Annotated in this window: 53 protein-coding genes and 1 tRNA gene; 23 read left to right on the top strand and 31 right to left on the bottom strand. The window is 55.1% G+C overall.

Features of this window, described 5'->3' with window-relative positions:
- Positions 1-19 precede the first annotated feature (19 nt).
- Entirely contained in the window at positions 20-241 is a 222-nt protein-coding gene (locus OCV80_RS09060; RefSeq protein WP_136890781.1) for a hypothetical protein, read from the top strand.
- Between the two features lie 3 nt (positions 242-244).
- Here the strand turns inward: OCV80_RS09060 and OCV80_RS09055 are convergent, their stop codons facing one another.
- Positions 245-1,021, bottom strand: a complete 777-nt coding sequence (locus OCV80_RS09055; RefSeq protein ID WP_021751549.1) for a ZIP family metal transporter — start codon at positions 1,019-1,021, stop codon at positions 245-247.
- Between the two features lie 275 nt (positions 1,022-1,296).
- On the opposite strand from OCV80_RS09055, the gene OCV80_RS09050 reads away from it, so the two are divergent.
- Positions 1,297-3,036 carry a S8 family serine peptidase gene (locus tag OCV80_RS09050; RefSeq protein ID WP_249390784.1) on the top strand — a complete coding sequence of 580 codons (1,740 nt, stop codon included), beginning with the start codon at positions 1,297-1,299 and terminating at the stop codon, positions 3,034-3,036.
- 95 nt (positions 3,037-3,131) lie between these two features.
- Here OCV80_RS09050 and OCV80_RS09045 read toward each other — a convergent pair whose 3' ends face one another.
- Complete coding sequence (locus OCV80_RS09045) at positions 3,132-3,959, bottom strand: polysaccharide deacetylase family protein (protein WP_025544520.1); 828 nt, start codon at positions 3,957-3,959, stop codon at positions 3,132-3,134.
- Between the two features lie 139 nt (positions 3,960-4,098).
- Here OCV80_RS09045 and OCV80_RS09040 point away from each other — a divergent pair, with 139 nt between their 5' ends.
- Positions 4,099-4,425 carry a helix-turn-helix domain-containing protein gene (locus OCV80_RS09040; protein ID WP_119311351.1) on the top strand — a complete coding sequence of 109 codons (327 nt, stop codon included), beginning with the start codon at positions 4,099-4,101 and terminating at the stop codon, positions 4,423-4,425.
- A 179-nt stretch (positions 4,426-4,604) separates the two neighbouring features.
- Here the strand turns inward: OCV80_RS09040 and OCV80_RS09035 are convergent, their stop codons facing one another.
- From OCV80_RS09035 to OCV80_RS09020, 4 genes are all read right to left on the bottom strand, one after another.
- A complete protein-coding gene (locus tag OCV80_RS09035) occupies positions 4,605-4,928 on the bottom strand; it encodes a hypothetical protein (protein ID WP_021751485.1) in 324 nt (107 codons plus the stop codon).
- 13 nt (positions 4,929-4,941) lie between these two features.
- Positions 4,942-5,829, bottom strand: a complete 888-nt coding sequence (lsrF, locus tag OCV80_RS09030) for a 3-hydroxy-5-phosphonooxypentane-2,4-dione thiolase (RefSeq protein ID WP_119311352.1) — start codon at positions 5,827-5,829, stop codon at positions 4,942-4,944.
- 5 nt (positions 5,830-5,834) lie between these two features.
- The gene (locus OCV80_RS09025; RefSeq protein WP_021751487.1) at positions 5,835-6,833 is read right to left on the bottom strand and encodes a dihydroxyacetone kinase subunit DhaK; all 999 of its coding nucleotides are present in this window, start codon (positions 6,831-6,833) and stop codon (positions 5,835-5,837) included.
- Positions 6,834-6,900: 67 nt separating this feature from the next.
- The gene (locus tag OCV80_RS09020; RefSeq protein WP_021751488.1) at positions 6,901-7,509 is read right to left on the bottom strand and encodes a DAK2 domain-containing protein; all 609 of its coding nucleotides are present in this window, start codon (positions 7,507-7,509) and stop codon (positions 6,901-6,903) included.
- Positions 7,510-7,760: 251 nt separating this feature from the next.
- Here OCV80_RS09020 and OCV80_RS09015 point away from each other — a divergent pair, with 251 nt between their 5' ends.
- The 5 genes from OCV80_RS09015 (at position 7,761) to OCV80_RS08995 (ending at position 14,297) form a co-directional block, all read left to right on the top strand.
- On the top strand, positions 7,761-8,195 hold the full coding sequence (locus tag OCV80_RS09015) for a MarR family winged helix-turn-helix transcriptional regulator (RefSeq protein WP_021751489.1): 435 nt from the start codon (positions 7,761-7,763) through the stop codon (positions 8,193-8,195).
- On the top strand, positions 8,188-9,552 hold the full coding sequence (locus tag OCV80_RS09010; protein WP_025544515.1) for an MATE family efflux transporter: 1,365 nt from the start codon (positions 8,188-8,190) through the stop codon (positions 9,550-9,552). The genes OCV80_RS09015 and OCV80_RS09010 overlap by 8 nt, the downstream gene beginning before the upstream one ends.
- Before the next feature lie 43 nt (positions 9,553-9,595).
- Positions 9,596-10,975 (top strand): MATE family efflux transporter, encoded by a 1,380-nt coding sequence (locus OCV80_RS09005; protein ID WP_119311930.1) that lies wholly within the window; start codon positions 9,596-9,598, stop codon positions 10,973-10,975.
- A 44-nt stretch (positions 10,976-11,019) separates the two neighbouring features.
- The gene (locus OCV80_RS09000; RefSeq protein WP_021751492.1) at positions 11,020-12,387 is read left to right on the top strand and encodes an MATE family efflux transporter; all 1,368 of its coding nucleotides are present in this window, start codon (positions 11,020-11,022) and stop codon (positions 12,385-12,387) included.
- A 224-nt stretch (positions 12,388-12,611) separates the two neighbouring features.
- Positions 12,612-14,297: a cyclic-di-AMP receptor gene (locus tag OCV80_RS08995; RefSeq protein WP_083491022.1), complete on the top strand. Its 1,686-nt coding sequence runs from the start codon at positions 12,612-12,614 to the stop codon at positions 14,295-14,297.
- 95 nt (positions 14,298-14,392) lie between these two features.
- On the opposite strand, the gene OCV80_RS08990 is transcribed toward OCV80_RS08995, so the two are convergent.
- The 9 genes from OCV80_RS08990 to OCV80_RS08950 all read right to left on the bottom strand — a co-directional run bounded on the left by OCV80_RS08990 (position 14,393) and on the right by OCV80_RS08950 (position 23,780).
- The gene (locus OCV80_RS08990; protein WP_119311353.1) at positions 14,393-15,343 is read right to left on the bottom strand and encodes an FAD:protein FMN transferase; all 951 of its coding nucleotides are present in this window, start codon (positions 15,341-15,343) and stop codon (positions 14,393-14,395) included.
- A gap of 27 nt (positions 15,344-15,370) precedes the next feature.
- Positions 15,371-16,312, bottom strand: coding sequence for an FMN-binding protein (locus OCV80_RS08985; RefSeq protein ID WP_119311354.1), 942 nt, complete (start codon positions 16,310-16,312; stop codon positions 15,371-15,373).
- A gap of 12 nt (positions 16,313-16,324) precedes the next feature.
- Complete coding sequence (locus tag OCV80_RS08980) at positions 16,325-17,320, bottom strand: hypothetical protein (RefSeq protein WP_021751497.1); 996 nt, start codon at positions 17,318-17,320, stop codon at positions 16,325-16,327.
- Positions 17,321-17,348: 28 nt separating this feature from the next.
- The gene (locus OCV80_RS08975) at positions 17,349-18,332 is read right to left on the bottom strand and encodes an ABC transporter ATP-binding protein (protein WP_025544187.1); all 984 of its coding nucleotides are present in this window, start codon (positions 18,330-18,332) and stop codon (positions 17,349-17,351) included.
- Entirely contained in the window at positions 18,322-19,395 is a 1,074-nt protein-coding gene (locus OCV80_RS08970; RefSeq protein WP_021751499.1) for an ABC transporter ATP-binding protein, read from the bottom strand. The genes OCV80_RS08975 and OCV80_RS08970 overlap by 11 nt, the downstream gene beginning before the upstream one ends.
- Before the next feature lie 16 nt (positions 19,396-19,411).
- Entirely contained in the window at positions 19,412-20,290 is an 879-nt protein-coding gene (locus tag OCV80_RS08965) for an ABC transporter permease (protein WP_036631401.1), read from the bottom strand.
- A gap of 5 nt (positions 20,291-20,295) precedes the next feature.
- On the bottom strand, positions 20,296-21,234 hold the full coding sequence (nikB, locus tag OCV80_RS08960; RefSeq protein WP_021751501.1) for a nickel ABC transporter permease: 939 nt from the start codon (positions 21,232-21,234) through the stop codon (positions 20,296-20,298).
- A gap of 87 nt (positions 21,235-21,321) precedes the next feature.
- Positions 21,322-22,860 (bottom strand): ABC transporter substrate-binding protein, encoded by a 1,539-nt coding sequence (locus OCV80_RS08955; RefSeq protein WP_025544188.1) that lies wholly within the window; start codon positions 22,858-22,860, stop codon positions 21,322-21,324.
- A 71-nt stretch (positions 22,861-22,931) separates the two neighbouring features.
- Positions 22,932-23,780, bottom strand: a complete 849-nt coding sequence (locus tag OCV80_RS08950) for an FMN-binding protein (RefSeq protein ID WP_136890785.1) — start codon at positions 23,778-23,780, stop codon at positions 22,932-22,934.
- Positions 23,781-24,018: 238 nt separating this feature from the next.
- Between OCV80_RS08950 and OCV80_RS08945 the strand changes: the two genes are divergently transcribed.
- From OCV80_RS08945 to OCV80_RS08930, 4 genes are all read left to right on the top strand, one after another.
- The gene (locus tag OCV80_RS08945; protein ID WP_025544191.1) at positions 24,019-24,927 is read left to right on the top strand and encodes a LysR family transcriptional regulator; all 909 of its coding nucleotides are present in this window, start codon (positions 24,019-24,021) and stop codon (positions 24,925-24,927) included.
- A gap of 777 nt (positions 24,928-25,704) precedes the next feature.
- Complete coding sequence (locus OCV80_RS08940) at positions 25,705-26,334, top strand: TetR/AcrR family transcriptional regulator (protein WP_158629686.1); 630 nt, start codon at positions 25,705-25,707, stop codon at positions 26,332-26,334.
- A 332-nt stretch (positions 26,335-26,666) separates the two neighbouring features.
- Positions 26,667-28,427, top strand: coding sequence for an ABC transporter ATP-binding protein (locus tag OCV80_RS08935; protein ID WP_256264210.1), 1,761 nt, complete (start codon positions 26,667-26,669; stop codon positions 28,425-28,427).
- 13 nt (positions 28,428-28,440) lie between these two features.
- Complete coding sequence (locus OCV80_RS08930; RefSeq protein ID WP_256264209.1) at positions 28,441-30,240, top strand: ABC transporter ATP-binding protein; 1,800 nt, start codon at positions 28,441-28,443, stop codon at positions 30,238-30,240.
- A gap of 227 nt (positions 30,241-30,467) precedes the next feature.
- On the opposite strand, the gene OCV80_RS08925 is transcribed toward OCV80_RS08930, so the two are convergent.
- The 5 genes from OCV80_RS08925 to OCV80_RS08905 form a co-directional block, all read right to left on the bottom strand.
- A complete protein-coding gene (locus tag OCV80_RS08925; RefSeq protein ID WP_439720398.1) occupies positions 30,468-32,645 on the bottom strand; it encodes a UvrD-helicase domain-containing protein in 2,178 nt (725 codons plus the stop codon).
- Between the two features lie 409 nt (positions 32,646-33,054).
- Positions 33,055-33,136: transfer RNA gene (locus OCV80_RS08920), tRNA-OTHER, on the bottom strand.
- 125 nt (positions 33,137-33,261) lie between these two features.
- Positions 33,262-34,866, bottom strand: coding sequence for an AAA family ATPase (locus OCV80_RS08915; protein WP_119311356.1), 1,605 nt, complete (start codon positions 34,864-34,866; stop codon positions 33,262-33,264).
- A gap of 71 nt (positions 34,867-34,937) precedes the next feature.
- Positions 34,938-35,144: a helix-turn-helix domain-containing protein gene (locus OCV80_RS08910; protein WP_119311357.1), complete on the bottom strand. Its 207-nt coding sequence runs from the start codon at positions 35,142-35,144 to the stop codon at positions 34,938-34,940.
- Positions 35,145-35,486 (bottom strand): hypothetical protein, encoded by a 342-nt coding sequence (locus OCV80_RS08905; protein ID WP_119311358.1) that lies wholly within the window; start codon positions 35,484-35,486, stop codon positions 35,145-35,147.
- A gap of 260 nt (positions 35,487-35,746) precedes the next feature.
- Between OCV80_RS08905 and OCV80_RS08900 the strand changes: the two genes are divergently transcribed.
- Positions 35,747-37,081, top strand: coding sequence for a hypothetical protein (locus tag OCV80_RS08900; protein WP_119311359.1), 1,335 nt, complete (start codon positions 35,747-35,749; stop codon positions 37,079-37,081).
- 56 nt (positions 37,082-37,137) lie between these two features.
- On the opposite strand, the gene OCV80_RS08895 is transcribed toward OCV80_RS08900, so the two are convergent.
- Entirely contained in the window at positions 37,138-39,594 is a 2,457-nt protein-coding gene (locus tag OCV80_RS08895) for a zinc-ribbon domain and TM2 domain-containing protein (protein ID WP_119311360.1), read from the bottom strand.
- Between the two features lie 149 nt (positions 39,595-39,743).
- Here OCV80_RS08895 and OCV80_RS08890 point away from each other — a divergent pair, with 149 nt between their 5' ends.
- From OCV80_RS08890 to OCV80_RS08870, 5 genes are all read left to right on the top strand, one after another.
- Positions 39,744-40,082 carry a helix-turn-helix domain-containing protein gene (locus OCV80_RS08890; RefSeq protein WP_158629688.1) on the top strand — a complete coding sequence of 113 codons (339 nt, stop codon included), beginning with the start codon at positions 39,744-39,746 and terminating at the stop codon, positions 40,080-40,082.
- A gap of 84 nt (positions 40,083-40,166) precedes the next feature.
- Complete coding sequence (locus OCV80_RS08885) at positions 40,167-41,264, top strand: amidoligase family protein (protein WP_119311362.1); 1,098 nt, start codon at positions 40,167-40,169, stop codon at positions 41,262-41,264.
- Between the two features lies 1 nt (position 41,265).
- Positions 41,266-42,189, top strand: coding sequence for a class II glutamine amidotransferase (locus tag OCV80_RS08880; RefSeq protein WP_119311363.1), 924 nt, complete (start codon positions 41,266-41,268; stop codon positions 42,187-42,189).
- A 1-nt stretch (position 42,190) separates the two neighbouring features.
- Complete coding sequence (locus OCV80_RS08875) at positions 42,191-42,550, top strand: DUF3846 domain-containing protein (protein ID WP_119311364.1); 360 nt, start codon at positions 42,191-42,193, stop codon at positions 42,548-42,550.
- 128 nt (positions 42,551-42,678) lie between these two features.
- Entirely contained in the window at positions 42,679-43,245 is a 567-nt protein-coding gene (locus tag OCV80_RS08870; protein ID WP_119311365.1) for a tyrosine-type recombinase/integrase, read from the top strand.
- A 471-nt stretch (positions 43,246-43,716) separates the two neighbouring features.
- Here the strand turns inward: OCV80_RS08870 and OCV80_RS08865 are convergent, their stop codons facing one another.
- Positions 43,717-44,658 (bottom strand): helix-turn-helix domain-containing protein, encoded by a 942-nt coding sequence (locus OCV80_RS08865; RefSeq protein WP_119311366.1) that lies wholly within the window; start codon positions 44,656-44,658, stop codon positions 43,717-43,719.
- 127 nt (positions 44,659-44,785) lie between these two features.
- Between OCV80_RS08865 and OCV80_RS08860 the strand changes: the two genes are divergently transcribed.
- The 4 genes from OCV80_RS08860 to OCV80_RS08845 all read left to right on the top strand — a co-directional run bounded on the left by OCV80_RS08860 (position 44,786) and on the right by OCV80_RS08845 (position 48,322).
- Positions 44,786-46,507 (top strand): DNA primase family protein, encoded by a 1,722-nt coding sequence (locus OCV80_RS08860; protein WP_119311367.1) that lies wholly within the window; start codon positions 44,786-44,788, stop codon positions 46,505-46,507.
- Positions 46,504-46,758, top strand: coding sequence for a hypothetical protein (locus OCV80_RS08855; RefSeq protein WP_119311368.1), 255 nt, complete (start codon positions 46,504-46,506; stop codon positions 46,756-46,758). Before OCV80_RS08860 ends, OCV80_RS08855 begins: the two co-directional genes overlap by 4 nt.
- A 2-nt stretch (positions 46,759-46,760) precedes the next feature.
- Positions 46,761-47,027 (top strand): DNA-binding protein, encoded by a 267-nt coding sequence (locus tag OCV80_RS08850; protein ID WP_181446420.1) that lies wholly within the window; start codon positions 46,761-46,763, stop codon positions 47,025-47,027.
- Between the two features lie 62 nt (positions 47,028-47,089).
- Entirely contained in the window at positions 47,090-48,322 is a 1,233-nt protein-coding gene (locus OCV80_RS08845) for a site-specific integrase (protein WP_119311369.1), read from the top strand.
- Positions 48,323-48,388: 66 nt separating this feature from the next.
- Here the strand turns inward: OCV80_RS08845 and OCV80_RS08840 are convergent, their stop codons facing one another.
- From OCV80_RS08840 to OCV80_RS08815, 6 genes are all read right to left on the bottom strand, one after another.
- Positions 48,389-49,405, bottom strand: a complete 1,017-nt coding sequence (locus OCV80_RS08840; RefSeq protein WP_203005779.1) for a DNA/RNA helicase domain-containing protein — start codon at positions 49,403-49,405, stop codon at positions 48,389-48,391.
- Positions 49,318-50,022 carry a GIY-YIG nuclease family protein gene (locus tag OCV80_RS08835; RefSeq protein ID WP_197714229.1) on the bottom strand — a complete coding sequence of 235 codons (705 nt, stop codon included), beginning with the start codon at positions 50,020-50,022 and terminating at the stop codon, positions 49,318-49,320. Before OCV80_RS08835 ends, OCV80_RS08840 begins: the two co-directional genes overlap by 88 nt.
- A 759-nt stretch (positions 50,023-50,781) precedes the next feature.
- A complete protein-coding gene (locus OCV80_RS08830) occupies positions 50,782-51,822 on the bottom strand; it encodes a hypothetical protein (protein ID WP_119311370.1) in 1,041 nt (346 codons plus the stop codon).
- Between the two features lie 12 nt (positions 51,823-51,834).
- The gene (locus OCV80_RS08825) at positions 51,835-52,086 is read right to left on the bottom strand and encodes a YkgJ family cysteine cluster protein (RefSeq protein WP_119311371.1); all 252 of its coding nucleotides are present in this window, start codon (positions 52,084-52,086) and stop codon (positions 51,835-51,837) included.
- A gap of 9 nt (positions 52,087-52,095) precedes the next feature.
- Positions 52,096-53,307: a hypothetical protein gene (locus tag OCV80_RS08820; protein ID WP_267288364.1), complete on the bottom strand. Its 1,212-nt coding sequence runs from the start codon at positions 53,305-53,307 to the stop codon at positions 52,096-52,098.
- A gap of 76 nt (positions 53,308-53,383) precedes the next feature.
- The gene (locus OCV80_RS08815; RefSeq protein ID WP_249390788.1) at positions 53,384-54,352 is read right to left on the bottom strand and encodes a helix-turn-helix transcriptional regulator; all 969 of its coding nucleotides are present in this window, start codon (positions 54,350-54,352) and stop codon (positions 53,384-53,386) included.
- Positions 54,353-54,526: 174 nt separating this feature from the next.
- On the opposite strand from OCV80_RS08815, the gene OCV80_RS08810 reads away from it, so the two are divergent.
- Complete coding sequence (locus OCV80_RS08810) at positions 54,527-54,859, top strand: helix-turn-helix domain-containing protein (RefSeq protein WP_119311373.1); 333 nt, start codon at positions 54,527-54,529, stop codon at positions 54,857-54,859.
- A 42-nt stretch (positions 54,860-54,901) separates the two neighbouring features.
- Here the strand turns inward: OCV80_RS08810 and OCV80_RS08805 are convergent, their stop codons facing one another.
- From OCV80_RS08805 to OCV80_RS08795, 3 genes are all read right to left on the bottom strand, one after another.
- Entirely contained in the window at positions 54,902-55,831 is a 930-nt protein-coding gene (locus OCV80_RS08805; protein ID WP_119311374.1) for a class II glutamine amidotransferase, read from the bottom strand.
- A gap of 2 nt (positions 55,832-55,833) precedes the next feature.
- A complete protein-coding gene (locus tag OCV80_RS08800) occupies positions 55,834-56,949 on the bottom strand; it encodes an amidoligase family protein (RefSeq protein ID WP_119311375.1) in 1,116 nt (371 codons plus the stop codon).
- A gap of 3 nt (positions 56,950-56,952) precedes the next feature.
- Positions 56,953-57,206 (bottom strand): hypothetical protein (locus tag OCV80_RS08795; protein WP_267288363.1); only part of this gene is annotated, 254 nt, incomplete at its 5' end.

The raw sequence follows: 57,206 nt of genomic DNA, 5'->3' as shown, positions 1-57,206 counted from the left end.
GAAACAGGGAGGGGTCCCCATGCCTGCCGCTCTGATTAAACGTCTGAGCAATCTTCTCTGCGTCAAAAGTATTGTGACGCTGATCCTCACCGTTGTATTTGCCGACCTAGCCGTCACCGGCCGTATCTCCAGCCACGATTTTCTGACTGTCTTCTCCGTTGTTATCGCCTTCTATTTCGGCACGCAGAGCGAACGCCTCAGCGGACAGCTGGAGAAAGACACCGGACAGAAATTGTCCTGACCGTCATCCCAGGGCCACGTCCAGCACCATCATCACGCTGAAGCCCGCAGCAAAGGCCAGCACACCGATGTGGGAGTGGCGTCCCTGGGACATCTCCGGAATCATCTCCTCCACCACCACATAAAGCATGGCCCCTGCGGCAAAGCCCAGCAGATACGGCAGGGCGGGCACCAGCAGCTCCGCCGCCAGGATCGTCACCAGGGCGCCGATGGGCTCCACAACGCCGGATAGCACGCCTCCGGCGAAGGCCCGGAGCTTCCCCTCGCCCTCCGCCCGCAGGGGCATGGAGACGATGGCTCCCTCCGGGAAATTCTGGACAGCGATGCCCAGGGAAAGCGCCAGCACGCCCATAGCAGTGATCTCCGTGTCCCCTGCCAGATATCCGGCGCAGACCACGCCCACCGCCATCCCCTCCGGAATGTTGTGGAGCGTTACCGCCAGCACCATCATGGTGGTCCGGCGCAGCCGGCTGGAGGGGCCCTCCGGCTGCGCGCTGCCCCAATGCAGATGGGGAATGATATGGTCCAGCGCCAGCAGGAACAGAAAGCCGAGCCAGAGGCCTGCGGCGGCCGGTGCAAAGGACCACTTTCCCAGCTCCTCCGACCGCTCAATAGCCGGGATCAGCAGGCTCCAAACCGACGCCGCCGTCATCACCCCTGCCGCGAAGCCCGTCAGCCCCTTCTGCAGGCCGTCCGACATCGCCTTTTTCATAAAGAACACGCTCGCCGCGCCCAGGGAGGTGCCCAGGAACGGGAGCAGGAGTCCGTATAATGCTTCCATAATCCATCCTTTCTCATCTTGTGTCCGGAATCAGTATCCATGCGTTCAGAATACCGGATTCCCGCACCGGTGTCAAATTCATTTTCCCACCGGATGGCCTTTCACAAATCCGGAAAATCGCTGCCGCTCTGGACAGCAGGGAGCAAGTCTGCTATGCTTGACACAGGGGACAGGCTGCCGGATGGCTCCGTTTCCCCTCATTTCAGGCTCATTTTAGCTTTTGGGTGTACCATGGTCCCATCATCAGAGAACCATCCCGGAATAGGAGGAACGCCATGAGGGTCTCTCACCATGTAAAACGGTCGGTGTGCCTGCTGCTCTCCCTGCTTCTGCTGGCGCAGGGCATGACCCTGGGCGCAGCCGCTGTGGGCACCGATTCCGTCCCGGCGGGGACATCCGTTCTGGAGCCCGCCGCATACCCCGACAGTGAGGTTCTGGTCCTGTATGAGGACGGCAGGACCGAGGTGGTCGTCTACGAGGACGCCGCCTCCCTGGAGGAGGGGCTGCCGCAGCTGGCCCGGCAGGAGGGTGTGGCGCTGGTCCAGCCCAACTACACATACACAAGCACCGCTCTCTCCACCACAGACCCGCTGCTGGCGGAGCAGTGGGCCCTGTATAACGACGGCAGCTTCCAACTGGAGGAGCAGGAGAACCCCTATCCGGTCTTCAATGATCCCTTTGCACTCCCCTCCGCCCCGTGGCAGTGGATTGCCCCCTGGTGGATGCAGTCCGATGCATCCGCCGGGAGCACCGGAACCGTGCAGGCCGCGGCCGGCGTGGACATCGGCGCGGAGGATGCCTGGGCCCTGTACGACGGCGGAAGCCGGGATGTGGTGGTGGCCCTGGTGGACACCGGCATCGACTACACCCACGCTGATCTGGAGGGCCGCATCTGGGTGAACGAAGACGAGATCCCCGGCAACGGGGTAGACGACGACGGAAACGGCTATATCGACGATGTCTACGGCTGGAATTTCTACTCCGGCAGCAATCAGGTCTATACGGGCAGTGAGGACAGCCACGGCACCCACGGCGCGGGCACCATCGCCGCCCATGCGGACAACGGCATCGGGATCGCCGGCATCGTCCGGAGCGACCACGTCAAAGTCATGGCAGTCAAGGCTCTGGGCGGGTGGGACGGCAGCGGCTCCACGGCGTCCATCATCCGGGCCATTCAGTACGCGGAGGCCAACGGAGCCCGGATCTGCAACCTGAGCCTGGGCTCTTCCAGAAACGACCCCGCGCTGTACCGCACCATCGCGGCGTCGGATATGCTGTTCGTAGTGGCAGCCGGCAACGACGGCGCCGACCTGGAGCTTGCCCCCAGCTACCCGGCCAGCTACCACTTGGATAACCTCATTACCGTGGCGAACCTCCGATACGACGGTAACCTGGATCCTACCTCCAGCTACGGCGCCTCCTCTGTGGACCTAGCCGCCCCCGGCACCCATATTTTAAGCACCACCCCCGGGAATTCATACAGTTACATGACAGGAACCTCCATGGCGGCGCCTATGGTCAGTGCTGCGGCGGCCATGCTCTACTCCCAGTTTCCGGATGCCACGCTGGCCGACGTGAAGGACATCCTGCTATCCTCCGTCCAAAAGCTGGACAGCCTCACCGGCCTGACGGCTACCGGCGGGATGCTGGACCTGGGTGCCGCCATGGCATCCGGGGCCGCGGCCCAGAAGGGGCGGACCTGGACGGAGCCGGACCTGGCGGCCTATACCGACAGTCCGCCCATTCTCTCCCTGTCTCTCTTCCAGTGGAGGGGGCAGCAGTATCTGACCGTTCAAGTCCAGGATCCGGACGGCGACTTCCGCTCCGCCGCTTATGCCGCCGGGACATACACGGCAGCGAATTTCCAGGGCGGCGCCGCGGGGACGCCCCTCCCCTTGAATGCGTGGGGGGCCGCCACCTTGCTGGTGCGCAATGGCGGACCTTATACCTTTTACGCGGTGGACCTGGCCGGCAATGAGACGGTCCGCACAGTGGATCTGCCCCGGAGCCCCTGAGGGCGGCCCGCCGCCAACTCCATCCCCGGTCAAAAGGACTCCGCAGGCTGTGCCTGCGGAGTCCTTTTTCCTGCTCCGGAAAAGCGGCCCCTCCATCAGTCCTTCAGAATGTCCTCCAGTTCCCTGTCCATCGTCACGGTCATGCGTGGCAGCTCATGCAGTCCCTTCCCCAAGTCGGCTGTGCCGTGTCTGGTGACCGCAGTGACCGGGAACAGCTCATGCACAAATGCCTCCGCGTCCGGCTCGGTAATGCCGAAGGGATAGGCGAAGAAGGTGACGGGCTGGCCCACCTCCTGGGCAATGCGGTCATGGCTCTTCTGAATATCCCCCAGCACCCTGGCCTCAAAGGCACTGTCCGACTCCTCCGGATCCCTTTGGATGCCGTTGATGCCGCCCGGGTCAAAGTTTCCGCCCAGATCTCCCAGATTGTGGAGCGAATAGGCATGGGACCCGATCTCTACCAGGCCGGAGTCTGCCATCTCCCGGCACATATCCCAGCTGAGGAAGTTGTCAGCGGACACGTCCTGCATATACACCATAATAGAGACCACGGCTTTCATCTGGTATGCCTGAAGCAGCGGGAAGAGCAGCTCGTAGTTGCTCCGGTATCCGTCGTCAAAGGTGATGAGAAGGGGTTTTTCCGGCAGCGGCTCTCCCCCTGCCAACTCCCGCGGCAGCACAGTGTGGTAGCCATGTTCCGTCAGCCAGCGCAGGTCCTGTTCCATACGGCTCACGGTGATGGTCATATCGTTGCACGGCTCACCGTCCTCCACGATATGGTGGTACATCAGCACCGGGAGGGCCCGGTCCGCCGGAATGGGCATCTGCCACACTCCCCTGGCATAGAGATAGACGGCTCCCGCCGTGAAGCAGAGCGCCGCTGCGGCGGCCACTCCCAGGATTCCCACCCGAATTTTTTTCATCTGTCTGTCATCTCCCATGTGTTGGCGCTGCGGCGTATACCCTTAGAAAATTCGCAAATATTATTTTATCAGATTAAGTTAAAATGTCAATTCATTAAATGAAAAGATTATCTTTGCTAGGATGTTTTAGGGTGATTACATGCCTTTGGATTATGCTGCGATTGGTGGCCGGCTGCAGGCGCGGCGAAAGGAACTGGGGATCACACAGGAGGACGCGGCGGAACGGGCCGGCATTACTGTGGTCTACCTGTCCAAAATTGAAAACGGACGGGTGCATCCGACGCTGGACCTGCTGGACAGGCTCTGCTGTGTTCTGGAATACGACCTTGCCCGAGCCTTCACCGGCGTCCAGACGACCTCTCCCGACTACGGTCAGGAGCAGGTGCTGCGGCTTTTCAACGCCTGTGCGCCGCGTGTCAAGCCTGTTGTTCTGCATCTGCTGGAGCAGCTGGCAACCTTAACGTGAGCAGAAGCGGGAAAAGTATGCACCATGTCTGTCCCGCAAAAAAGCGGCGCCCCGGCGGAATATTCCGCCGGGGCGCCGCTCTGGTTTTTTCCAAGTCTGTGCCGGATACCCTCCATTCCCTGCGGGGTGGCGGCAAGGGACCAGCCTCCGCACACTGGCGGAGGCCGGTGTTGAAGCCGTTATGTTTCCTCGTACAGCTCAATGATGGCGTCATCCAGGGTGATGAACGCCAGTCGGACCGTATCGCTGAGGGTCTCCGGCCCGAAAATCACCTGCTGGGCCTCCTTCAGATAGGGGTCCATGTTATCCACCTTGTAGGCCACGTGGGGCTGTTTGGAAAGGATCTCCGGGAACCGGGTTCCCTCCTCAAATTTCAGGTATTCAATCTTGTAGTCGTAGGCATCCACGCTCTCATTGACCCAGAAGCCGCCCCACTCGTTGTAGACCATGTTGGGCTTTTTGTTCAGCACGGGGATCCCGATATGCATATACTCCGCTGCCATGGAAAACCTCCTGTCAGTTATCCTGGGCGGCCAACTCCTGATAGAACTGGAAGGCCTCCCGGTCAGTAAATTTCTCGTGCACGATCTTGGCCACCGCCCGGCACATGGCGGCGGGATGCTCACTCTGGAAGATGTTGCGGCCCATGTCCACGCCCCGGGCGCCGTCGGAGATGGCCCGGTAGGCCATGGTCAGGGCCTCGTCCTCCGGCAGCTTCTTGCCGCCGGCGATGACGATGGGCACGGGACAGGCGGCCACTACCTTCTCAAAGTCATCGCAGTAGTAGGTCTTGACGAAGGACGCCCCCAGCTCTGCCAGCATCCGGGCGGCCAGCAGGAAATACTGGGTGGTGCGGGCCATCTCCTTGCCCACGGCGGTGACGCCCAGAACAGGGATGCCGTACCGTTCCCCGGCGTCCACGGCGCGGCACAGGGTCTCCAGGGACCGGGCCTCGCCCGCCCCGCCGATGAAGCACTGGATGGCCACGGCGGAGGCATTCATGCGGATGGCGGCCTCCATATCGGCACCCACGCCGTTGCCGGTGCTCATGTCGTCGATGAGCACACTGGCGTCATGGGTGGCCCGGAGGCAGATGGCATTGTGGACCGTGGGGGGGATGCAGGAGCGGATGGCCCCCCGGGTGGCCATGAGCACGTCCGCGTACCGGCACAGAGGGGCGATGGTCACGTCCATGCGCTCCAGGCCCGCAGTGGCCCCCATGATATAGCCGTGGTCAAAGGCCAGCATCACCGTGTTGCCGCTCTTGGGATTGAACAGGTGGGAGAGCCGATTCTTGGCTCCCCAGTCCCCGTGGCCCAGGCCCTTGGCGAAGAAGCCCTGCTCCGGGGCAGGCACGTCCAGATGGTAGTCGTGGGCGGTCTTGTTTCCGATTGCGTCTGGCATAGCGCTTACTCCTTACTGAACGCCGGGGTGCGGCAGGGGGTGTTCCACAGACGGAGCATCTCCTCGTCCCACTTGGCGATGTTCATCTGAAAGCCTGCGGCCTCCTGGACGGTGAGGATCTCACCCACCATGCTGGCCACGACCTCGATGCCCTTGGCCTTCAGGAACTCCACAGTGTCCTTGAACAGCACCAGCATCTCCATCATGGTGGTGGCGCCGCAGCCGTTAATCATCACAAAGGTCTTGTCCCCGGGCTTCAGGTCCAGGGCCTTGCACAGGGCCTCGGCCACGGTGGCCACGGTATCCTTGGAGGACATCATGGGCACCCGGACGCCGCCGCCCTCGCCGTGTTGGCCGGCGCCGATCTCCATCAGGTCGGTCTCTCCCAGGTCGCCGAAGGACATGCCGTTCTGGGGATGGGTGGCATCGGTGGACTTGACGGTGATGGAGGCCATGTTGTCCGCGTAATGTTGAGCGATCTCCGCTACCTCCTCCAGAGTCTTGCCCTCCCGTGCGGCGGCCGCGGCGATGTGGTACAGCGCCACCGCGCCGGCCAGCCCCCGCTTGTTGTCCTCGCCGTTGGGGTCGTACCGGATCTCCTCGCCGGTGACCACCTGACGCACATTGAGGCCGGCCTTCCTGGCCAGCTTCATGGCCTGCTTGCCCGCCAGCTGGTCGCCGGCGTAGTTCAGGGTCAGCAGCAGCACGCCGTGGCCCTTGTCCGCCATCTTCATGGCATCAAACACCAGCTGGCCGTTGGGGGCGGCGAAGATATCACCCACCGCCTGGATGTCCAGCATACCCTTGCCCACAAAACCGGCCTGGGCGGGCTCATGGCCGGAGCCGCCGTAGGTGACGATGGTCACCCGGTCGGCATTGGCCAGATCCTTACTGATGACCAGGTGGCCGTCCACATTCAGAATGTCCGGATAGGCCAGACCCAGGCCCACCAGCTCTTCGTCGGTGACCGTCTCCGGCGCGTTCATGAACTTCTTCATTTTCATACAGCATTCCTCCAGTGATATTTAAGTGGTGCATTGCCAATCCCGCTCCTGCGGGTGGAACAACAGGTTATTCCCGGGCCAGCCCCTGGAAGAACCAGGACATGGATACGGCGCCCGCGTCCGGGGTGCCGATGGTCTTGGTCCCGTAACTCTTGGCCCGGCCGAATTTGGAGACATACTGCTTCGTAGCCTCCGCCCCCTGGGCGGCGGCCTGGGCCGCGGCATCGAACAGCTCGTCCGCGCTGTCTCCTGTATAGGCCGCGACGGCTTCGCTGGCGGGGATCAGGGCATCCATCATAGTCTTGTCCCCCACCTTGGCGCCGGACATATCTTCCAGCTCCTCCAGGGCCTTGGCGAAGATGGCCTTGAGGCCCGCCACGTCGATCTCCTCCCCCTCTGGGGCCTCCTCCTGCAAGCCGTCCAGCCAGGTGTTCCACAGGGGGACGGCGCTGCCGCCGTTCAGGGTCATAACGGCCATGGCCGCGTCATCCAGCATGGACTGGATCCCCCCCTCGGCGGCGTCCACTGCTTCGGAGATAGCCCCGGCAATCTTCGCCATGGTCAGGCCGTGATCCGCGTCCCCAAATTTGGAATCGATCTCCGTCAGCTCCGCCTCAGCGGCGGTCACAGCGGCGCAGGCGTTTTTCAGGCGCGCCGCAAATTCAGCTCTTGTCATGTGATATCGGCCCCCTCTTTTGACAAAATAAACAAATTTTGGAAGACATCTTTATTCTAACATAGTCATTTCGCTTTTTCAAGGCGCATCGCCCCTCTTTTCTCCCGGCCAGCAGGGACTCTCCGACGGCCTTTCCACCCCGCCCTTCATTGACGGACAGAATTCCCTATTTTGTGTGTTTTGTATATGGATTTCCCATGGCGATTCTTGTAAAATACAATTGTTGAAAAATGCAACGATAGGAGAATGGTATGCCGAATCGGATCGAGATGTTTCGCCGCCTGGAGCGACAGTATTTTCGGGACAGGCTTGGCACCCTGGGCCTGCAGCAGCTGGACGGCATGATCCTGCACCTGCTGGGGCGGGAGGGCCACATGCGGCAGGAGGACCTGGCCGTCCAGCTGGCGGTGGACAAGGGGGCTGTGGCCCGGAGCCTGGCCCGTCTGGAAAAGCGCGGCCTGGTGGAGCGGCAGGTGAGCGCCCGGTGCCGCCGGGAGAAGCATGTCTCTCTGACTCCCGCGGGGGAGGGCGCATATCAGGGCGTCCAGCGGATTCTGGAGGAGTGGGGGCATGTCAAATACCAGGGCTTCACCCCTGAGGAGCGCGCCCTGAACGAGGCGTTTCTGACCCGCATTGCGGAGAATGTGATCGAATTTTGTCGAGGAGAGGGAAGTGAACATGGTTAAGAATCTGACGGAGGGCAGACCGCTGAATCTGCTGTTTTTCTTTGCCCTGCCCATGGTGGCGGGCAATCTGTTCCAGCAGCTCTACAATATGGTGGACACCGCGGTGGTGGGAAAATTTGTGGGCGAAGACGCAGTGGCGGCCGTGGGCTCCTCCTTCCCCATCGTGTTTTTGTCGGTGGCCGTGGCCTCCGGACTGTCCATGGGCTGTACGGTGGTGGTGTCCCAGCTGTTCGGTGCCGGGCGCATCCATGAGATGAAGACCACCATCTCCACCGCCATCATCTCTCTGGGCGTCCTGGGGCTCCTCATCATGGGCCTGGGAACGCTGCTGGCCGGTCCCCTGCTGCAGCTGCTGGGCACGGACCCGGATATCATGGCCGACTCCCGGACGTATCTGCAGATCTATTTCGGCGGCGCGGTCTTCCTGTTCCTCTACAACACTCTCAACGGCATCTATAACGCCCAGGGGGACAGCAAGACGCCCCTGATCTTCCTGATGATCTCCAGCCTGACAAACATCGTGCTGGACCTGCTGTTCGTTATCCGCTTCGGCATGGGCGTGGCTGGCGTGGCGTGGGCCACGCTGATCGCCCAGGGCCTCTGCGCCGTGGCCTCCCTGCTGGTGTTGCTCCGCCGGATGCGGCGGATGCCCTGCGAGCCGGAAAAACAGGGCGTGAAGCTGCCCCTCTTCCACATGGTGGCGGTGAAGCGTATCGCCCAGATCGGCCTGCCCTCCATGCTCCAGCAGTCTCTGGTGTCCCTCTCCATGATGATGATGCAGGGTCTGGTCAACTCCTTCGGCAAAGTACTGGTGGCCGGATACACTGCTGCCACGAAGATCGACTCCCTGGCCATGCTGCCCAACATGAACATCTCCAACGCCATGTCCAGCTTCACGGCCCAAAACATCGGTGCAGGCAAGTACGAGCGGGTCAAGGAGGGCCTGAAGGCCTGTCTGCTGATGGTGGCGGTATTCTCTCTGCTGATCACCGTCATCATCTTCCTCTTCGGAAACCAGCTGCTATCCCTGTTCCTGGACCCGGGGGACGCCTCGGGCGCCATGGGCTACGGTCTGGCCTATATGCACACAGTCTCCCTCTTCTATATCCTGATGGGCCTGCTGTTCGTCCCCAACGGGATGCTGCGGGGCGCGGGTGACATGGCAGCCTTCACCTTCAGCTCCATGGCCAACCTGTTCTCCCGGGTGGGCATCGCCTACGCACTGGTGTATCTCACCCCGCTGGGGGCCAACGCCATCTGGTGGTCCATCCCCGCCGGCTGGCTGATCGGCGCGGCGGTCTCCCTGCTCCGGGTCAAGAGTGGAAAGTGGATGCGCAAGGCTGTGGCCGACCGCTGACCCTCGCAGGCGGTCTATTTCAGGAATCGCAGGTGCTGTGGATATGAACAGGAAACAGAATCTGGAGGTCTTTGCGAAGACACCCGTCCGAAAGGCCGTGCTGCTGCAGATAGTCCCGGCCGTGGCCAGTCAGATGGTCACGCTGGTCTACAATCTGGCGGACACCTACTTTGTGGGGATGTTGAACGCCCCCCATGAAACCGCGGCCGTCACTGTGGCCTATCCCTCCTTTCTGATGCTGACCGCCATTTCCAACCTCTTCGGCGTGGGCGGGGCCAGCGCCATCGCCCGGGCCCTGGGCCGTCAGGACGAGGAGGGCGCCCGGCGGATCGCCGCTGTCTCTCTGGCCGGCGGCCTGCTGTCCGCCCTGCTCTTCTCCGCGGTGTTCCGACTGCTGGCCGATCCCGTGCTGCACCTGTGCGGCGCCACCGAGGCTACCTATGCTGCTGCCTACGGATACGCCAAATGGGTCGTCATACTGGGCGGCCCCTTCACCATTCTCAACACCCTCCTGGCGAATCTGGTCCGGGCGGAGGGCGGCGCCGGAGCCGCCGCCTTCGGGGTCTCCTTCGGCGGCGTCCTGAATATCCTGCTGGACCCGCTGTTCGTCCTGCCCCAGTTCCTGGGCCTGGGCGCGGTGGGCGCGGGCATGGCCACGGCCCTCTCCAACGGGGCGGCGGTGGCCTGTTTTGCCGTCTATCTGGTCCGCCGCCGGGGCGCCACCTATTTGAACCTGCTGCCGGCGAATCTGCGGTATGCCGCCCAGTACCTGCGCCCCATTCTGGCCATCGGCTTCCCCTCCGCCCTGCAGTATGCGCTGACAGTGGTGGCCACCGCTGCCCAGGCCGACTTTGTATCCCAATACCCCACAGAGGCGGTGGCGGCCCTGGGCATCGTAAAAAAACTGGACCAGCTGCCCCTGTATTTCTCCATCGGTGTCTCCAACGGACTTCTGCCGCTGCTGGCCTATAACCACGCTGCCGGGAATCACCATCGGCGTGCGCAGGCCTTCCGGATAGGGAGCCTGATGTCCTTTGGCTTCGCCGTGCTGTGTCTGGTCTGCTATGAGGCGTTTGCCACCCCCCTGGTCTCCCTGTTCATTGCCGATGCTGCGACAGTCCGCTATGGGGCCGTGTTCCTGCGGTGCATGGTGACGGCAATGCCCATGATGGCCCTGTGCTATCCCATGATCATCCAGTTCCAGGCCATGGGCAGGGCCAGGGAGTCCCTGGTCTGCTCGATCCTGCGCAAGGGTGTACTGGACATTCCGCTGCTCTATCTCATGGACGCGCTCTTTCCCCTGTACGGCTGTATGTGGGTGCAGCCCATCGTGGACGCCATCTCGCTGGCCGCAGCCCTGTGGTTTTACCGGGCCATCCAAAGGGGGAGCGCGGCGGGCGGAACGGCCCCAGCCGGGGCCTGAAACCGGCGTGAGCAAAACGGAACTGTAAGGAGGAGAACGAATCCGTGGCAAGCAAGGAGCACGATTTTTCCGTCGGCAGCATTCCCCGCAACATCATTTCGCTGGCGCTGCCCATGACGGCTGCCCAGCTCATCAACGTGCTGTACAGCGTGGTGGACCGCATCTACCTGGGGCGGCTCCCCGGGCATCTGGCTCTGACGGGCCTGGGGCTGACGCTGCCCATCATCTCCATCGTGATGGGCTTTGCCAACCTGTGCGGCACGGGGGGCGCCCCCCTGTGCTCCATCTACCGGGGCAAGGGCGAGGAGGAAGAGGCCGAGCGGATCATGGGCAACGCCTTCACCCTTCTGCTGATTTTCGGCGCCGCTGTCACAGGGGTGTTCCTGCTGTTCCGGCATCCCCTGCTCTACCTGTTCGGCGCCAGTGACGCCACCTATCCCTATGCCGAGGCGTACATGACCATCTATCTGCTGGGGACCGTCTTTGTCATGATCGGCCTGGGGATGAATCCCTTCATCACGTCTCAGGGCTTCGGCCGCACCGGGATGATGACCGTGGGCCTGGGGGCGGTGGTCAACATCGTGCTGGATCCGGTCTTCATCTTCGCCCTGGACATGGGGGTGCGGGGCGCGGCGCTGGCCACCGTAATCGCCCAGGGCTGCTCCGCCGTGTGGGTACTGAAATTCCTCACCGGGCGGAAGGCCATCCTGCGGCTCCGCCTGCGGAATCTGGCGCTGGGCGCCGGGCGGGTGAAATCCATCGTGGCCCTGGGCCTGTCCGGCTTCTTCATGAATCTCACCAACAGTCTGGTGCAGGTGGTGTGCAACGCCACGCTCCAGGCATACGGCGGCGACCTGTACGTAGGCGTGATGACCATCATCAACTCCCTGCGGGAGGTGTTCTTCATGCCGGTGCAGGGGCTCACCAACGGCGCCCAGCCGGTCACCGGGTACAACTACGGCGCCGGCCGATACAGCCGCGTCCGGAGCTCCATCCGCTTCAGCGTGGCGGTGACGGTTGGTTACGCCGCTGTCTTCTGGGCCGCCGCCATGTTGTTCCCCGGGCTTTTGATCCGGGTCTTCAACAGTGAGCCGGAGGTGGTGGCTGCCGGCATCCCCGCCCTGCGCATTTACTTCTGCCTGTTTATCCCCATGTCCCTCCAAATGGCGGGGCAGGGTGTGTTCGTGAGCCTGGGGCGCTCCAAGCAGGCGGTTTTCTTCTCTCTGCTGCGCAAAGCCATCATCAATGCGCCGCTGACGGTCGTTCTGCCTATCTGGATGGGCACCACCGGCGTATTCACAGCCGAGGCCATCTCCCAGCTGGTAGGCGGCCTGGCCTGCAGCCTCACCATGTATTTCACCGTGTACCGTCCCCTGGGCCGCCTGCCGGACCGCCCGCCGGAGAACATCTGAGACCCGGTTGCCGCGCCGTTGTTCCCTCTCTTACTCCCACAGACTCGCAAGAAAAAGCGGAGGCGCTTTTGGAGGTTTTTCCAAAAGCGCCTCCTCTGCCTGTTCCGGCCCCCTGCGCGTCTTGACAAACAGTTCCGGCCCGGCTATAATCTTCCCCGCAAGTCCCGGCCGCCCCTCTGCGGGAGGTTGGAAGATCCCGAACCTGTTAGGAGCACCGCCATATCATGAGAGCATCCTCTGCATACAGCCTCTTTGATACAGAGAGTGTCTGGGCCATCCTGATGCGGATCGCGCCTCCGGTCATGCTGGCCCAGCTGATCCAGGCCATGTACAACATCGTGGACAGCTATTTTGTGGGCCAGTTCTCCAGTGACGGCCTCACCGCCCTCTCCATCGTCTACCCTGTTCAACTGATCGTCACCGCCATCGCTGTCGGCACCGGCGTGGGCGTCAATACCCTGATGTCCCGGTACGACGGCCAGGGGAACCACCACCTAGCCGACCGGACCGCCGGAACAGGGACGGTCCTGGCGCTGATCAGTTGGCTGATCTTCGCCGTATTGAGCGGCCTGCTGATGCGCCCCTTTGCCGCGATCTCCACGGAGTCCTCCTCCGTGGCGGACCTTGCCGTGACATACGGTACCATCGTCTGCGTGGGCAGTCCGGGTGTGTTTCTGGAGAGTACCTGGAGCAAGGTCCACCAAGCCCGCGGCAACATGCGCCTGCCCATGTTGGCCCAGATCGCCGGCGCCGCGGCCAATATCGTGCTGGACCCGATTCTGATCTTCGGCCTTGGCCCGGCACCGGCGCTGGGAGTGGCCGGTGCCGCCTTTGCTACGGTGTCAGGCCAGGTGCTGGCGGCGCTCATTGTTGTCTCCGGATTCCGGAAGCCGCCCCCCATCCGGGTGTTCCGCTCCTATGCGGCCAAGATCTACCGGTTGGGATTTCCCTCCATCTTCATGCAGCTTCTGTTCACGGTCTATATCATGGCCCTGAACATGATCCTGGCCGGCTTTTCCGATGACGCCGTGACGGTCCTGGGCCTGTATTACAAGGTGCAGTCCTTCTTCTTCATCCCCCTCTCCGGACTCCAGACCTGCATCGTCCCCCTGCTGAGCTATACATACGCCAAGGGTGCCTACGGCCGCTGCCGCCGGGTGGTGAAGAACTCCGTCCTGCTGGCCATGTCCTTCATGCTGGTGGGGATCGCCTGCTTCGAGCTGATCCCGGAACAGCTGCTGCGCATTTTCACCGCGGAGCCCGCGGTCCTGGAGATCGGCGTCCAAGCCTTCCACATCATCGGCATCAGCTTTCTGCCCGCCGTGCCCTCCCTGATCCTGCCGGTCTTTTTCCAGGCCATCGGGGCGGCGCTGCCCAGCGTCCTGCTCTCCCTGACCAGGCAGATCTTCTGCCTGATTCCCGTATTCTGGCTCTTCTCCAGGATCGATCTGGCCTACACGTGGCTGGCCTTTCCCATTGCGGAAGTCGTGACCGGAACGCTGGGCCTGTGCTTCTATCTCCACCGCATCCACATCTGGGACCGCTGCAAGGGCGCGGCCCTGAAACCCGAACGCAAAGGAGCGACTGCCATGAAACTCATCACCGCCATCGTCAACAGACGGGACACCAGCGAGGTCTGCGCCGCCCTGACAGACGCCGGCTTTTACTTCACCCGCATGGCCTCCACCGGTGGTTTTCTCACCGGCGGCAACTCCACGCTGCTGATCGGCACAGAGGAGGACCGGGTGCCCCAGGCCATCGCCATCATCCGCCAGAACTGCTCCCGCCGGACGGAGAAGATCTCCTCCAACGTGCAGCTGGCCACGCCCTCTGCGGCCTATCCCACGGAGGTGACCGTAGGCGGTGCCACGCTGTTCGTCTCCGATGTGACGCAGTTTGAAAAGATCTGAGCCGCCCGCCATATCCGGCGGCCGGGCACAAGCAGGACGAAGCGATCCCCCTCAGTGTGTGCACTGAGGGGGATCGCTTTTTGCATCAAGATCGATCAGGCAGGGGCGAACGCCGCGCCCGGAGACGCGGCCACAGTCCCATCCTCCCGTACGGCCACATATTCGATCATCTCGCCGCTGTCCCTGCGCAGCCGGTCCACCAGAACGCCGCCCTCCTCTTCCCCCAGGATGAAAAAGGCAGTGGAGAGCAGGTCTGTGTAAACAGGCCGCGAGGACAGGATGGAGACGCTCTTCAGTGTCAGCGGCATGGGGTACCCGGTCCGCGGGTCCAGCAGATGGTGGTACACGGTCCCATTCTTCTGGAAGCTGTGCTCATACCAGGAGGATGTGGCGATGCCCGCGTCCTGGAGCTGCACCGTCCCAAACACCGAGCCGGTGTTGTCCGGGTCCCGGATCGCCACCTTCCACGGCCGGGTCCCGCCCTGCGCGTCCTGGTGCGCGCCGATCACAAACAGGTTCCCGCCGTAGTCCAGCACGGCCTGCCGGACGCCGCCCTGCCGCAGGCGGTCCACGGTCAGACCCAGGGCGAAGCCCTTCCCGGCTGCGCCCGGATCCAAACCGATTCCAGAAAGATCAAACGTCACGGTCCGCGTATTCCGGTCCAGGCGGACGTGCTGATAGCCCACCCGGTCCAGCACCGCCCGGATGCGCTCCGCAGAGGGGATCCGGGGCGTCTGGGACAGAAAATCCCACAGCTTTACCACCGGCCCCACCGTGGGGTCGAATGCTCCGCTGGACAGGCGGCAGATCTCCAGGTTCTGCTCCAGGAAGGTGTACAGGGTCTCAGAGACCGGCACAGCCTCGCCGGGCCGGATGTCCCGGCAGAGCCTGGAAAGCTCTGAGTCGGGATCGAACATGCTGAGGGTGCGCTCCAGCCCGTGGGCCTCCTCCTCGCACTGCTCCAGCAGCTGCTCCCCGTCCTCCGGGATTTCCGCCGCGATGCGGCAGAGGGTGTCGTACGCCAAAAATGCGCGGGTATGCTCCATAACGGTTTTCCTTTCCGGTTCTTGTCTTTACTGGAAAACGCCGTCCTTGCGCATCTCCTCCAGGACAACCTTGGCCATCCGCAGGTAGTTGATGAACGCAGGATACATCGGCCGGTTCTTGGGATCCATATCCAGATGCGCATGGTCTGGGTTGGGATTGTCCCAGATCATGCCCATATCCCGTCCGGCGGCGTGGGGCAGGCCGGTCAGATCCAGCATGTTCTGGGTGGCGCAGACCTTCAGGTTCAGGTTGTCCATCTGGGTGCGGAAGCCCACCAGGAAGGCGTGGCGGTCCCAGCCGGAGGGGAACGGATCCTCATAGGCGGGGCAGTCGTATTTGGACTGGCGGTAGTACTTTTTCAGCTCGGGGTGGACGATGTCCTCCTCGTTGTCTGCGAAGATCTCGTCAAAGCGGCAGGAGCGGATCCTGCCGTTCTCCACCACCACCTTCAGCCAGCCGGTGAGGCCGTAGCCATAGTCCTCGGAATAGCTGTACAGCTTCTTGGAGGAGGGCTCGTCCAGCTCCTTGTCCAGCTTGGCCGCGAAGGTCAGCAGCTTCTTCACGCTGCCGGAGGCGCTGGCCACCAGATCGAAGTCTCCGCTCAGGCTCTGTTTCTCCAGCATCTGCTGCTCCACGTACTGCATACCCATGGTCAGCACGGAGCCGGCCTTCTGCATCCGGGGCTTCGTGTACTGCCAGAAGCTGTAGCTGGAGCGGCGCTTGGAGATGCCCTGGTACAGGTGGTTGTAATAGGAGGGAGCCGTGATCTCATTGAGCTCCACAAAGATCAGCTTGCCGTCGGCCTTCACCGCCTCCACAATGCCCAGGTGACCCGGATCGGCGGGAAACTCCCCCTCTACGCCGGGATAGTAGGGCGGGAACCGTTCCTCGATCCGATAGTAGTCACCCTTCAGCATCCCCTTGGGGGGCTGGACGGACCAGACGGGCTTCTTTCCTGCGTTATCCATGTTCGTTCCTCCTTACTTCACGGCACCGTCCTTGACCATCTCGTCGTGAACGATCTTGGCCAGGCGCAGATAGTTGTTCCACACGGGAGAGCGGGGCCGGGTGACAGAACGGGCGGTGGCGTCGCTGTTGGAGACGAGTGCCACATCGTCCTTGTGGGGCTTGTCCCACACCACGCCCATGTCCGGGCCCTCCACGCAGGGCAGTCCGGTGATATCGAACATATCCTGTGTTTCGCAGACCTTCTTGTTGATGGCATCGGACTGGTCCTTGAAGCACACCAGCCAGGCGTGGCGGTCCCAGCCGGAGGGGAACGGGTCCTCATAGGTAGTGGAGAAATACTTGGACTGACGGTAGAACTGCTTCAGGTCGTCGTAAACAATATCTTTGGTGTGGTCGGCGAAGATCTCATCGTAGAAGCACCTGACGATCTTGCCGTCCTCCACCACCACCTGGAGCCAGCCGGTGATACCGTAGCCGTAATCCTCGGTGTAGCCGTAGTACCGCTGCTTCTTGTGGTTGGAGTCCTTCCGCTGAGCGGACACGTCGTCCTTCAGGCCGATCATGTTCTTCATGGAGAAGGAGGCACCGGTCAGTAGGTCATAGTCAGCGTCCAGGTCCTGCTTTTCCAGGATCTGGTCCTCCACATATTTGAAGCCGTTGGCCAGCACCCGCCCATAGGCCACGCTGCGGCGCTTGTCATGGAAGTCCTGGAAGAACTGGAACTCCGTGCGGCGCTTGCTGACATTCTGGAAGTGGCGGACATAGTAGTTGCCCATGGTAGTCTCGTTGAACTCGGCGAAGGCGATCTTGCCGTCGTCGTCAAACACCACGTCCAGCTCGCCCTTGTGGCCGGGGTCGCCCCAGCGGCCGCTGTACCGCAGCTCGGCGTGATAGTAATCGCCCTTGACCAGGCCCTTGTACTGGGGCTGCGCCGTCCAGTCGATCAGCTCGCTCTCGTTGTCCTCATGCCAGGGGCCCAGCCCCAGCCATCTCGTCTTGTCAATCATGTCAAATTCCTCCTTATGATTCTGTCCGTCACTTGGACGGGGTTTGCTCTTCCAGGGCGCCGGCCCGGCAGCAGGCGCAGAAGTGGCCGCTGCCGAAGTCCCGCAGCGCCAGGTCCCGGCCGGTGCAGCCCTCCCGGGCGTACAGGCAGCGTTTGGCAAAGCGGCAGCCCGGCTCCGGGTCAATAGGGCTTTGAAGTTCGCCGATGAGCTTCACCCGCTGCATTTTCTGCCGGCTGCTGGGGATGGGAATGGCAGACAGCAGAGCCTGGGAATAGGGATGCAGTGGCTGGCGGAACAGCTCCGCGGAATCCGCTGTCTCCACCAACTGGCCCAGGTACATCACCGCGATCTTATCGGAGAAGAACTTCACCACCGACAAGTCATGGGTGATAAAGAGATAGGTCAGGTGGAACTCCGCCTGCAGATCCTTCAGCAGGTTCAGGACCTGGGCCTGGATGGACACGTCCAGCGAGGACACCGGCTCGTCGCAGACGATGAACTGGGGCTGCAGGGACAGCGCCCGGGCGATGCCCACCCGCTGGCGGCGGCCGCCGTCCAGCTCGTGGGGATAGGCGTTGAACAGCCGGGCGGAGAGGCCCACCACGTCCATCAGCCGGGAGACCTCCTTATCCAGCTCCGCACGGCTTTGGGCCTTTGCGTGAATCCGCAGCGGTTCCCCGATGATCTCCCCAATGGACATCCGGGGGTTCAGGGAGGAGAACGGGTCCTGGAAGATGATCTGCAGATCCTTGCGCAGGTCGTGAAGCTGCTTCTTATTCATCTTGCAGATGTCCTGTCCGTTGAACAAGATCTCGCCGCTGGTGGACTGGTGCAGGCCCAAGATCAGCCGTCCGATGGTGGACTTGCCGCAGCCGGACTCCCCCACCAGGCCCAGCGTCTCGCCTCTCCGAATGGAAAAGTTGACGCCGTCCACCGCATGAAGGGTGCCGGTGGGGCTTTTGAAATACTTCTTCAGGTCCCGGACTTCCAGGATGATATCCTTATCTGCCATGTCGCACCTCCTCCATCAGTTCGGGGGATTCGAAAACGCCCTGGTGGGCCAGGCAGCGCACCATCTGGGTGCCGCCGACGCCGGTCATCTCCGGCTTGCGGGTACGGCAGGCCCCCGTTGCGTAGGGGCACCGGGGTGCAAAGGCGCAGCCCTCCGGCAGCTCCGTGGGGTCCGGCATCTGGCCCTGGATGGGCTTGAGCTTCTCCGCCGTCTCATCCAGAGACGGGATGGAGCCGAAGAGGCCGATGGTGTAGGGATGATGGGGGTGGTCAAACACCTCCGCGATGGTGCCGCTCTCTACGATCTCACCGGCATACATGATAGCCACCCGGTCGCAGACCTGGGCCACGACGCCCAGGTCGTGGGTAATCAGCAGCAGGGAGGTACGGAGCTTTTCCTTCAGCTCGTTCATCAGTTCCAGCACCTGGGCCTGGATGGTCACGTCCAGGGCGGTGGTGGGCTCGTCCGCCAGAATCAGCTCCGGCGAGCAGGCGATGCTCATGGCGATGACCACCCGCTGCTTCATGCCGCCGGAAAACTGGTGGGGATACTCGTCATAGCGGGCCCGGGGGATGCCCACCATCTCCAGCATATCGCCGGCCTTTCTCCGGCCCTCCTCCTTGCTGCACTTTTCATGCTGGTGGATGACCTCCGCGATCTGATCGCCCACGGAGTAGACCGGGTTCAGGCTGGTCATAGGGTCCTGGAAAATCACCGAGATCTTGCTGCCGCGGATCTCCCGCAGACGGGCGGGCTTGGCCTGGAGCATATCCTCGCCCTCGAACCAGATCTCGCCGCCCATGATCTTTCCCGGCGGGTCCGCGATGAGCCGCAGGACCGACAGGGCCGTGGTGGTCTTGCCGGCGCCGGTCTCGCCCACCAGACCCAGGCTCTCGCCCTTTCCGATGGTCAGGTCCAGGCCGTTGACGGCGTAGACCACGTCCTCGTCGGTGTGGTACTCCACCCGCAGGCCGCGGATATCCAGCAGGGCCTCCGGGGCCTGCGCGGAGGGGATGGGCTCCGTCTCTGGCAAAGCGGTCTTGTGCTGCTTGTTCTCTTCCATGTGGCGTCCTCCCTCCTCAGTTCTTCAGCTTGGGGTCCAGGGCATCCCGCAGGCCGTCTCCCAGCAGGTTCAGGGAGAGGATGGTCAACATGATGGCAAAGCCCGGGAACGCGCACACCCACCAGGCCGCCCGGAAATACTGCCGGCCGGTGCTGACCATAGAACCCCACTCCGGCGTGGGCGGGCTGATGCCCAGGCCGATGAAGCTGAGGCTGGCGATAGCCAGGATGGACCCGGCGATAGACAGCGTGGCCTGCACAATGATGGGGGCCATGCAGTTGGGCAGGATGTGCTTGAGGATGATGCGCTTGTCGCTGGCGCCGATGGCGCGGGCCGCCTCGATGTACTCCTCGTTCTTGATGGTCAGAACGGCGGAGCGGACGATCCGGGCAAAGGGCGGGATGTTGGAGATGCTGATGGCCAGCATCATATTCGTGACGCTGGTGCCCATGGCGGACACCAGGGCGATGGACAGCAGGATGCTGGGGATCGCCAGGAAGATGTCCATGACACGCATGATGACATCGTCTACCCGGCGGCTGCCGTAACCGGCGATGGCCCCCAGCAGGCCGCCCACCACTGTGGCAATGGCGATGGTGGCAAAGGCCACCGGCAGGGAGATCCGGGCGCCGTGGACGATCCGGGCCAGGATGTCGCGGCCCACCTCGTCGGTGCCCAGCCAGTGCTCGACGGAGGGGGGCTGGAGCTTCAGGGATGCGTTCTGCTGAATCACCAGCGTCTCGTAGTCAAAAAACACATCGGCAAAGACGGCGAAGAAGATGATGACGGCCAGAATGATGAGTCCCAGAACGGCCATCTTGTTTTTCTTCAGGCGGCGCCATACTGCGGCGGCCTGGGACTTTTTCTTGTTCTTGTTTTTCACTTTCCCAGTCATCCGCATCACCTCTTTGCCGTTTTGTACTGGGCCCGGATTCTAGGGTCCAGGAATGCGTACAGGATATCAATGCACAGATTGATGATGGTGAACATCGTGGCCAGCACCAATACGCAGGCCACCACCACGGGCGTGTCCTTCAGGCCGATGCAGTCCACCAGCAGCCGGCCGATGCCGGGCCAGGAGAACACCGTCTCCACCAGCACTGCGCCGCCCAGAGAGAAGCCGAATTGCAGTCCCACTGTGGTGACAATGGGAATCATGGCGTTGCGCAGAGCGTGGCGGATGGTGATGACGCTCTCTTTCAGGCCCTTTGCCCGTGCGGTGCGGATGTAGTCCTGCCGGATCGTCTCCAGCATGGAGGAGCGGGTCATGCGGGTGATCATCGCCAGGGAGTTGGCGCTGAGGGTGACGGCCGGCAGCACCAGAGCGCCCCAGGTCTCAAAGTTGGAGGATGGGAACCACCCCAGCCCCGCTGCGAAGATCACGATCAGCATCAGCCCCAGCCAGAAGTTCGGCATGGAGACGCCGAACAGAGCGCCCACCATGGAAATGTTGTCCACCGCCGAATACTGATGGGTGGCGGAGATCACGCCCAGGGGAATTCCGATCAGAATGGCAAAAAGCATGGCGCAGGCCGACAGCAGGATGGTATTGGGCAGCCGGGCGGCGATCTCCGCCGCCACCGGGTTGCCGGTGCTGTATGAGGTACCGAAGTCACCGTGGACCGCGTTGATGATAAACCGGCCGTACTGGACCAGGAAGGGATCATCCAGGCCCAGCTCCTCCTGCATGGCGGCGTAGGATTCCTCGGAGTAGTTGTCGCCCAGCATCATCTGCACCGGGTCGCCGGGGGTGAAGCTCAGGATCGTATAAACGATGAAGCTGACACCCAGCAGCACCGGAATCAGCATGAGCAGCCGTTTGAGAATAAAACGGTACATCTGTCACTCTCCTTTTCCATAACGCAAATTCGCGCAAGCGGACGGCGGCTTTTGCCGCCGCCCGCTCACTGGAATGCCTGAATGCGCTTATTCAAAATAGGTGCCGTTGATGTAGTGGGACTTGCCCGGATACAGGCCGAATCCCTTCACATTGGACTGCATACCGGCGTTCAGGTGCTCCACCGCCATGGGGACCAGGGGCGCGGCCTCCGCCACTTTGCTCTGGATCTCCGCATACAGCTCCATGGCGTGCTCGGTGTCGGTGGTGGTGCTGGCCTCATCGATCAAGGCGTCCACCTCAGGCGTGGTCCAGAAGCAGCGGTTGCCGGAGGGCCCCAGAGCCTCCGTGTGGTACATGGACCGCAGCATGGAGTCGGGGTCAATGGAGGTCTTGGACATGATGAACATATCATGGGCGCCGTTGCCGGTCTCAGACTGGAACTGTCCGCTCTCCAGGGTCTTGACCTCGGCGTTGATCCCCACCTGGCGCAGCTGCTCCTGAATGACCACGGCGGAGTCCCGCATCACCTGGGTATCGGAGCACCAGAGAGTGGTGGAGAAGCCGTCAGGATAGCCGGCCTCGGCCAGCAGCTCCTTGGCCTTCTCCACGTTGCAGGAGTAGTCGGAGCAGTCGGAGACGTAGCCGTCCACACTGGGGGGCAGCATGGTGTAGTTGGCGGGTGTGGCCTCGCCGCTGAACACCAGGTCGATGTAGCCCTGGGGGTCCAGCGCGTAGGCGACGGCCTGCCGGACCTTCTCGTTGTCAAAGGGCGCCTTCTGCACGTTCATGCCCACATACCACACGGTGGTGCTGGGGGAGGTGAGGGTGGTGACGGACGCGTTGTCCGCCAGGCTCTCCAGGTCGGTGATGCCCAGGTCATAGGCCAGGTCCACCTCGCCGGTCTCCAGGCCAATGGTGCGGTTCAGCGCCTCGGGAATCGTGCGGAAGATGACGCGCTTGACGGCCGGAGCGCCGCCCCAGTAGTCCTCAAAGGCCTCCAGGACCACGTCGCCGCCCAGCTCCCAGGAGACGAACTTGAAGGGGCCGGTGCCCACGGGGTTCTTGTTGAACTCCTCCGCGCTGGTGTCCGCGCTCTTGCAGATGATGGAGGCCGCGTCCAGGCTCAGGCGGTACAGCAGCGCGTTGAAGGGCGCGGAGGTCTTGATGGTGACGGTGTAGTCGTCATCACAGGTGATGCTCTCGATGATGAGGTAGTTGTAATTCACGCCGGGGTTTGCGATGCAGCGCTCCAGGCTGTACTTGACATCCTCGGAGGTCATCTCCTCCCCGTTGTGGAACTTGACGCCCTGGCGCAGATGGAACACGGTGGTGGTATCGTCGATAACCTCCCAGCTCTCCGCCAGGCCCGGCACTAGGTTCATGTCGTTGTCCATCATCACCAGACGGTCAAACATCTGGGTGGTGACACGATAGGTCCCGATGGAGGCCTGCACCATGGGATCCATGTAGGTGGGGGACTCTGGGATAGCAACGATCAGGGTATCCTTGGCGCCATCGTCGGAACCGTCCGTGGTCGTCGAGCTGGAACCGGTGGGGCCACAGCCGGCCAGCATCCCGCAGAGCAGGAACATTGCGGTGAACAGTGCGAAAACTCTCTTCTTCATCGTACTCCTCCTGACGTGGTGGTGATATATTTCTGAAACCGCCCCCGGCGGTCACATTCCTGATTGTGTGCTCAGCGCAGGCCGTCGGCCGCCAGAGCATCCTCCATCCGCCTCGCCAGCTCCAGATAGTTGTCCCATTCCTTCGCTCGCTTGGGCTCCTCCGTGAAGGGGAGCCCGGTCAGGTCGGTGAGGCTCTGGGTCTCCAGCACCCGGGCGCTGAGCAGGTCGAAGATGCTGTTGAACCCGGCCCCGATGGTGGAGATGTAGTCCGGGCAGTGATATTTGGACTGCCGGTAATAGGGCTTGAGCTCCGGGTCCTCAATCTCCTCCTGCCGGTCGGCAAAGATCTCGTCGTAGGCGCAGGAGATGATCTTTCCCGCCTCCAGCACGATCTGCAAGCGCCCGGTGACGCCGGGCTCCACCGCCTGGGACAGGCCGTAATACACCTGGCCGGAGGGCTTGTCCAGCCGCCCCGCGATCTCCTCTGCCAGTGGGAGCATAGACCGCTTGATGCTGTTGGAGGCGCCGGTGAGCAGGTCAAACTCGCCTGTGAGGCGGTTCTCCGCCACCATCTGCTCTTCCAGATGGGTCAGGCCGTTTACCAGCACCACGCCGGACTTGGCGGTCCGCTCCTTGGTGGCCTGCAGAAAGCCGTAGTCGGACAGCCGCTTGGAAACGCCCTGGTACCGTCTGATGTAATAGGTGGGGTTGTTAATCTCGTTAAACTCCACCATCTGCAGGGTTCCGTCCCGCCGGACCACTTCCAGAATGCCGTGATACCCCTTGTCCCCCGGGAAATGCGGGGCAAACCAATTCTCAGCCCGGTAATAGTCTCCCTTTACCAGCCCCATAGGTGGCTGCACCGTCCAGAACAGCCGGTCCAGCACGTCAACGGACTTTTCGCGCTTCTTCTCTTCCATGCCTCTCTTCCTTTCCCTCATTTTGATCCGCATTCCACCGCCGGGTGCGGATCTTGTATTCTTTGAAAATTGGCGCTATAATGATTGATAAAATCTGAACGCCCCTCTGACCGGGCGCCTTTGTTTTGCCTGTTACGATTATAACATGCTCCCCTGGCTGTCGGATTATAGGGGATTTTGTTAAGCCTTCGCTATTTGGGATTAGGTCCCTCCGCCGTTTTGAGAAAGAGAGCGCGACATGAACACAGAACACCTCGTCTATATCCTGGAGGCGTACAAGTGCGGCTCCGTCAACAAAGCCGCCCGAAACTGCTATATCTCCCAGTCCCATCTCAGCACCATCATCAAGAACGTGGAACAGGAGATCGGCTATCCCCTGTTTCACAGGACGGCCAACGGCATCACCGCTACGCCGGAGGGACTGATTTTCATGAGCCACGCTGAGAAGATCGTCACCGAGCGCAATAATATCCAGAAGATCCCGCAATCCATGTCCGAGAGCGACAGCCTCTCCATCATTTGCGCCCGCTCCGCCTTTGTGCTCCAGTGTTTCTTTGATTACAAAAACTGCTTCCCCAACCTGAACAGGACCCACGACAAATTTCTGGAGGCCGGCCTCCGGGAAAATCTGAAAAACGTCGTGGCCCAGAACTGCAGGCTGGGCATCCTGGTGCTGTTCGAGCAGGTCATCCCCAAGTACATGGATCTGGCGGACCAGTACAATCTGGAGATGACGGTCCTCCAGCGCTCCATTCCCGTCACCGCGCTGATGTCCAAGTCCCATCCACTGGCCAACTCTTCCCGTGTCTCGCTCAAGGATCTCACAGGGTATCCGTTCATCGCCGACGCGCACATCGATCCGGACGATACGCTGGACGTGCTGGGACTCCAGAGCCACACAGACCTGCTGTACATCTGCGACCGCGGCACGATCTTCGACGCGGTCCGCAAAGGCAATTACATCGCCATCGGCATCAGCATTCCGGAGGAGGATGCCCGGCGGATGAACTGCGTCTGCTGTCCCATCGCGGACGGCGCTCCCATGGCCGTGGCCCTGCTGCATTCCCGGACATTTACGCTCCGCCCCAGAGAGAAGCACTTCATTCGCTATCTGACTGACCGCCTGCACAAGCGCTATTCCGGATAAACGGCGTGCCGCCTCCCACAGGGCAGTTTGTCCGCATCGGCGTGTGTCCCTGTTGGTGCGATGGCTCCAAACATTGCCGACAGCGTGTGCAGGAACGCCTTTTGCACGCATCTTGCCGCAAAGATTTAAAACCCCCAGGAACTGCTGCGCAGCGGTCCCTGGGGGTTTTAAATAGCGGCTGACTTCATTCTCGTTATATCCAATGCCGTGGGCTCAATTGGGTAATTTCCCGTATGTTTTTTCAATCAGAGTCCTGCAAGGGGAATAAAAGGCGTCTGCCAGGAGACAGCCGCCGCAATCTGCCGTCGCTGACCGCTGTTCCGCCTGTTTCAAGGGCTTCTGCGGCTGCTGGCACCGCTGCTGTGAGCGGTTCTCCGCAGACTCACGGCTTCTTTGTGCGCGGGAGCAGAGCGCCTCCCTGCCGGTCAAGGGCCCGGGAGCCGTGCCCGCGACAGACAGCTGCTCCCGGCCTCAGCCTCTCCGGCTCGTTTTCAAAAAATTCATGAACCGTTCACGAGGCAAACATAGATGAGGCCATCCGGGAGTAGTATACTTCCAAAAGTATAGACGAGATCGTCTGTAAAATCCTCAGGCAGTAGCCGCCGCGGGTTGCAAACCTGACGGCGTGTGTCCGGTCCCATACCGGCGCGGAATTGGTCGGACGTCAAAATGGCCTGTCCGTCCGGACGTTTTCCCGCTGCCCGCCCGGGTGTCTCCCTGGTTCCGGGTTTTGGCAGGGCCGGGGGTTTTGGATCAGGCAGAAGGAGGATATGCAGCATGACGCAGAAAGAGCGCCAGGAACGCAGCAGAAAAGAGATTTATCAGGCCGCCCTAGAGGAGTTCGGGACCTACGGCTACGACAAGGTCAACATGGAGCGGATCTGTGGGAACCACGGGATCTCCAAGGGCATGATGTACCACTACTACTCCAATAAGGACGAGTTGTTTTTACTGTGCGTCGAACGCACTTTCCAGGAGCTCAGGGCCCATGTGGAACGGGATATGGCCCATCTGTCAGGGGAGGATACGGCAGCCGCAGTCAAAGATTTCTTCATGATCCGGGAGCGCTTTTTCCAGCTTCATCCCCAGCAAAAGCTCGTTTTTGAAAGCGCCATGCTCCGTCCGCCCAAACATCTGGCCGCGCAAATTCAGGCCCTGCGCGCACCGATGCGGCGCTTGAATCAGGAATTTATCGAGGGGCTCATAGACAAAATGCCGCTGCGGCCGGATTTGAAGCCTGAAATGGTGACCCGCTATTTGGAAACCATCGAGTCTCTTTTCCAGAATATGATTGTGAGTTATCAGGGCGGACATCCCGCGCAGGATTTCCATGCCATGCTGGAAACCGCAGGCGAACTGCTGAATATGGTCCTATTTGGGATTCTTCGCCACGCAGATCCGGCATGATCTCCGGTTCGGTGGATAACGTGATCTTTGCCGCGGCACTCCCCTATCTCTTTGGAATGCGGCTGCTGTACCCGGGCTTCAGCAAACTTGTCAGCTCCTTTAATCTGAAGCGGCCGGAGGGACTAGGCCGGGGCCGGTGCACCGCCTTGGTTCTTCTATTGGCAGCGGGCGGATTTTTCCCGGTCTGCGCCCCTCTCCGGGCTGTCCGCACCTCAGCATCCTCAGCGGGAGCCTGCTGATCTTTCAGGATGCGGCCTCGATCCTGTGCGCCTGCTTCTCCGGCCGGTTCTGGCGGCAAAACAGCAATTGATGATACCACAAGGAGGATTTATATGCTGAAATTACTTCGTAACCTACGGCGGCAGGAGTGGGCCATGGCCGCCGTGTGCGCAGTGCTCATCCTGGGGCAGATTAATTTCGATCTGGCGCTGCCCGACTACATGAGCAGCCTGACCGTTCTGATTAAAACGCCGGGGAGCACCCTGTCGGACATCCTGCATACCGGCCTGGAAATGCTGGGCTGCACCCTGGCCAGCGCGGTGCTGTGCGTCATCTGCGGCTATCTGACCGCCAAGGTGGCTGCCGGGTTCAGCTTTTCCATCCGGGAGGCGGTGTTTCATAAGATCGCAGACTTCGGCCAACAGGAGATGATGACCTTCTCCGTCCCCAGCCTCATCAACCGCACCACCAACGACATCACCCAGGTGCAGATGCTGACGGCCATGGGCCTGCAGATCCTAATCAAGTCCCCCGTCATGGCAGTGTGGGCCATCATCAAAATCGTGGGCAAGAGTTGGACCCTCTCCGCTATCACCGCCGGATTTGTGGCCGCCCTGCTGGTGATGATGGCGGTCATCATCGGCGTGGTGGTGCCCCGGTTCCGCCGGGTGCAAAAGCTCACCGACCATATCAACCTGGTGGCCCGGGAGAACTTGAACGGTATCAATGTTGTCCACGCCTACAACGCTGAGGACTACCAGAACGCCAAGTTCTGGAAGGGCAACGAGGAACTGATGCGCACGCAGTTGTTCAACCAGCGGGCCTTTGCCTTCCTGATGCCCGGCGTCACCCTGGCCATGAACGCATTGTCTCTGGTGATCTACTGGGTGGGTGCCTCCATCGTGAACGCCGTCCCTGCCGCGGACACCGCCGCACGGCTGGCCGCCTTCAGCGACATCGTGGTGTTCGGCACCTACGCCACCTACGTCATCATGTCCATTATGATGATGGTCATGATTATCATGATGCTCCCGGCGGCCCAGGTGTCCGCCCAGCGGATCAATGAGGTGTTGGAGACCCGGAACAGCCTGACTCAGGGCGCCCGCATCGATGCCCTGGAAACCGGTACTGTGGAGTTCCGGGACGTCTCCTTCCACTATCCCTCCTCGGACAAGAATGTCCTGGAGCACATCACCTTCCAGGCCAAGCGGGGGGAGACCGTGGCCTTTATCGGCGCCACCGGCAGCGGCAAGACCACTCTGGTCAGCCTGGCCGCCCGGTTCTATGATGCCACGGAGGGCACTGTGCTGGTGGACGGGGTGGACGTTCGGGACTACACCTTCGACGCCCTGTATGACCGCATCGGCTATGTAACTCAGAAGGCCATCCTGTTCTCCGGAGACGTCCGCGGCAACGTGCTGTTCGGCGCCAGCCGGGGCAAGGATTCCGATGCGGACGTTCAAAAGGCTCTGGAGCTGGCCCAGGCCAGCGAGTTTGTGGACAGGATGCCCGGAGGCATCCATGCCCCCATCGCCGAGGGAGGCACCAACGTATCCGGCGGCCAGAAGCAGCGGCTCTCCATCGCACGGGCCCTGGCGAGGCGCCCGGAGATCCTGGTGTTCGACGACTCCTTCTCCGCCCTGGACTACCGGACGGATACCAGGCTCCGTGCCGGCCTGGACCGGGAGCTGAAGGATACCACTCGACTGATCGTGGCTCAACGGATCGGCACCATCCGGAACGCGGACAAGATCATCGTTCTGGACGAGGGGAGGATGGTGGGGATGGGTACCCACGAGGAACTGATGCAAACCTGCCCGATCTACCAGGAGATCGCCCGGTCCCAGCTCTCCCAGGAAGAGCTGGGGGCTTAAGGAGGAAACCAAGATGCCAAAGATGATGCAGAACAGAATGTGCGCGCCGGGAAAGAGCAGGCGCGGCATCGGCGGTGTGCTCAGAGAACTGTTCACCTATTCCAACAAATTGAAAGCGCCCTCTGTTGCGGCCTTTTGCTTCGCCGTGGCCGGCGCAGTGCTGACCATCATCGGCCCCAGCCTGCTCAGTCGGATCACGGACCTCATCTCCGACGCCCTGGACGGGGAGATCGATCTGGCCGCCATCGGCCGCACCGGCGTAATCCTGCTGGTGATCTACGGCTTCAGTGCCGTCTTTACCTATGTGGAGCACTTCATCATGGCTACGGTCACCCTGGAGCTGTCCCGGGATATGCGGCAGGACCTGTCCCGAAAAATCAACCGGGTGCCCATGAGCTACTTCAGCAAGGTGTCTTATGGTGACATCCTCAGCCGCATCACCAACGACGTAAGTACTCTGCAGCAGGCCCTGGCCAACAGCCTGCCCTCCATGATCAGCGCAGTGGCCCAATTCCTCGGCTGTCTGGTGATGATGTTTGGCACTGAGTGGCGTATGGCGCTGGCAGCCATTGCCGTCACGGCACTGGGCTTCCTCATCATGGCTGCGGTGATGCTCCGGTCCCAGAAGTACTTCACCGCCCGGCAGGAGAACCTGAGCACCCTGAACGGCTATATTGAGGAGATGTACTCCGGCCACGACGTGGTGCGCCTCTCCCGGGCCAACGAGCAGGTAAAAGAGACCTTCGGCGGGATGAATGCCGTTCTGTACGACGCAGAGTGGCGCAGCCAGTTCCTCTCCGGCATCATGCAGCCCCTGATGACTATCATCGGCAACCTGGGCTATGTGGCGGTCTGCGTCCTGGGTTCCGCCCTGGCCATGAGCGGAGAGATCTCCTTCGGCGTCATTGTTGCGTTCATCCTCTATGTGCGGCTGTTCACCTCTCCCCTGAGCACCCTGGCCCAGGGCATGACCCAGATGCAGACGGCGGCAGCCGCCGGCGACCACGTCTTCGACTTTCTCCACGAGAAAGAGCTGCCCGATGAGACCGGCAAGCGCCCCGAACTCTCTCCTGTGCAGGGCGAAGTCGAATTTGAACACGTCCGATTCAGCTATCCGAATCATCCGGATAAGATCATCATCAAGGACTTCTCTGCCCATATTCAGCCGGGGCAGAAGGTGGCTATTGTGGGTCCCACCGGAGCGGGCAAGACCACGATGGTCAATCTGCTGATGCGCTTCTTTGAGATCAACAGCGGAAACATCAAAATCGACGGCGTGCCCACCTCTGAAATGACCCGGGAGGGCGTCCACGACCTGTTCAGCATGGTACTCCAGGACACCTGGCTGTTTGAGGGGACTGTCCGGGAAAATCTGGTCTACAACAAGACCGGGGTCACGGACCAGCAGCTGGAGGAGGCCTGCCGGGCCTGCGGCATCTATCACTTCATCGAAACCCTGCCCCACGGCTTTGATACCGTGCTGGATGACAGCATTGCCATTTCCTCCGGGCAGAAGCAGCTGCTCACCATCGCCCGGGCCATGATTCAGGGCAATCCCATGCTGATTCTGGACGAGGCCACCTCCTCGGTGGATACCCGCACAGAGCTCATCACCCAGCAGGCCATGGACCGGCTGACGGAGCACCGCACCAGCTTTGTCATCGCCCACCGGCTGTCCACCATCAAAAACGCCGACCTGATTCTGGTGCTGAAGGACGGCGATATCATCGAGCAAGGCACGCACAAGGAACTCCTGGCCAAAGGCGGCTTCTACGCTGACCTGTACAACAGCCAGTTTGAAAAGGCCTCGTGATCCCAGGAAGAGGGGGGCGGCTGCGATTTGGACAGTATGGAAAATCAGACTCCGCCGTGCTGAAGCGAAAAGAACAGCTCCCGCTTTTCAAGCCATTCCTTTGAAAAGCGGGAGCTGTTTCCCTTTCCGGAGAGCCTGGTTTGCTTTGGAGGCAGGGCTCCTTCCACCCGGGCCCCCCAATGATCGGCATTGCAGCAGGAGCCCCCGTCCATCCCTCCCAGGATTTGTCAAATCCGTTCCAGCTTCGCCCGGAAGGATATCTTTCGGGGCGTCTCCATCTCATCGAACTGTACCACATGAGCACCCTTGTCCATGTCCACATCCAGCACCGTACCGGAGCCGAACAGAATATGCTTCACCCGCTGCCCCACGGAGAATGCCATGTTCCCGTCGGTCTCCGGCAGATAGGTCTGGCTGTGGCCGATATAGTCCCGGGCCGCCCGGATCAAGCCCTCCTCCGGCGGCCGGGTGAAGGCCAGGAGATTGCGGTCGATGTCCAGAAGAAAGCGGGAGGGATACCGGGGGGTGCCGTCGAAGTTCCGTCCGTCTGCCTCGGAGATGTACAGTCCCTTCTCCGCCCGTGTCAGCGCCACAAACGCCAGCCGCCGCTCCTCCTCCATGGCCTGCTGCGTCCGCACCTTCCGGGAGGGGAAGATCCCCTCATTCATGCCGCAGAGGAACACATAGGGAAATTCCAGGCCCTTGGCGGCGTGAACGGTCATCAGCCTCACCTTGTCTCCCTGCTCCGCCGTGTCGGCATTGGTGAACAGAGCCACATGGGCCAGATAGTGCTCCAGGGTGACCTCCTCCCCGCAGGTGGTCTCGTACTCATATACCGACTGCTTCAGCTCCGCCAGATTGTCCAGCCGTTCCTGGCTGCCCTCGGTGCGGAGCATCTTCTCGTAGCCGCTCTCATTGAGGAGGGCCGAAAGCACCTCGGACACCGGTCTCCCCCCATATCCGGCGGCAAAGGACTCTATCAGGCCGACAAACCTTCCGGCGCCTGTTCCTTTGAAAAGTGGGTCCTCCAGATTGTCCTGCAGCGCCTGATACAGGGAGCGGCCCTGCCTCTCTGCGTACTCCTGCAAAAATGCCATCCGCCGCTTCCCAAGATTCCGCTTGGGGACGTTGACGATCCGCCGGAAGGAAAGGTCGTCCTTGTAGGCAATCATCCGCAAGTACGAGAGGGCGTCCTTGATTTCCATACGGTCAAAGAACTGGACGCCGCTGTAAATCGTATAGGGGATCTTCTCTCCCAGCAGGACTTCCTCCACCGCCCGGGTCACATAGTGGGCCCGGTAGAGCACCGTCATGTCCCGGTATGGCGTGCCCGCCTCGTGAAGCTCCTTCATCTCCCCCGCTATCCATTCGGCCTCCGCCTCCTGGGTCTGCGCGAAGTGGCAGATGACCGGACTGCCGGAGGGCAGCGTGGGCTGCAATTCCTTTTTGATACGAGTCCGGTTCTTGTCGATCAGGGAATTCGCGGCAGAGAGAATCTCCGGCGCAGAGCGGTAGTTCTCCATCATTAGAATCGTTTTTGTCCCCGGAAACTTCTTGTCAAAGTCCAGCAGGTACTTCACGTCGGCGCCCCGCCAGGTGTAGATGGTCTGGTCCGGGTCTCCCACGATGAAGAGGTTCTTGTGGTAACCACACAGAACCTCCATCAGCTCGTACTGAAGCTGGTCGATATCCTGGAACTCGTCGATCATGATGTACTCCAGCCGCTGCTGCCACTTGAGCCGAATGTCAGGATGCTGCTGGAAAATATACAGGGAGAACTTGATCAGGTCGTTATAATCCAGTCCGAAACACTTCTTCTCCTGATACAGATAGCCGTAGAAAATGATGTCTGCCGGGGTGTCCGCCTGGTCATACTTCTCCTTCAGCGTGTCCAGAGGCATGGCGATCATATCCAGATAGTAGTCCGGACGCTTGAACAGCTTCTGCATCTCGACCATGTCCCGGGCTGCGGAGAAGGTCATATCCCGCAGCGTCAATCCCCGCTCCTCGTAGATGATTTGGAGCATAGCGTCGATGTCCGCGTTGTCCAGCACCAGAAAGCTTTTGGGATACTGGACGGCGTAGCTGTCCTCCTGGAGCACGGAGACGCAGAAACCGTGGAAGGTGTTGATATAGCCCGTGTCATTGTCGCCGGTGAGGATGTGGATGCGCTGGCGCATCTCATTTGCGGATTTGTTGGTGAAGGTGACGCAGAGGATATTTCCCGGCAGGATGCCCAGCTCGTTCACCAGAAAGGCAAAACGATGGGAGAGCGCCCTTGTCTTGCCGGAGCCGGCTCCGGCAATGACACGGACAAATCCTTCGGTTTCGGTCACAGCCTGGCGCTGGGCAGCGTTGAGGCCGGAGAGCAAATCGGTCATCGTGGCGTCCTCCCTGTCGAACATCTGTTTCTTCCATTATATCAGAACCCGCAGATGTTCTCAACCTCTTCTGAAAAATCCATCAGATCTCCTATGGCTGAGGATTGGCATACGAAGAACAGGGAAGAAGGATGCAGACATTCAAATTAACCGCAGGTATAGGGAATCCTTGTGCCGCAAATCACACTTATTTCAGGCCAAGTTCACAAATCATATCTTCTGCCTTAGAAAATTCTTTTTTGGACCATATTTCAGTGGCATAACAGGAATTTGACCTCTATCATTTCAATGTTTTGTACTTTGCCGGTAGCATAGGTGCTTAATACAAGAAAGTATGAACCCCTTGCAATGCAAGGGGTTCATACTTAAAATAACCCTGCCTGACCCAAAATAACGCCAAGCATTCGCCCAAATCAGGCAGGGTCATTCATTTTGGCGCAGCGGGAGGGATTCGAACCCTCGTGCGATTGCTCGCAAACTGATTTCGAAGGATAAACAGAATCCCATACCGCCACATCGAGCCGTTCTAGGTCAATTAAAATGTGTTGTTTTGCTCAAAAGTCGCACCTTTTTCTCTGATGCAGAGGAATATTCATGTAGCATCAAAACGAGTGAGGGCACCATTTGGGCACCATAAGCATCAACCAAAAATCAGCCGTTCTAGTTGTTGATATACTTGGGTATCCGGTGTTATTAATGGTGTAATTGTGTCACGAATAATTGCTTCACCATTATTTCCACACGCTGTAAGTCCAAGCAACTTTTTGATGTTGGTTACTATATCGTTGCTAGCAGATTTAATATCATCCGTGGCATTTCCTCGACTAATGCTAGCATTTATCGCCTGTTGCTTTATTGTAAGGGCACTATTTTCCAACTCTGCTTTCCCAACTGTAGCGCACCATTTTTTGATTATTTCATCGTCCAGTAAATAGGATTCAAGGTGACGCCTATCCAGCACCTTAATTCCCTTTTCAGAAAGTTCTTCTACTTCATTTTCACTTCGATCATCTCGATCAATAATTCGAATGACATTGGTGTTCGGGACAATAGCTTGTGTTAGCCCAATTACCTTTAGTTTGTCTTCCTCGATGTCGTTGCAGCCTCCTAATGAGTAGAACACAGTGCTCGGGTGAGTTGTGCTGAAAATATTTGCATAGCACTTTGCATCAAAGTCTTTCCGTTTCCTGCCCCTAGTAGTCCCTTCGCAGAACACTACTGTTTCCGGGGCAAGTAAGGTAGAGTAATTTTCTAAAGTCAAAGATAGAATTCTATTCCACAAATTATGTGAAACGGGAGAAGGCATAATCTGAACTACATCATCAAAATCAAATCCATCAAAATTTAAGAATGCAACACTTCCCGGACATTCGGCTTCAAGTTCTTTGGCTTTATTTAGCATACCAAGTGAATGCGTAGCAATCCATAACTGACCATTTGCTCCGATCAGAGTGTAAAGTTCACCTAAGAGTTTTTCCTGTAATGCTGTATGCATATGGGCCTCTGGCTCGTCGATACAGAAAATGGTGTCTGGATAGTATTTTTGCTTAATGACCAAGTCTAATATCAAATCAAACGCCGCTTTTTCTCCTCCAGAGAGATTTTTATAGGAGTAATTTTTGGAAACCCCTTTGTCAAAAAGGAAGTCGCCATTTTCTGTGGGATTTCCCACACCAGAAAGAGTTAAGTCACCAAAAAGGCGAGTTAGAGATTCTCGAATTTTTCCGATTAATTCATCACGTAGTGTGGCTACCGATTTCTCGTTGTATGATGTATCATATACACATTCAAGCGTCTTAGAAATCAAACGATGGTAGTTTTTCGCAACCTCCTGATCGTTCTCTATCATCATGTTTTTATTTGCAATTGCTGTAGGCGCTTCCACCGCCGATATACCTTTGATAGCTAGAGAAGGGTCATTCCGATACGCGGTTCGAAAATAGAAAATCGAATGGTTTTTATTGGTATCCTCACCATCATAATCATAAAATGATAAATCAACTAATTTGTTTGAATTTTCATAACCATCTTGCCCTACTGGAGTTTTATTGCAGTAGCTTTGGTCTGTGGGGAGGCCGGTATATCCTTTCCACAATTGCCAAACCTTAAATGCATCAAAAACGGAACTCTTACCACATCCATTCGGTCCAACAAGTACAACCAATCGAGCACTTGAGGGAATAGCTGTTATAGTCAAATCTGTGAAACGTTTAAACTTTTTCAGATGAATTTCTTTGAGTTTCATATAAGGATGCCAACCTTTCTACAGGTTTTTTCAAATTATAGCATATTCTTAAAGAAACAGCAAGGAACGTGTCACCGGACACGTTCCTCTTTTACTTTGATTCTGGCGCTTTCCAATATGTATTCCTTGATAGCCAGCTTTGGAATACGCCATACACGGCCATTCCGAAACCCCTTGAGCTTACCGCTGTTTAGGAGATCGTACATAGCATTGTAGCCCATTCTCAGGGCTTCACAGGCTTCTTCTACTGTCAGAATATCAGGATATTCCTCTAACATTCATTCCACCTCCTGCACCGAAAGATGGGCTTCACAGCGGGGACAAGCGCTCAAATCAAGCGAGCAGGAGTCACATAAACAAGTAGGAGCCTTGGGCGGCGACTTGTGGCGCTTGGGGTTCAGCGTCCTTTGGTAGAGATCCATTTTCTCAATTTGCTGCATGACTGCCGGCTCTGATCTGCCAACAGCAAAGGCGATTTCAGAAATGCCGTAGCCTTCTTCAAACATCATTTTTACAGTTCGCTTTTCATCGTCCCGCCAAAACTCACCTTCGTGATCGAAGCGAATCGTGCCGTTACGGTGGCGGCGAATCATTTCACGTTCAATTTCAGGACTCATCATGGTTTTTCTCTCCTTTTTCAGATTGATTTACCATGATGTTCCTTTATTACGCACAAAAATCTCAAAAAATCTGTGGAGCGAAAGATAAGGACATTTATTGTCCATGCCGTGTGCTATTCTCTAATCAGTCTGATCCGTTGCGCAACCATCGGCTTATTCTCCTGCCTATGTTGTCAACAGGTCCGGTTAGGCGGCGGATGTTCGTGATTGTGGCACGACTCCGCCGCTGTTTTTCCTTAATACACTGAAAGGAACAGCCTATGAATATATTATTATCCCTCAAGAAATTCTCCCACATTGGCTATTACATACATGAAGCCCGAACAAAAGCCAAAGAAAGGAAAAAGCACCATCGAGATCGCCTGAACCTGTCGAATGACCAAATCAAGTATTTGGATAAGGTCGTTATTCCGGAAGGGTGCTCCTACCAAGTTAATGACCACACTTTTTCCAGCATAGACAAGGCTTTAGCTTATTGCAAGCGGCTGTCCATTGAACGATGCAAAAAGATATGGGGAGCCGGAATTCCCATCAGTATTACCAACCCGAATGCACCCAAGATATTTGATTGCGCCTGTTTGCCTGCTGGACTGCTTGTAAAGGACTCCAAGGACTTTCTATGTCGGTATGCTCCTGTCCGTATCATCATAATTGCTGTAGATCTGAGCGAGGTTTACACGGAATATTTTGATTTGTATGAAAGCGATATTTTCTCCAATGAACACCTCTATGACTACGGACTTCTTTACGGCAATTATCCTGTCTATCAGGAAACCGAGCTTTGCCTAAGCAAATTTAGCGAGCAGTACACCAAGCAGATCAACACGCCTTTTGTCCCAGAACCCGCCTTTGGTGATCCGTCCAAAGAATATACCGGGCTGATGGATGTTCATATGGCCTACGATTGCTATTCCGTGGAAGTGCTCTCTGACGGCACTGTCTATGACGATGGGAACTACGCATTTCCTTTGGGGGCCATTCCAGTATCTACATTTGTGAATATCGGCAGCGCTGGCGTGTATTGCAAGTGCTGGAATCTTTTTTGGGGGTGCTCCCGCTCCTTTGAGGTCAATGGCAAGGAACATTCTCTTTTCCGCTCTGCGCTGTTGGCCTGTAAGCAGTCCGAATTACCTGTTGGAAAAGAGTTCTATACCATCATCATGCACCAGAAAGAAGCAGACGGCATCATACCAGCAGATTCACTCCCGGTTTCCCTGCGGGACAGCTATTCAGTTATGACTCCCCACGCAAAAAAGAGGGTGTTTCATATTTCGCCCCAATTTGACGAGATATATTGGGAAACATTTGAACTGGCAGATTCGAGCGGAAATATCCGCAACTTTTGCTATGACCACTGGCTTTTAGATCATAACTGTGAATGGAACGTCGGAGATATCTGTAAGACTACCTATTGGGGAAAATCCCGGTGGGGCAATCCTTGTATGGATAGAGGTATCAAAATTACATATCTCCCAGATGCTAAAACCCCATACTATGGTAGAGGTGATTTGGAACTTTATTGCAAGATTTCTGTAGGGAGCAACAGTCTAAACATCCCTCTTTCCACACTCATTAAGCCATCTTCCACAGAATGAAATAGCAAGTGAGAGTGACGAGACTTTTTGTGTTCTCGTCACTCTCACTTGTTTGATTATTCTTTGCTCACTTGTTTTTTGTGTTTAATGGCACGTTTAGAATATTTTTCGACTTTGGCTGCTTTTGCGACAAAGAAGAATATAGACTCGCCGAACAAAAATAACTGCCAAAAAGATACTGCACCTGGAACGACGAATATACCCAAAAGTGTAATAGCCAAATAAACTATTGCTCTTACAGGTTTATTGAGATAAAACCATTGTGCGCCTACAAGTCCCAGAAAAAGGGTTAGCAGTCCGGCCACCGCCTTGCTCTTTGGAGCCATTGTTTTACTCTGAGTTTTTTTGATAGCGGAATTTGACGGAGTTTTTTTGTTTGCAGTATTACCAACAAAAGAGGCGTTTGTTTTAGATTGTTGTTCAGCTTCCTTGGACTGAACTGGTTCCGCCTTGGCTTCTTCCGCTACATTAGTGGTTTGCGTTTTTTCGCCTGCTTTGGGACATGGGGAAACATCTGAAATTTCTAATGGCTTTTTATCCATTCCAACAGCAGACTGGGCCTCAATTGAGGCTGGGCCTACTGTTCCTATAGACGTCGAAGACTTTTTTTCATCAGATGTTTCTTCAGCCTCGGATTGAACCTTCATTTGAATATTTTCCGCAGTAGCCTTTTCGGCAGCCGTTGCCAATGGACCAGCTACAGTTTTTGCGTTCTCAGATAATCCGTATGCAAAAGCAATGGTTGAAAAGTAATGTGACATACTGGGGTTCTGTGGAATATTTAGTGCTTTGCTCCCTTCTCTATAGTAATTACCTAATTTGAGCGCCGCAAAGGGCTCCAATTTTTCGGCGGCCATCTTTATCATTTCGATACCCTGTTCGGAGTCGTTAATTGCACACATCCATCTACCAATATCTCCAATCGCTAAAATATTACCGGCATCGGCAAATATTTTGGCTTCACGGAAGTATTTACTCTTATCTTCTTTGTGTCCTACGGATTGCCATCTCCAAGGGGTATAATCTAAAACTGTGTGCATAAGAAAGGCAACTAAGTATTCCGCAAATTTATTGCCACTGTTTGCACGCTGTATCAATGAAGTCATCTTTTCACGAACGGCATACTGTTCTCCACAAGCTGGATTAGATAGCTTATAGTAGTAGAGTTTTAAGGTAATCATGGCCTCCAAATCATCACATTCAGCCATATCCCACAGCAGATTTTCCTTTCCTGCGATTATCATCTCGGCAAGTTCTTTCTGCTTTCCCTTGATCTGCTTTTCCAGTGCTTGTGCCTTGCTCGTTCTTTCAGCTTCTTTTTCTATCTCTATTGCTTTCTTTTCCAAAGCTTTGACATAGGTGGCTACATTCAAGTACGGATTATCCCTTGCGAGCGTTTCATAACTTTCTATCTTTTTCCGGATTTCCTCAACTGTTTTCTCTGGTTCGGTCTTTATTGAGTCAACAATCTTTTTGTCTGCGCTCAGAAGGGATAATTTATAATTTCTCTCGTTACCAAAGAACTTGGCCGCAGAATGAATATCCGATTTCCTCCCGGTAAAAAGATTATAGAGGTGAACGTAAAGAATGGTGGAATATGGCGCCTGTTGTATGCAATCGCATAAGATATCTATAGCTTTTTCAACATTTTCAGCGGATGCCTGTGATGCAATTCTTGCAATATAGTTTTTAGCCCTTGCATTTGCGGCAGCTTCATCGAAATCATATTCATCAATGAGATCATTTTCAATCAGCAGTTTTTCTACACAATAAAACACTTTTGTGCTGAAATCGTAAACGGTATCAAAGAGGCACGTTGCCACTCTTGGATCAATAGCAAGCTCCTGTTTCATACCACTTATCTTTGCTTTGTCGCTTGCTTTCGTAAGGGTATCCCCGATACCATGAAATGCCCCTGCACCAATGTTGAATGCTCCTGCAACAATTGCACCTTTGACCGCTCCGGTGACACCAAACCCGCCACCTTCCCAATGACCTCTGCTTGCTTTTTTTATATCTCTATAGTCTCCCAAATTTTCTGCATAGCGCTGAATTTCCCCAGCTTTTGCATATATGTATCCCAGAGACTCTTTGATGTTGCCACTCTGGACCACCATGTTTGCCAACATGGTGTCATCAATGTCATCAATGCCGTATTCCATAAGAACGTCAACACCGAAACGAACGGCAGAGGTGACCTTTTGAACAACCTCGGGGATTTCTTCATCGAAAAGGCCCACAAATGTGTGCTTTCGGCTCTTGTAAAACTTGATATATTCCTCTTCAAGACTTTCGGCCTTTTCAAAAAAACGCTTTCTCAGTGTATTGTACTCCAAAAAACGAGGAGAAAAGAAAAGTTCTCGACCAAGTAATTCAAACTTTACATCTGGTTCTACTATATATTCTTTGGCTTTATCGGCAGTTTCGTCAGAATATCGTGTTATATCTGCGCCACAATAAGGGCAAAGATTGAAGTCATCGTTTAACTCTTTTCCGCAATTATAGCAAAACATAATGCGATCCCCTTTGCAAGTTTCTTGTCAGATAAGTATAGCGTAATATCGTCATAAATTCAATGATTTATGACGATATTTGTAATCTAACGATTTTGCGATGTGCAGGGTACAATAATAAAAACCCCTCGTGAGGGAGGATGTGCCTCGTGCTTAAATTTGATGTAACAAAGCGAATAAAGGATCTGTGCAATGCGTATTCTTGGACGTATTATCGATTGGCCAAAGAAAGCGATATTACCTACTCCACCTTGAGCGCTATGTTGAACAAAGGGACTATTCCGTCTATTCCTACTCTCGAAAAGATATGTAAAGGCTTTAATATTTCTCTATCGCAATTTTTTGCCGAGGACGAATCAGTAGCCCTAATGACTTTTCCGCAAAAAGAGTATTTGGCCCGGTGGGAGACTTTAACACAGGAAAACCGAATGTGCGTAGACAAATTTATTGATTTTTTAAAAGCAAAGCAGAGCGAAACGGATAGATGAATAATTGAATGATATATTATCTCCATGTATAAAGCCCGAGGCGAAACAGCCTCGGGCAAATTTTGTTTATGGAGGTAATTGACTATGAAAACCAAGGAAGTATGTTCCCATTGTGGGCATGAATTTCCCCGAACAGAGCTGACGGAGTTCGATGGCGAGTTCCTTTGTCCCGCCTGTCTCGAAACGGAGACTTCGGTGTGCGAAGACTGCGGAAGGCGCATTTGGAACGACAACAATGAGGGCAGCGGCGATTTGATCCTCTGCGGCAGCTGTTATGAAAGAAACTATGTTCACTGCTCCCGCTGCGGCCGTCTGCTTCACGAAAACAACGCTTTCTATTTCGGGGACGATGATGAGCCGTACTGTGAGTCCTGCCATGATATGCTGGACAGTCGGATCATCCACGAGTACAGCTACCGCCCTGCACCCAACTTCTACGGCAATGGCCCCCGCTTTTTCGGCGTGGAGCTTGAGATCGACGAGGGCGGCGAGTATGAGTCCAAAGCTAAGAAACTGTTGAACGTAGCCAACCGGGATACTGAGAATATCTATATCAAGCATGATGGCAGTCTGGATGAAGGGCTTGAACTCGTGACCCATCCTATGTCGCTTGAATATCAGCTGACAAAGATGCCCTGGGTAGAGGTCATGGCGGAGGCCGTGCGACAGGGCTACCGCTCCCATCAGGCCAACACCTGTGGTCTGCATGTCCATGTGAGCCGGGAGGCCTTCGGTGCATTTGCGGTGGAGCAGGACAGCGCCATTGCACGTGTGTTGTTCTTTGTGGAGCGTCACTGGAATGAGCTTCTGAAATTCAGCCGCCGTACTCAGCGCCAGTTGGAGCGCTGGGCCGCCCGGTACGGCTACAAGGATCATCCCACCGAAATGATGGAGCATGTCAAGAAAGGCCGGTGTAACCGCTATACCTGCGTCAATCTGACCAATGAGGATACCATTGAGTTCCGGATCTTCCGGGGCACTCTGAAATACAATACGCTGATCGCCACGCTGCAGATGGTCAACCGAATCTGCGACGTGGCGATTTGTATGTCCGATGATGAACTCAGAGCCATGTCGTGGAGTGAGTTTGTGTCCGGTGTTACTGAGCCGGAGCTGATCCAGTATCTCAAGGAACGCCGCCTGTACCTCAATGAACCTGTTGCTGTGTCTGAGGAGGTCTGATATGTGCTGCTTATTCGGACTTTTAGATTACGGCCACTCTCTGACTGCTGCTCAGAAAAACCACATTCTGGCGGTGCTTTCTACCGTCTGTGAGGCCCGTGGCACCGATGCCACCGGAATCGCCTATAACACCGATAACGGATTGCAGATCTATAAGCGTCCACTTCCTGCTCACCACCTTCGATTGCGTATTCCAAAGGACACCAATTATGTCATGGGCCACACAAGAATGACCACGCAAGGCTGTGAGAAACACAACCACAATAATCATCCGTTCAGTGGCCGTGCAGGTGGGGTTCCTTTCGCTCTGGCCCACAACGGCATTCTCCACAATGACCATGAACTTCGGAGGCAGAGGAAACTTCCTTCCACAAAAATCGAAACCGACAGCTATGTAGCTGTCCAGCTGATCGAGCGATCCGGAGAACTGTCCTTTGCAAGCCTGAAACAGATGGCCGAAGCCGTGGAAGGAACCTTTACATTCACGGTAACGGACAATACGGACAACCTGTATATCGTGAAGGGAAACAATCCCCTCTGCCTGTACCACTGGCCCAAGTTAGGGCTGTACCTCTACGCATCCACCGAGGACATCCTGAAACGGGCCTTACAGGGCATCCGGCTCAAGCTGGGTAAACCGCAGGAGGTCAATATCGACTCCGGGGAGATCGTCCGTATTGACCGCTTTGGCCGTATTACCCGGAGCATTTTCGATACCTCCCATCTTTTCCGCAGCCGCAGTTACTTTGGCTGGCCCTACCGCTTTTCCCTCTGGGACAACGATACCGCTTATGACAGCTATGTGTCCGAACTGAAATCGGTAGCCAGAGCCTTCGGATATGCTCCCGACGATATTGATGATCTGCTGAACGATGGGTTTACCCCGGAAGAAATCGAAGAATGCTTTTACACGATGGAGGTATGACATGAAAATTCTCATGGTCGAACCCGGCAAGGCACCGAAGGAAAAGAACATCTCCGGCACTCTGGATTCCATGCAGGAAGCTGTTGGTGGGACGATTCAGGCCATCTATCCCTTTGACGAACCTGTGGCTCTGATTTGCAACGATGATGGCAAACTGATGAATCTGCCCATGTGCCGCTCTATTCACGAAATAGGGGATATCATCTTCGGCAGCTTCTTTGTCTGCGCCGCCCCACCCGGGCATCGGAATTTCACATCTCTATCCAAGGAGCAGATCGAGCGATACAAGGAGCGGTTCCGCTTCCCGGAAACTTTTCTGCGTATCGGCGGCGATGCCATCTTTGTGCTGAGAAATTTGTGATTGTTCGTTAAATTGTAGAAATACGACTACCAAAATCCAGTGTTTTCAAGGCTTTCAGCGGATTGGCCTTAAAAGTTCGTATTTCCCAGGACGATAATTCGTATTTCAGACTGGATTGGAGGTGCAAAATGAACAAGCGAACCGTGGCTCTGACCACGGAGCAATACAAGGAAATCATCTCAACCATGAAGCAGGGCTTCACCGGATGCCGTCCGAACCCACGGGCGGCAACGGCACTCATGCTGGAAGCAAACTTGGGTTTGCGCATCTCGGACATTGTTCAGCTTCGCCTGTGCGATATTGTCAAGGACGGCAACCGCTATCGTCTTGCCATCATAGAGCAGAAAACCGGAAAGGCCCGTGTGTTTACCGTTCCTCTGGCGCTGTATCAGTTTATCCGATGCTACTGTCTGGATAATGGCATTGGGAGCAATGATCTCATATTCCCGGTCACGGAACGGTCGGTACAGAAGCATCTGAAAACCGTCTGCGACTATTTGGGTTTCTCCGGTATCAGCACACATAGCTTCCGAAAGTATTACGCAACGGAGATTTACAAAAACAGCAACTACAATATTGCGTTGGTCCAGCAGCTCCTGCAGCACAGCAGCGCTGCCGTGACACAGCGCTACATCGGCATCCAGCAGAAGGAGTTGGAGGATGCCATTGAAAGCCATTTGAAATTAGACGTTTGAAAGGAGGAACCCGCAGTGATTTGGTTCTTGGTTGGATTTGTTATCACCATGATCGCTTTCTGCTTCACCGAAGTCTGCACCGCAAAATGATTCCCGCTATCATCATGGATGCCATAACTCTGTTCCTGAAAGGTGCCAGTGCCGCTATTGCAGTGTATGTGTCCATGCTCAAGAAACGGGACAAATGATTTGAGGGGTTAGGGCGCTGGCCCTAACCCCTTTTCTATATGTCAACTTTTGGTTTGGGGGAGGGGAATGGGGCCTCAACGCCCTGCGGGCGGCTCGGCCTTCCCCTCCCCCAAGCCTCTTTCCCTTCTGGCCCAAACAATACCTGCTCACCAAACTTTACTGTGTCAATGTGCTTGTGTCAGAACTACTCTAAATTTTACGGGTCAAAAAGCATAATTACGGCGGATTCACAGTCGATGATTCAAGCTGCTTTTGACACTGACACATCGGCACAATAATTTATCAATCCTGTTCCGTATGCGTGAAAGCAAGGTCTGACAACGATTGTAACTTTGTAGCCCTGTTATTTTGTACAAACGAACTGCTTTCGTCAATAAACCCACCATCTCTTAAAAATCGCAACACAAAAAGCTTTTCCTCTGGTGTACCTCTTGTAATCGCAAGGAAACATTTCAACAAATCAAGGTCTTTGTACCCAAGTTTCTCGAGCGTAAAGATTGTTTCAAGTATATGATATGGATCCTTTTCTGTTATTCTTTCGCATCTGTTGCTCTTGATATCGGTACGGCGCTCCTTTGCGAAGGCTTCATCCCCAATCTTTTGAAAAAGTCTTTGTATCAAAGGAATGCCAAATAATGCATTTTTAATCACTTCATGCCGCTTGTCTTTGGCATCACAGATTCGTAAGAAAACCTGCATCAACTCACGATCCTCTTTGGAAGCCAATACACCATCTTTATAAAGGGCCATTACCGCTTCATCCGCATAAATCAGCGCTGGCGGTCTTGGTGTGCTATTAGCGCAACTGAGTGCAAACATTATAGGCTCTGTAATTGTCGGCAAAAACTTTTCTACTGGAAACTCCCCCGTATAGTCCAATGGGTTATCTGTTTTCCCAACAAGGTACAGCGGAGATACATCATAGATTAAAGCAAACAGCTTAAGATATGTTCTGTCAATAGATGCCCTTGGCCTGAGGGCATTCTCATAACCAACAATTGAAACATGGGACAAGTTAAGTAGATTTCCTACAGATGTTTCAGTCAATCCAATTCTTTCCCGACATTCACGCAATTTTGTTGCATAATACGAGACTGTTTTGGGGTCAATCAGCTCCGCGTCCTTGAGTTTGCTGATAGCTATCTCGGTTTGCGTTACATGAGCAGGAAATTGGGTCTCAATTTTTCCACAGGTCTTGAGTACTTCTTTTTTCTTGCGAGGCATGGTTTCTCTCCTTTGTAACTTTCTCTTGTTGAAAAAAGGTTGTTTATGTTGCGAATTCTCGACTTTCAGTTTTCGTGGCAGGATGAAATAGTCAAATGACACCAAAATCAGCAAAGGAGAGTTTGCCATGGAAAAGAAACATTCCAACCCGTACCTTGAGCACATTGGTTCACAGCAAAAACTATTCGAACCCATGATACCTACACGACCAATTAGGGACGTAAATAACCACTCAAAAGTTATTTACATAGACGAAACCAGAGAACGCATCCCCGATCCGCCGAATCCGAGAAATCTGTTAATCCCTATGGACTTTCATGAACCGGATGCAATCGATATGAGCAACAAAGAGATCCTCAAGATGAAGGGCCTTGTTTCGGAACCGGCGATGTACAGAAATACTTCCATACCCACGTCAACACCTGTGTACCGTCAGATACAAGTTCCTTCAAAGGATGAGCAGCCCACAGTGCAGGAATTGCTTCCGAAAGTCAAAGTATCAAAAGCTACCGACGCTGAGAGCGCTCCCTCTACCTCAGAAGACAAAATGTCACCGTATGATACTGCGCAGTATTTACTTACACGCTTCCACATGAAGTCAATAAGTAATGTACTGCACATATTTGATGGTCAGTGTTACCGGCCATATCCAACAGATACAGCGTTACGCTTTATTGTTGATAAGTGTCGCTCACAAGCCAAGGCCGCCGGTACCCCCAGTTTTCCTAAATCGGTATATGATTGTCTTCGCAACGAACCTCGCATTGAATGCAAAGTGGGAGAAAACAGTACTGAACGCTATCGCTTTGTAACTTTTGAGAATGGAACCCTCGACCTTAAAACAGGCCAGCTACATCCCCATTCACCCCAATATTTTACAACATACTGCCTTAAATGTCAGTATAACCCGAGCTTCGCTAATCTGTCTACGCCCTATTTTGATACCTTCCTCCATCAGATGAGTGGTGGTGATAGGTTGTTAGAGGCCAGGGTGTTGGAATTCATTGGCTACTGTCTTGTTCCGGATCTTGATGGGCGAGTAATTTTCTTGCTTCAAGGTTACTCTGGCGCAGGCAAATCTTTAATTTCGAATTTTCTCCGCAGTCTTTATCCCGACGAAGTCGTTTCATCGTTGAATGTCCATGAACTTGGTGACAAGTTCGCTGTGTCCGAGTTGAGTCGCAAGGTCATATGTTTGTCGCCTGACCTTCCCGCCGGAGTGCTCGATGATAAGTCAGTCAGTGCTCTGAAAAAACTCAGTGGCCACGACAAAGTATCCTCCGATGTAAAATTCCAATCTCGGGTGGAATTTGAGTGCGAGGCAACATTTGTTTTAGCAACAAATCACATGTTATGCACCAAAAGGAGAGATGAGGCATTGATTGACCGTATCGTTGTAATTCCCTTTGCCTTCCCCGTGGCAAAGGAGGCCCGCATGCCGTCGTTAATCGATAACCTAAAGGAGGAAACGGATCGTATAGCTAATCGGGCACTACAGGCATATTTTTGTCTCCGCAGTAAGCATTACATCTTTTCTGGCAACTACGAGATCAATGCGGTTACTGAGGCAACATCAATCAGTAGCGACCTCGAATCATGTATGGCAGCATTTGTACAAGACTGGATTATTCCCGATCCCAATGGAGGTGTCCATAATTGCGAAGCCTGCGAACTTTTTTGCAGCATTTATAATCTTAGTATAAACGATAACGCTTTTTCCCGGTTATTTACTCGGTTTGTTTCTCAAAAACATCCTATTGAACATGGTCGGGTGAGATTGCCCGGTGGTGGAAATCCCAAAAATTACATAAAAGGAATACGACTTAAGGATGGAGGGCAAGTGAAATGAGAATTTATGCGGTTTTCGGAGATAATGCTGTTATGATTGAGTATTCCTATGAGCACGCAAGGTATTGCCTGCACAAGTACTTCCGTGGTGCACATTACACCAAAGCATTCGGCAGCATTGCCGAGGCAACAGCCGAAGCAACCGACCATCTGTGGGAAATTGCCCCGCTGAACCGGGCTATACCGGAGTTCCTCAAACCCGGGAAGATTTACTTTGCCAATAAGCTTCCCCTGAATACCCAAGGAGAATAGCCATGGCCAAGAAAATGAAATCTGACCCGCCTGAACTGCTCCCGATGCTGATGCCGGCCAGTATGATGGCAAAGGTTTCCGGGATCGGCGAGGCAACTCTGCGAACCTTGATGGCACAGGGGGAAATCGAATACCTGCAGATCGGCAACCACCGCTTACTCAGCGTCAATGCCATCTGGGCCTATTACGAAACCCATAAGACACCTTCTAAGCCTGCTATTAAGGCGAGGTTTGACGCTATCCAGAAAATGAATGCGGAGAGCGCATAATCAAATCTGTCCCGGAAGGCACACGCCTTCCGGGACTCTGATCCAACTATAAGGAGGCAAAAATGGCTATTACAGAAAGAACCGTTCAAAATAAGCGTAACAGTGTCGGGGAATTAACCGGGAAACCCGGTATAGTTTACGACGTGAACATCAAGCACAAAGTCAACGGACAGCAGAAAACACATTCCAAGAAAGGTTTTGCCACAAAAAAAGAGGCCTTGCAGTACGAAGCAGCCATGAAAAACAAGCTTTCAAATCCGTCCTATGTTGCACCTACAGCTGCCCAACGGAAAATGACTGTGGAGGAATATTTGGAGGAATGGGTCGAGCGGCACGGAAATGCTAATCTCCGTCCCAGTACAAAGGCCAGCTACAGGTCTCATATCCGTAATCACGTGATTCCGTATATCGGAAGCGTTCCGCTTGGGCAGGTAACTCCTGCCATGCTGGATGATATGTTCCGGCAGTTGTACGAGAAAGGTCTCTCCCATAGCTCAGTGAAATATGCCCATCGCGTTGTAGGGGTTGCTTTCGAACACGCACGGAAGTACCATTACATCGAAAACAACCCTGCAAGGGACGTTATCACTAAGTTCGGCAAGCAGGGCAAGACTCCTGACCCTTATACGACCGAGCAAATGAGCACACTATTTGCCAATGTGGCTGGTTCCAAGTGGGAACTGATCGTGGTTCTCGGAGGCCTTTATGGGCTTCGGTTGTCTGAAATTCTTGGTCTTCGATGGAGAAATATTGATCTTGAATCCAAGACGTTTGCTGTGGTTGAGCAGCTGCCGTTCGGAATACCGGCGGGAACAGTGACCATTGATGAAATGGCTCCTGTAAAATCCAGTGATCGTGTCCTGCCGATCACAGACCTTACTCTGCCATACTTTCAGCGCCAGCTGGCATTACAGGCCGAACAGAGAACTTTGCTGACCGGAGCGGGACAAGCCTGCTATGACAATGATTTGGTTATCGCCAAGCCCAACGGGGCACCGGAGCGCCGGGAGCGGGTATCCTCGAATTTTGGTCAGCTTCTGAGGCACACTGGGATGCCTCATATGCGTTTTCATGACTTGAGACATTCGGCAGCAACCAACATGCATCAGCTTACAGGCGATTTTTATACCGTAGGTATGATCCTGGGGCACAGCTTGAAGGGCATCGGTATCCAGCTCGGAATCTCCAATAACCTTGAGTCTGTCACCGCTCAGTATGTAGATGTGCGTCTGGATCGGAAACAGGTGGTGCTTGATACATACCATAGAGCTGTGTTGAGTGGCACCAATGTTTAAATAATAAGGCCAGCGTTGAATTTCAGCGCTGGCCTTATTCTCAACGTATATCTTTTAGTAACACTCTTATCTAACTATCGGAATAAACTTCCCTAGATATTCGCGCAAAGCATCATCGCAAACATATACATAGGTTCCTAATATTCCGCGAGTCAGCAGAACTGCGTAAGTGTTGAGAATATAGTTTTTTAATTCATCATCTGCTACAGACCGTTTCACTTTATTGTCAAAAAAGTGTTTTCGATTAACTCTAACTTCTCTGCTTTCAGTATCATAATACAAATCCGGGCCAATAACTACCGCAGCATAGTTCAGATCAAGCCCAGGCAATGAATATATGCTGCCCATCTCCTGCTTTGCGTTCGGGTTTCTAAGCCATCCGCCAGTCTGGCGATTCCACCATACATCAACTCCATCGATAGATATGTCCGGTCTATCAGGAGAGTCTTTCGCAATCCACTTCCAAGCATACCCTCCACACAATCTACACAAGCCAACAGACTTTTCTTTCATATCAAGAGTCTCAATCATATCGCTAAAGGAGCAAAAAATCTTGAATTCATAGTTTTTGAAATTTAAAGCGGAGAGCTGTTTTTGATTCAATACGGCATGAATATAGGGAACGTAGTCGTTTCCGGCGCGAATACGCATCTGATCCTGTAGTTCTACCGGACGGATACCACAATGTGAAATATCAAGGCGTTGATGAAAAACATCGTAAGGAATATCAGAAGGACACGCAATTTGCTTTCTATCGTAGAGCAACACAAGACAATCGGAGTTTTTCACAAGCCAGTCTAATTCGTCATGCGTATCATCCAACCCCAGCCTAGTGTTGCCGCTTCGGAAATTAGTAATATACATACCCAGATTTTTGTTTCTTCGTAATCTGTGCGCCTCGTCACAAATGATAATGTCATAATGCTTTTTTGTAACATCAATTGGGCTAATAATCTCTTTATCATAGCCCCCAGGCAGACGCTTAAATGCAGATCTTAGTTCACTTCGTGTGGCAGAATTGGAAAATACCAAACCGACTTGCTTTCCGTTGAAATCAGGGTTCGTCTTAAGGTGATAGAACAAAGAGGATGCAATGACCGTCTTTCCGGTTCCTGCATCACCTTCCAGAAGTATGGGCCTAGCCTTTTTTGCCTTTCGTTGTTTTGTGATGCGCTGGTATGTATGGCATTTACAATATTTGTCAAGGTGGCAATCTGTTTATCTGTAAGGCTCGTTTGAGGAGAATACTTAAACTCCGTTTTATTCAGGATGGCTTGAAACTCTTTGTGCTTTACCAATCCACGCTCTACCAGCTGTGGCCATAGCCTGTCAAAGCCCAGTTCAAACTCGTTTTTTCGCCGATAAAATGTGCGTTCACCCTCACTGCGATTGATGACATGAAATCTGCGATCAATACGCATTAATTTAATCAAAAGTTTTTCAAAATGCTTTGCCGGAGTTTCTTCAATGTCCTCGCCTGTTATTACGTGGATTCTCTTAAAATGAAAACGGTAACACCAATCATCCTTACGATGATGCTCCTTGCTTCGTTCAATAATATCATTTGTCTCACCGACATACGCATCTCTGCCATTCTCTAAGATATACACATAGTGAAAATCATGAGGGAATGTCCATTTGCCGTAGTCAGGGGAGGCATAGTCATATGTCGTAATTTCAAAACTAACTGTTGTAACCATTTCCATCACCTTTGCATTTAATCAGGCTACATTGATTATACAAATAAAATCATACAAACACAACCGAAAATCCCTGTTATCATATCGTCTTATACGTTTCCGTATGATGCGTGGTAACCCTCAAAAGCTATATGAGTTCTGCATATGATATTCTGAAGTTTTATACGTTTCTACCGCCCCTCTGGGCACCATTTGGGCTCCACAGCATTCATTTTCGCCGAATGGTATTCAGTGCTTGGGCACCACAAACAGGGCACCATGGGCACCATTTTGGTTTTTGCCGCAATCGAAACTTAATATCAAGCAAAGAGAAAACCCTTGGAAACTCAGCATTTCCAAGGGTTTTTGGCGGAGGCGGTGGGATTCGAACCCACGGACGGGATTAACCGTCAAACGATTTCGAGGGGAATAATGCATAAAATATTTGCTCATATTTGTGCATAACGTTTTATTTTGCCATGGAAAGTAGCTATATAAAAGAAAAATTCCATTTTTCTTCACACTGGTGAATTTCTGACTTCATATCATCACAGATCGGCAAAAGCACCATTTCGGCACCACGCTAAGCAATCATCCTCCCTGGGGTAACGTCAGAGACATCGCGGCTTAAGCCGCGTCAAATGAAGGCCGTGCAACCCCCTGGCCGGACGGGGGTTGTAGGCCTTCATTTGACGCCTTCCCGACAGGGCGCCGAAGGCCAAAATTTTGACGATGTGGGAGCGGAGGTCGTAGACTTGTCTTAAACCTCTATACTTTCTATCAAGTCAGAGCTGTAAGTCCCTTTTCTTTCAGGAACGCATCGGAACTATTGATAGCCAAATCAATGTCGACCTGGTTAATTCGATTGACCTCGGTAGTGGAGCCACTGGAGAGAACGAGCTGGACTTTGCACATCTGGAAGAGGAGAGCTACCAGTTGGACAGTGTTCTCTGTCATAAGCTTCTCCGAATCGGTAAATTCGTTCCAGTCAGTTTTTCCGGTAAGAATCACCAAGTTGCCCAGTTGGGCGAGATGTCGCATATACACATTGTTAGTAGCAGACAGAGCTTTTTCGAACCGTTCTTCTGTCATGTGCAAAGATTCAAGATAGGCACAGATTCGGTCAATTTCTGTCTTGGCTTTTTTCATCTGTTCCATAGCCTCGTCCGCTTTGGCTGAGAGCTTGTTTCCGGTAAAGTTGAAGATAATGCCGCCTACCAGGAGACCCATGCCCAGAGTGGTGGCACCAAGAATGGTGGTTCCAAGAGCTATACCGCCGCCACCGGCAGCCAGTGCACCACCACCCAGGGCAGCCAGCGTGGCGTTAGTGGCAGCTGCACCACTAAGCGAGGCGATGGCAGTGCCTGTGGAGGCAGTACCCAAAGCCATAACGGCAGCAGTAGTAGCACCAGCAGCAGCAAACCCACCGGCAGTTCCCAAAGCTGCTCCACTCAGCCCTCCCAGTAGAACACCAGCACCGACCGACACCTTTTTCAGATCCTCTGGACTGTATGTTGGAATCGTGACGTCACCGTGCTTGAAAGCGCGGAACTCCGGCTTATTCTGGATGCGCTCAAAAATGTCTGAGAACTTCTGAAAACTCTGCAGAATCTCCAGCTCCAGCTTTCCCAGACGATCCATGGCAGCAGTGCAACGTTCATTCCTTATCTCAAACCGCCTGACATTGGCTGTATGTGCCTCTTGAGTTTGCTTCATGGTGTCATTGGCTTTTTTCATTTTAACTCCACCATGAATTGCACTCCCAACACCAGCTGCTCCGGCAACTGCTGCTGCAGCTCCTAAAATTAAAGGTAATGGCATCGTAAATTCCTCCTATTTTTCTAAATTCTTTAGTCTTTGGCAGGCCTCGCGGTTCAGGCGATAATATGTATCGATAGGCATCACTTCCTTGAAGAATTTCTGGTAGCTCTCGTCTACTCTGCACAGCAATGGACGTTTCTCATAAATGCTGCACAGATTTCCAGACAGATATTTGCAGGTGCCATCGCCCCGATCCAGCTCTGCATACAGCTTAGATATATCCAGGTGCCGACAGCAGGCTCCACAACGATCACACTCAAACATAGCGATTGCTCATTCGTAAATCAGATGCCGGCTCTTATCCCTCATAAAAGTGTCAAAATCACCTTCCCAGGGAATCGAAATGCCAAGCTCCACCATGTTCTTTTTCAAAAAGAAATTGAGGCTCTTTTCATCTTCGATGCAGTCAATATAACTTTCAAGCGGTTGGTATTGGGCGGTTTCTTTTTGGAATGCAGCCAAATCAATTCTTTTGAGTTGCTCCATATATGTTTGCAGTGATGCGGTAATTTTCTTATAGGCATCCAACTGCTTTTGCAGAGGTGCTTGAATACCAGCCCTGAGGCAAATTTCCTTTAGCACCAGCACCGTGAAACGTCCCCATGCGATGATGTTCATACGAGTAAAAAACATTAGCCAATTTCCACCAGAACGGACCAATGCGTCTGCCCCATCCATCAAACATAATGTACCATGTCCGAAAAGGAGCATTATGCGCAAGTCGGTATGTGACTGGGTGGGGATGCACTCCTTTAATGGCTTCTTGAAATAGAATCGCTGCTTTATCATCCAGATAAAACGGACCAATAGCTCACAAAGTAGTACAGGAAGCGACATGGCTATGCCAAACCGGGCGTCGTACCCCTCTTGAAAGGCTCGAACAGCCAATGTGGCCAAATCTTGTTTATCCTGTCCAATGTTGAACTTTCCGAAGTTGCAAAATTGGAAGAGTTCAAAAAATGGAATCGCCACACCTGATCCTCTTCCAATGTTACCGCGACTACCAGAACTTCCCGCAACATCGGACATGATGTGTCCAAACCAATTTACAATGCCGCAGAAAACTTTAGAGACAAGGTTATTGCCTTGCAATTCAAAGGATTCTGTTTTGATAGTAACCAGTTTTCCCCCGCTCACAAACGAAGATGTAGATGTAAATTGATTTAAGACTGAGAAAAACAATCCGATGATATCGGGCGAATGTGACAGAGATTTGATGTGGTGGTTTTTGGTACTCATATTGAATGCACCGCCCACATCCGCTGAATATCTCTGGTCGTAGTTGACTTTATATTGTCTTTCCAGATAACCAATTGCACTAGCAACGTTGCCTTCTTTTCCAGGTCGTGGAGACCATCCACTTTTTTCTGCAAATTTTTTTACAGCTTCATCTACTTGCGCATCCGTCCATTTTCCAATGACGCTTTGGCTCGGTGCACCTACTAGAAAAATATCAACTAAACCAGAGACTGCCCCACAGGCCACTGCAATTAAATAGTCGGATGAATCGCAGGCGTGTTTCTGTAGCAGTTCACCATCTTTTTTTCAATTAAATCCTCCATTATTGCATCCCCTTTCCTTGCTCATTCGTTTTTTGTGGGCAGTCTTTCCAAATTACACGGTCCCCCTGGCTTCTTAGCCACATTTCAATGCCCTTGCCAAAGACCTCCGCGCGGATCTCATAACATCCGTCGTGCTCACTGAGTATCTCCGCCGTGGAGAGCCGGTCCAGTACCGCCTCCACGGATGGCCCTTTATAGATAAAACGCACCGTTTCCAGTTTCCCGCCGTACATGAACTGGACCCGCTTCCGGAACTCCCCCTCAGAGAAACGGCGGCTGTATGGCACCTGGAAGTGCTCGTCCAGCACCTGGAGCTTCTCGATCCTGTCCACCCGGTAGATCGTGGGGAAGGGATCATCGGCATTCTCAAAGTGCTCTGCCCGGTCGATGCCCTCAATAAAAGCGGTCAGATAGAAATAGAACTCCGAAAACAGCAGGCCCACAGGCTGGAGCCGTCGGCTCTTCCGCTCTCCCTGCTGGGTGCGATAGACTGCCTCGACCACGGAATGGCTCCAAATCGCCTGTCCCAGTGTCCAAAGCTGGTTCGAGAGCCGTTTCCCATGATATGGCTCCACATAGTAGAACCGCTCGTTCGCCAGGATCTGGCCCAGGAGCTTCCGGCTCTGCGGGGAGGCACACCGGCTCAGGAGCTTATCCAGAATCGGCTCCATCTCATCCTTCGGCATGGAGCGGCTGTCCAGCAGGATTTTGCACACCGCCAGCAGCTCCCCGCAGGAGAGAAAGCTCCCGGCGGCGGAGGTCAGCTCATACCGCTGCTCCTTCGCCTTGTATAGGATCTCCTGCGGCGGCTCCTGACTGGCAAAAAAATTACGCAGGCAGTCGATGTCCCTCTGGATGCTGCGCTCGTTGACACCAAAGCGAGCAGCGGCTTCTTTTTTCTGCAATCCCTCTCCGTGGACCAGCATTTCATAGAGATACAGCAGGCGGCTGTTCTTGTCTGTCTCCACGCCACCACCTCCTGTCTCTATCATAGCAGCGGACATAGACACTTTTTGTCCATGTAAAAAATTGCGCTGAAAGTTCAACGTCATTATACCCTAAAAGTTATATCCATTCAACCCCACAAGTTCATTTATAGATAAAACTCTCCGGGTTAAACTGATGAAAAACGGAGGGGCGCTATGGACTGGGTATCAATCGGCGGGAGAATTCGCAGGCAGCGGGAATTTCTGGGCTACACACGGGAGCAGTTCGCGGAGCTGCTGGACGTGACGCCGAAATTCTGCTCGGATATTGAGCTGGGTGTCAAGGGGATGTCCGTCCAGACCCTGTGCCGGATCTCTGAGGTCCTGCGCCTGTCCACGGATTTCATCCTTTTTGGCAGGGAGAACACCGAGAGTTCCAGCCCCATCACGCAGCTGCTCCGTAGCTGTTCCTCCTCTGAGCAGGCCTATGCGGAACAGCTTCTGAAAACCTTTATCATGGCAATGAATGCAAAAAAAGAATCGCTTTGACAAGCGATTCTTTTTTTGCGTCCACTCCCGATGGGGAATGGATTAGATCTCACCGCTGTAAAACAGGTCTTCCAGCTCTTCAGCGGTGAAGCCTTGGGCGGCCAGCAGGTCAATATCCTCCGGAGAATACCCAAAGGCCAGCGCCACGGTTTTCAGTTCATCCAAATGGGTCGTGTCTTTTTCCGCATGGGGGAAACTGCGGCAGTATGGATCGTTCATCAGGAACCGGGGGTATCTGAACCGGAACAGCTTGCTGTCATCAAAGGTCTCCCGGTCGAGCCGCCCAGTCTGGTTAATCCGCAGAATCTCTCCGCACTGGACAGGAACCTTCCGGCTCTTTCCAAGCGGTACTTGAAGCTTCCGGAGCGCCTGACGAAGGATTTCTTCCGTTGAGGCATAGAGATAGAGACCGCAGTCCGGGAAGAAATACAGGCAGAAGGGGTTGTCTCCCTTGACGATGTAGAAACTTCCGTCATCTCCCAGCACCGTGATCGTGAAGGAGCCTTCCAGCAGCTCCGCCATATACCGGAGGCTGTCAAAGTTCAGAATGCCCTTCTGCACAATCAGCTGGACGGCGATGTAGCTGTCCGTCTCAATCCTGGTTCTGGAAAGATGCAGGCTCTTCCGCAGGCTGATGTCATTGTCTAAAACGCCATTGTGGGCCAGGGCAAAGGTCCCAGTCTGCATGATCCCCCGGAACGGGTGGTTGTTATAGTTCTTTCTGGCACTGCCCTGGGTCGTCATGCGGGTGTGGCCCATGGCGAAGCGGGAGTTGTCGCGGACGTAGAAGTTCAGCTTGTGGCCGGGAATGGGCTTCTTATAGATATGGAGATTCCTGCCGGAGTCATAGGCCACACCGGTGGCGTCCGTTCCCCTGGCCTCACTGGCAGATGCCAGCGCATGGAGCATCTTGGATTTTTCCTTCCCGGTAAAGCGCAGCTCCGTGTCGATCAATCCAAACAGACAGCACATTGTCACACCTCCACTTCCGCCATGACCGGCTCGTTGACATACAGACGCCGCTCTTTCAGATACCGCACCAGCTCCGGAGCCTGACAGCCGGAGACAAAGGAAGTCCAGGACAGGGCTTTCAGCTCGTCGTCAGACAGATAGATCGCCACGTCACAGATCCGGTCAACGAGCTGCAACGTGGCGATCAGGGTATTGTATTTGAGTGTTCCCCGGAACATCCGGAATTCGATGGTGTCCCGGTTGGTGAGGTTTACGCAGGTATAGCGCCCGCCGTGATACCCCTTCTTGGCGTGATCCAGGATCTCCATGGGCTGCTCCTTATAGCCGTAACGGGATGCCCACTGATCCAGCTGGTGCTGGGTGCGGCGGCTGAATTTCAGCAGCTCTTCCCAGTGCTTCTCGAAAAAGTAGAGGACACGGGCAATGGCGGTGTCCTGTTGTTCCTCAGTCTCTCCAAAAGCCAGACGACTCACATGGACATGGAGGCCACAGGTCCCGGCCTGATGGCTGGTGTAGCCCAGATCCACAGCTCCTTTGCAGATTTGCTCCCAGGGTATCTGCTGGAGCTGGTAGCTCAGGGACATGGGGTGCGTGACGATCTCAAATCCCTCTTCCAGGGAGCCATCATGCTTGCAGTAGATCCGTTCCTCTTCTTCGTTGGCGATCCGCAGGAGTTTTTTGGCGTTGGAGCCGTACTCCCCGGCTCCATCGATTTCTAGCTCCACGCCAAAGAACCTGGGGCCGTCTCCATAGAAAATCGGCTCCGGTTTGTAGCAGTAGTCCTGAATGGCCCGGTCGCCGGCGGTCCGGGTATAGCAGGCATGGCAGAGCGGTTCTTCCTCGTCCGGGTCATCCCGGTCATAGTAGGCTTCGTCGTTGTGAAGCAGCTCCCCGCAGCGGACGCAGTTGGTGTAATAGCGGTCATAGCAACGCTCGCAGAGCGGCGTGTCACTGTTCCCGGCATTATCGTCGGTCCAGATCCGTTCTCCACAGACATGACAGGTCACGGTCTCCTCTGCAAAACAGCGGGGGCAAAGGAATTGCCCGTCGAACTCTTCCCGCTGGGAGATAAGGTATTCACGTCCGCAGATCGCGCAGACATAGGTTTCCTCTTTCATCACTCATTCCTCCTTCATCACTTGGTCGATGATCGTACATAAGATAGCAGCGGCGGCAGCCAGGATGATCCCCAGGACATTTTTCCTGGAATCAGTTTTCACCCCAGGGTGCAGACCTTGCGGAGCAGCTGGTCTACCAGCTCCACCAGAATAGCGCGGATCACGGAAAGCAGTGTGTTCAGCATGGTTTTCCTCCTTTTTCCTTTCAAAATGAAAAAGCGGCGGCGATTGCTGAATGCCAAAGGCATTCAGCAATC

It is taken from the genome of Oscillibacter acetigenes, from assembly GCF_025567605.1.
Classification (GTDB): domain Bacteria; phylum Bacillota; class Clostridia; order Oscillospirales; family Oscillospiraceae; genus Oscillibacter; species Oscillibacter welbionis.
The sequence above is the reverse complement of the archived record's forward strand: the minus strand, read 5'-3'. Positions and strand labels throughout refer to the sequence as shown.

Bases quoted from the DNA above. Each gene is read 5' to 3' on its own strand.
- OCV80_RS09045 (WP_025544520.1), bottom strand. From the start codon at position 3,959: ATGAAAAAAATTCGGGTGGGAATCCTGGGAGTGGCCGCCGCAGCGGCG.
- OCV80_RS09060 (WP_136890781.1), top strand. From the start codon at position 20: ATGCCTGCCGCTCTGATTAAACGTCTGAGCAATCTTCTCTGCGTCAAA.
- OCV80_RS08980 (WP_021751497.1), bottom strand. From the start codon at position 17,320: ATGATTGACAAGACGAGATGGCTGGGGCTGGGCCCCTGGCATGAGGAC.
- OCV80_RS08940 (WP_158629686.1), top strand. From the start codon at position 25,705: ATGACGCAGAAAGAGCGCCAGGAACGCAGCAGAAAAGAGATTTATCAG.
- lsrF (WP_119311352.1), bottom strand. From the start codon at position 5,829: ATGCCAGACGCAATCGGAAACAAGACCGCCCACGACTACCATCTGGAC.
- OCV80_RS08865 (WP_119311366.1), bottom strand. From the start codon at position 44,658: ATGCCTCGCAAGAAAAAAGAAGTACTCAAGACCTGTGGAAAAATTGAG.
- OCV80_RS08930 (WP_256264209.1), top strand. From the start codon at position 28,441: ATGCCAAAGATGATGCAGAACAGAATGTGCGCGCCGGGAAAGAGCAGG.
- OCV80_RS08825 (WP_119311371.1), bottom strand. From the start codon at position 52,086: ATGTTTGAGTGTGATCGTTGTGGAGCCTGCTGTCGGCACCTGGATATA.
- OCV80_RS08965 (WP_036631401.1), bottom strand. From the start codon at position 20,290: ATGACTGGGAAAGTGAAAAACAAGAACAAGAAAAAGTCCCAGGCCGCC.
- OCV80_RS08850 (WP_181446420.1), top strand. From the start codon at position 46,761: ATGGCCAAGAAAATGAAATCTGACCCGCCTGAACTGCTCCCGATGCTG.
- OCV80_RS08905 (WP_119311358.1), bottom strand. From the start codon at position 35,486: ATGATGAGTCCTGAAATTGAACGTGAAATGATTCGCCGCCACCGTAAC.
- OCV80_RS08880 (WP_119311363.1), top strand. From the start codon at position 41,266: ATGTGCTGCTTATTCGGACTTTTAGATTACGGCCACTCTCTGACTGCT.
- OCV80_RS08870 (WP_119311365.1), top strand. From the start codon at position 42,679: ATGAACAAGCGAACCGTGGCTCTGACCACGGAGCAATACAAGGAAATC.
- OCV80_RS08995 (WP_083491022.1), top strand. From the start codon at position 12,612: ATGAGAGCATCCTCTGCATACAGCCTCTTTGATACAGAGAGTGTCTGG.
- OCV80_RS09040 (WP_119311351.1), top strand. From the start codon at position 4,099: ATGCCTTTGGATTATGCTGCGATTGGTGGCCGGCTGCAGGCGCGGCGA.
- OCV80_RS08935 (WP_256264210.1), top strand. From the start codon at position 26,667: ATGCTGAAATTACTTCGTAACCTACGGCGGCAGGAGTGGGCCATGGCC.
- OCV80_RS09055 (WP_021751549.1), bottom strand. From the start codon at position 1,021: ATGGAAGCATTATACGGACTCCTGCTCCCGTTCCTGGGCACCTCCCTG.
- OCV80_RS09050 (WP_249390784.1), top strand. From the start codon at position 1,297: ATGAGGGTCTCTCACCATGTAAAACGGTCGGTGTGCCTGCTGCTCTCC.
- OCV80_RS09015 (WP_021751489.1), top strand. From the start codon at position 7,761: ATGCCGAATCGGATCGAGATGTTTCGCCGCCTGGAGCGACAGTATTTT.
- OCV80_RS08945 (WP_025544191.1), top strand. From the start codon at position 24,019: ATGAACACAGAACACCTCGTCTATATCCTGGAGGCGTACAAGTGCGGC.
- OCV80_RS08915 (WP_119311356.1), bottom strand. From the start codon at position 34,866: ATGAAACTCAAAGAAATTCATCTGAAAAAGTTTAAACGTTTCACAGAT.
- OCV80_RS08895 (WP_119311360.1), bottom strand. From the start codon at position 39,594: ATGTTTTGCTATAATTGCGGAAAAGAGTTAAACGATGACTTCAATCTT.
- OCV80_RS08860 (WP_119311367.1), top strand. From the start codon at position 44,786: ATGGAAAAGAAACATTCCAACCCGTACCTTGAGCACATTGGTTCACAG.
- OCV80_RS08810 (WP_119311373.1), top strand. From the start codon at position 54,527: ATGGACTGGGTATCAATCGGCGGGAGAATTCGCAGGCAGCGGGAATTT.
- OCV80_RS08910 (WP_119311357.1), bottom strand. From the start codon at position 35,144: ATGTTAGAGGAATATCCTGATATTCTGACAGTAGAAGAAGCCTGTGAA.
- OCV80_RS08855 (WP_119311368.1), top strand. From the start codon at position 46,504: ATGAGAATTTATGCGGTTTTCGGAGATAATGCTGTTATGATTGAGTAT.
- OCV80_RS08955 (WP_025544188.1), bottom strand. From the start codon at position 22,860: ATGAAGAAGAGAGTTTTCGCACTGTTCACCGCAATGTTCCTGCTCTGC.
- OCV80_RS09020 (WP_021751488.1), bottom strand. From the start codon at position 7,509: ATGACAAGAGCTGAATTTGCGGCGCGCCTGAAAAACGCCTGCGCCGCT.
- OCV80_RS08845 (WP_119311369.1), top strand. From the start codon at position 47,090: ATGGCTATTACAGAAAGAACCGTTCAAAATAAGCGTAACAGTGTCGGG.
- OCV80_RS08985 (WP_119311354.1), bottom strand. From the start codon at position 16,312: ATGGATAACGCAGGAAAGAAGCCCGTCTGGTCCGTCCAGCCCCCCAAG.
- OCV80_RS08805 (WP_119311374.1), bottom strand. From the start codon at position 55,831: ATGTGCTGTCTGTTTGGATTGATCGACACGGAGCTGCGCTTTACCGGG.
- OCV80_RS08835 (WP_197714229.1), bottom strand. From the start codon at position 50,022: ATGGTTACAACAGTTAGTTTTGAAATTACGACATATGACTATGCCTCC.
- OCV80_RS08885 (WP_119311362.1), top strand. From the start codon at position 40,167: ATGAAAACCAAGGAAGTATGTTCCCATTGTGGGCATGAATTTCCCCGA.
- OCV80_RS08900 (WP_119311359.1), top strand. From the start codon at position 35,747: ATGAATATATTATTATCCCTCAAGAAATTCTCCCACATTGGCTATTAC.
- OCV80_RS08950 (WP_136890785.1), bottom strand. From the start codon at position 23,780: ATGGAAGAGAAGAAGCGCGAAAAGTCCGTTGACGTGCTGGACCGGCTG.
- OCV80_RS08925 (WP_439720398.1), bottom strand. From the start codon at position 32,645: ATGTTCGACAGGGAGGACGCCACGATGACCGATTTGCTCTCCGGCCTC.
- nikB (WP_021751501.1), bottom strand. From the start codon at position 21,234: ATGTACCGTTTTATTCTCAAACGGCTGCTCATGCTGATTCCGGTGCTG.
- OCV80_RS09025 (WP_021751487.1), bottom strand. From the start codon at position 6,833: ATGAAAATGAAGAAGTTCATGAACGCGCCGGAGACGGTCACCGACGAA.
- OCV80_RS09035 (WP_021751485.1), bottom strand. From the start codon at position 4,928: ATGGCAGCGGAGTATATGCATATCGGGATCCCCGTGCTGAACAAAAAG.
- OCV80_RS09010 (WP_025544515.1), top strand. From the start codon at position 8,188: ATGGTTAAGAATCTGACGGAGGGCAGACCGCTGAATCTGCTGTTTTTC.
- OCV80_RS08800 (WP_119311375.1), bottom strand. From the start codon at position 56,949: ATGAAAGAGGAAACCTATGTCTGCGCGATCTGCGGACGTGAATACCTT.
- OCV80_RS09005 (WP_119311930.1), top strand. From the start codon at position 9,596: ATGAACAGGAAACAGAATCTGGAGGTCTTTGCGAAGACACCCGTCCGA.
- OCV80_RS08970 (WP_021751499.1), bottom strand. From the start codon at position 19,395: ATGGAAGAGAACAAGCAGCACAAGACCGCTTTGCCAGAGACGGAGCCC.
- OCV80_RS08830 (WP_119311370.1), bottom strand. From the start codon at position 51,822: ATGCCATTACCTTTAATTTTAGGAGCTGCAGCAGCAGTTGCCGGAGCA.
- OCV80_RS08975 (WP_025544187.1), bottom strand. From the start codon at position 18,332: ATGGCAGATAAGGATATCATCCTGGAAGTCCGGGACCTGAAGAAGTAT.
- OCV80_RS08990 (WP_119311353.1), bottom strand. From the start codon at position 15,343: ATGGAGCATACCCGCGCATTTTTGGCGTACGACACCCTCTGCCGCATC.
- OCV80_RS08875 (WP_119311364.1), top strand. From the start codon at position 42,191: ATGAAAATTCTCATGGTCGAACCCGGCAAGGCACCGAAGGAAAAGAAC.